Origin of the sequence: Anaeroglomus insulsum (genome assembly GCF_050689095.1) — a bacterium.
In the GTDB taxonomy this organism is placed as follows: Bacteria; Planctomycetota; Phycisphaerae; order Sedimentisphaerales; family Anaerohalosphaeraceae; genus Anaeroglomus; species Anaeroglomus insulsum.
In genome coordinates this window covers 115344-173014 of sequence record NZ_JBOGCL010000006.1, presented here as the reverse complement: position 1 = coordinate 173014, position 57671 = coordinate 115344, and the positions used below count along the sequence as shown (strand labels likewise).

The 57671-nt window shown below is 52.2% G+C and carries 42 protein-coding genes (2 of these 42 cut by a window edge); 22 read left to right on the top strand and 20 right to left on the bottom strand.

Going from position 1 to position 57671, the window contains the following annotated elements:
• On the top strand, nt 1–578 hold the 3' portion of the coding sequence (gene aroB / locus ACQ9LF_RS07465; protein WP_462488760.1) for a 3-dehydroquinate synthase. 550 nt of this gene lie to the left of the window's left edge; 578 of the gene's 1128 nt are visible here — the last part of the coding sequence; its start codon lies beyond the left edge, outside the window; the stop codon is at nt 576–578.
• 23 nt (nt 579–601) lie between these two features.
• On the top strand, nt 602–2353 hold the full coding sequence (locus ACQ9LF_RS07460; RefSeq protein WP_462488759.1) for a proline--tRNA ligase: 1752 nt from the start codon (nt 602–604) through the stop codon (nt 2351–2353).
• A gap of 165 nt (nt 2354–2518) precedes the next feature.
• Here ACQ9LF_RS07460 and ACQ9LF_RS07455 read toward each other — a convergent pair whose 3' ends face one another.
• On the bottom strand, nt 2519–3217 hold the full coding sequence (locus tag ACQ9LF_RS07455) for a 3-keto-disaccharide hydrolase (protein ID WP_462488758.1): 699 nt from the start codon (nt 3215–3217) through the stop codon (nt 2519–2521).
• Between the two features lie 155 nt (nt 3218–3372).
• Nucleotides 3373–4827, bottom strand: coding sequence for a Gfo/Idh/MocA family protein (locus tag ACQ9LF_RS07450; RefSeq protein WP_462488757.1), 1455 nt, complete (start codon nt 4825–4827; stop codon nt 3373–3375).
• Between the two features lie 223 nt (nt 4828–5050).
• On the opposite strand from ACQ9LF_RS07450, the gene ACQ9LF_RS07445 reads away from it, so the two are divergent.
• Nucleotides 5051–5914, top strand: a complete 864-nt coding sequence (locus tag ACQ9LF_RS07445) for a sugar phosphate isomerase/epimerase family protein (RefSeq protein WP_462488756.1) — start codon at nt 5051–5053, stop codon at nt 5912–5914.
• Nucleotides 5915–5980: 66 nt separating this feature from the next.
• Nucleotides 5981–8185, top strand: coding sequence for a putative oxidoreductase C-terminal domain-containing protein (locus ACQ9LF_RS07440; RefSeq protein ID WP_462488755.1), 2205 nt, complete (start codon nt 5981–5983; stop codon nt 8183–8185).
• A 36-nt stretch (nt 8186–8221) separates the two neighbouring features.
• On the opposite strand, the gene ACQ9LF_RS07435 is transcribed toward ACQ9LF_RS07440, so the two are convergent.
• The 6 genes from ACQ9LF_RS07435 to ACQ9LF_RS07410 all read right to left on the bottom strand — a co-directional run bounded on the left by ACQ9LF_RS07435 (nt 8222) and on the right by ACQ9LF_RS07410 (nt 16144).
• The gene (locus ACQ9LF_RS07435) at nt 8222–9166 is read right to left on the bottom strand and encodes a glycoside hydrolase family 43 protein (protein WP_462488754.1); all 945 of its coding nucleotides are present in this window, start codon (nt 9164–9166) and stop codon (nt 8222–8224) included.
• A gap of 204 nt (nt 9167–9370) precedes the next feature.
• Nucleotides 9371–10144, bottom strand: coding sequence for an ATP-binding protein (locus ACQ9LF_RS07430; RefSeq protein WP_462488753.1), 774 nt, complete (start codon nt 10142–10144; stop codon nt 9371–9373).
• Between the two features lie 83 nt (nt 10145–10227).
• On the bottom strand, nt 10228–11868 hold the full coding sequence (hcp, locus tag ACQ9LF_RS07425; RefSeq protein ID WP_462488752.1) for a hydroxylamine reductase: 1641 nt from the start codon (nt 11866–11868) through the stop codon (nt 10228–10230).
• A 51-nt stretch (nt 11869–11919) separates the two neighbouring features.
• The gene (locus ACQ9LF_RS07420) at nt 11920–12264 is read right to left on the bottom strand and encodes a cupin domain-containing protein (protein WP_462488751.1); all 345 of its coding nucleotides are present in this window, start codon (nt 12262–12264) and stop codon (nt 11920–11922) included.
• A gap of 8 nt (nt 12265–12272) precedes the next feature.
• The gene (locus ACQ9LF_RS07415; protein ID WP_462488750.1) at nt 12273–12710 is read right to left on the bottom strand and encodes an RrF2 family transcriptional regulator; all 438 of its coding nucleotides are present in this window, start codon (nt 12708–12710) and stop codon (nt 12273–12275) included.
• Between the two features lie 299 nt (nt 12711–13009).
• The gene (locus ACQ9LF_RS07410; protein ID WP_462488749.1) at nt 13010–16144 is read right to left on the bottom strand and encodes a GLUG motif-containing protein; all 3135 of its coding nucleotides are present in this window, start codon (nt 16142–16144) and stop codon (nt 13010–13012) included.
• Between the two features lie 1303 nt (nt 16145–17447).
• Between ACQ9LF_RS07410 and ACQ9LF_RS07405 the strand changes: the two genes are divergently transcribed.
• Entirely contained in the window at nt 17448–23771 is a 6324-nt protein-coding gene (locus ACQ9LF_RS07405) for a lamin tail domain-containing protein (protein ID WP_462488748.1), read from the top strand.
• A gap of 206 nt (nt 23772–23977) precedes the next feature.
• On the opposite strand, the gene ACQ9LF_RS07400 is transcribed toward ACQ9LF_RS07405, so the two are convergent.
• Both ACQ9LF_RS07400 and ACQ9LF_RS07395 read right to left on the bottom strand, forming a co-directional pair.
• Nucleotides 23978–26086 (bottom strand): glycoside hydrolase family 172 protein, encoded by a 2109-nt coding sequence (locus tag ACQ9LF_RS07400; RefSeq protein ID WP_462488747.1) that lies wholly within the window; start codon nt 26084–26086, stop codon nt 23978–23980.
• A 195-nt stretch (nt 26087–26281) separates the two neighbouring features.
• A complete protein-coding gene (locus ACQ9LF_RS07395; RefSeq protein WP_462488746.1) occupies nt 26282–27670 on the bottom strand; it encodes an SMP-30/gluconolactonase/LRE family protein in 1389 nt (462 codons plus the stop codon).
• 199 nt (nt 27671–27869) lie between these two features.
• Between ACQ9LF_RS07395 and ACQ9LF_RS07390 the strand changes: the two genes are divergently transcribed.
• The gene (locus ACQ9LF_RS07390) at nt 27870–28160 is read left to right on the top strand and encodes a hypothetical protein (protein WP_462488745.1); all 291 of its coding nucleotides are present in this window, start codon (nt 27870–27872) and stop codon (nt 28158–28160) included.
• Between the two features lie 46 nt (nt 28161–28206).
• Here the strand turns inward: ACQ9LF_RS07390 and ACQ9LF_RS07385 are convergent, their stop codons facing one another.
• The 4 genes from ACQ9LF_RS07385 to ACQ9LF_RS07370 form a co-directional block, all read right to left on the bottom strand.
• Nucleotides 28207–29319 carry a rhomboid family intramembrane serine protease gene (locus ACQ9LF_RS07385; RefSeq protein ID WP_462488744.1) on the bottom strand — a complete coding sequence of 371 codons (1113 nt, stop codon included), beginning with the start codon at nt 29317–29319 and terminating at the stop codon, nt 28207–28209.
• Nucleotides 29320–29331: 12 nt separating this feature from the next.
• Entirely contained in the window at nt 29332–30114 is a 783-nt protein-coding gene (gene gloB / locus ACQ9LF_RS07380) for a hydroxyacylglutathione hydrolase (RefSeq protein WP_462488743.1), read from the bottom strand.
• A gap of 82 nt (nt 30115–30196) precedes the next feature.
• Complete coding sequence (locus tag ACQ9LF_RS07375) at nt 30197–30787, bottom strand: cob(I)yrinic acid a,c-diamide adenosyltransferase (RefSeq protein ID WP_462488742.1); 591 nt, start codon at nt 30785–30787, stop codon at nt 30197–30199.
• A 64-nt stretch (nt 30788–30851) separates the two neighbouring features.
• On the bottom strand, nt 30852–31529 hold the full coding sequence (locus ACQ9LF_RS07370; RefSeq protein WP_462488741.1) for an endonuclease V: 678 nt from the start codon (nt 31527–31529) through the stop codon (nt 30852–30854).
• A gap of 122 nt (nt 31530–31651) precedes the next feature.
• Between ACQ9LF_RS07370 and uvrA the strand changes: the two genes are divergently transcribed.
• Nucleotides 31652–34537, top strand: coding sequence for an excinuclease ABC subunit UvrA (uvrA, locus tag ACQ9LF_RS07365; protein ID WP_462488740.1), 2886 nt, complete (start codon nt 31652–31654; stop codon nt 34535–34537).
• A gap of 76 nt (nt 34538–34613) precedes the next feature.
• Here the strand turns inward: uvrA and ACQ9LF_RS07360 are convergent, their stop codons facing one another.
• The 5 genes from ACQ9LF_RS07360 to ACQ9LF_RS07340 all read right to left on the bottom strand — a co-directional run bounded on the left by ACQ9LF_RS07360 (nt 34614) and on the right by ACQ9LF_RS07340 (nt 43713).
• On the bottom strand, nt 34614–35441 hold the full coding sequence (locus ACQ9LF_RS07360; protein ID WP_462488739.1) for a type II secretion system protein: 828 nt from the start codon (nt 35439–35441) through the stop codon (nt 34614–34616).
• Between the two features lie 483 nt (nt 35442–35924).
• The gene (locus ACQ9LF_RS07355; protein ID WP_462488738.1) at nt 35925–39770 is read right to left on the bottom strand and encodes an alpha-mannosidase; all 3846 of its coding nucleotides are present in this window, start codon (nt 39768–39770) and stop codon (nt 35925–35927) included.
• Nucleotides 39771–39817: 47 nt separating this feature from the next.
• Entirely contained in the window at nt 39818–42343 is a 2526-nt protein-coding gene (gene ptsP, locus ACQ9LF_RS07350; protein ID WP_462488737.1) for a phosphoenolpyruvate--protein phosphotransferase, read from the bottom strand.
• Nucleotides 42344–42355: 12 nt separating this feature from the next.
• Nucleotides 42356–42661, bottom strand: a complete 306-nt coding sequence (locus ACQ9LF_RS07345; RefSeq protein ID WP_462488736.1) for a PTS fructose transporter subunit IIB — start codon at nt 42659–42661, stop codon at nt 42356–42358.
• A 2-nt stretch (nt 42662–42663) separates the two neighbouring features.
• Nucleotides 42664–43713, bottom strand: coding sequence for a PTS fructose transporter subunit IIC (locus ACQ9LF_RS07340; RefSeq protein ID WP_462488735.1), 1050 nt, complete (start codon nt 43711–43713; stop codon nt 42664–42666).
• A 351-nt stretch (nt 43714–44064) separates the two neighbouring features.
• Between ACQ9LF_RS07340 and ACQ9LF_RS07335 the strand changes: the two genes are divergently transcribed.
• The 15 genes from ACQ9LF_RS07335 (at nt 44065) to ACQ9LF_RS07265 (ending at nt 57378) form a co-directional block, all read left to right on the top strand.
• Nucleotides 44065–44916 carry a helix-turn-helix transcriptional regulator gene (locus tag ACQ9LF_RS07335; protein ID WP_462488734.1) on the top strand — a complete coding sequence of 284 codons (852 nt, stop codon included), beginning with the start codon at nt 44065–44067 and terminating at the stop codon, nt 44914–44916.
• A 124-nt stretch (nt 44917–45040) separates the two neighbouring features.
• A complete protein-coding gene (locus ACQ9LF_RS07330; RefSeq protein ID WP_462488733.1) occupies nt 45041–45298 on the top strand; it encodes a NifU family protein in 258 nt (85 codons plus the stop codon).
• A gap of 90 nt (nt 45299–45388) precedes the next feature.
• Nucleotides 45389–46357, top strand: coding sequence for a lysylphosphatidylglycerol synthase transmembrane domain-containing protein (locus ACQ9LF_RS07325; protein WP_462488732.1), 969 nt, complete (start codon nt 45389–45391; stop codon nt 46355–46357).
• A gap of 348 nt (nt 46358–46705) precedes the next feature.
• The gene (locus ACQ9LF_RS07320; protein ID WP_462488731.1) at nt 46706–47908 is read left to right on the top strand and encodes a type II secretion system F family protein; all 1203 of its coding nucleotides are present in this window, start codon (nt 46706–46708) and stop codon (nt 47906–47908) included.
• A 43-nt stretch (nt 47909–47951) separates the two neighbouring features.
• The gene (locus tag ACQ9LF_RS07315) at nt 47952–48089 is read left to right on the top strand and encodes a hypothetical protein (RefSeq protein ID WP_462488730.1); all 138 of its coding nucleotides are present in this window, start codon (nt 47952–47954) and stop codon (nt 48087–48089) included.
• A gap of 109 nt (nt 48090–48198) precedes the next feature.
• On the top strand, nt 48199–48588 hold the full coding sequence (locus ACQ9LF_RS07310) for a type II secretion system protein (protein ID WP_462488729.1): 390 nt from the start codon (nt 48199–48201) through the stop codon (nt 48586–48588).
• Nucleotides 48589–48692: 104 nt separating this feature from the next.
• Entirely contained in the window at nt 48693–49178 is a 486-nt protein-coding gene (locus tag ACQ9LF_RS07305) for a type IV pilus modification PilV family protein (protein ID WP_462488728.1), read from the top strand.
• A 3-nt stretch (nt 49179–49181) separates the two neighbouring features.
• Nucleotides 49182–49868: a prepilin-type N-terminal cleavage/methylation domain-containing protein gene (locus tag ACQ9LF_RS07300; RefSeq protein WP_462488727.1), complete on the top strand. Its 687-nt coding sequence runs from the start codon at nt 49182–49184 to the stop codon at nt 49866–49868.
• Between the two features lie 36 nt (nt 49869–49904).
• Nucleotides 49905–51671 carry a hypothetical protein gene (locus tag ACQ9LF_RS07295; RefSeq protein ID WP_462488726.1) on the top strand — a complete coding sequence of 589 codons (1767 nt, stop codon included), beginning with the start codon at nt 49905–49907 and terminating at the stop codon, nt 51669–51671.
• 166 nt (nt 51672–51837) lie between these two features.
• On the top strand, nt 51838–52908 hold the full coding sequence (gene pilM / locus ACQ9LF_RS07290) for a pilus assembly protein PilM (RefSeq protein WP_462488725.1): 1071 nt from the start codon (nt 51838–51840) through the stop codon (nt 52906–52908).
• Entirely contained in the window at nt 52905–53549 is a 645-nt protein-coding gene (locus tag ACQ9LF_RS07285; RefSeq protein ID WP_462488724.1) for a hypothetical protein, read from the top strand. Before pilM ends, ACQ9LF_RS07285 begins: the two co-directional genes overlap by 4 nt.
• A 1-nt stretch (nt 53550) precedes the next feature.
• On the top strand, nt 53551–54159 hold the full coding sequence (locus ACQ9LF_RS07280) for a GspMb/PilO family protein (RefSeq protein ID WP_462488723.1): 609 nt from the start codon (nt 53551–53553) through the stop codon (nt 54157–54159).
• A 38-nt stretch (nt 54160–54197) separates the two neighbouring features.
• Nucleotides 54198–55037 carry a ParA family protein gene (locus ACQ9LF_RS07275; protein ID WP_462488722.1) on the top strand — a complete coding sequence of 280 codons (840 nt, stop codon included), beginning with the start codon at nt 54198–54200 and terminating at the stop codon, nt 55035–55037.
• A 3-nt stretch (nt 55038–55040) separates the two neighbouring features.
• Complete coding sequence (locus ACQ9LF_RS07270; RefSeq protein WP_462488721.1) at nt 55041–55841, top strand: hypothetical protein; 801 nt, start codon at nt 55041–55043, stop codon at nt 55839–55841.
• 43 nt (nt 55842–55884) lie between these two features.
• The gene (locus tag ACQ9LF_RS07265; protein ID WP_462488720.1) at nt 55885–57378 is read left to right on the top strand and encodes a secretin N-terminal domain-containing protein; all 1494 of its coding nucleotides are present in this window, start codon (nt 55885–55887) and stop codon (nt 57376–57378) included.
• Nucleotides 57379–57435: 57 nt separating this feature from the next.
• Here the strand turns inward: ACQ9LF_RS07265 and ACQ9LF_RS07260 are convergent, their stop codons facing one another.
• A protein-coding gene (locus ACQ9LF_RS07260; RefSeq protein WP_462488719.1) for an HAD family hydrolase crosses the window boundary here: on the bottom strand, nt 57436–57671 show its final stretch. It continues 367 nt past the right edge of the window; only the last 236 of its 603 coding nucleotides appear in the window; the start codon falls outside the window, past its right edge; its stop codon occupies nt 57436–57438.

Below are 57671 nucleotides of genomic sequence, written 5' to 3'. Positions count from 1 at the left end.
CCGAGTCGGTCAAGCATGCCGCGATTGCCAATGTGGACTATTTTGCATTTCTGGAAAACCATATTGATGCGATTCTGCGGCGGGACGCAGAGGTACTGGGGACGGTGGCGGGATATAATTGCCTGATTAAGGCGGCGGTGGCCGAGGAAGACCCGACCGAGAAAAACAAGCGACGGATTTTGAATTACGGGCATACCATCGGCCATGCGATTGAGTCGGCCAGTCAATATCAATTACTGCATGGGGAGTGCGTGGCGATAGGGATGATGGCCGCCGGGATGCTTGAGCGGGCGATGGGATTGGCCGATGATGGGCGGATGGAACGGATTGAGAGGGTGTTGAACCAATTGGGATTGCCAACAACCATTCGCCGCGCGGGCACTGAAACATCAGCAGGCCAGATGAGTGCTGAGTCTTTGCTGAACCTGCTGAGGATGGATAAAAAAGCGGTAGCACAATGGCCACGGTTTGTGCTGCTGGAGAAGCTGGGACAGGTCTATTGCAAAGACGGCCAGTGGGCGGTGGAGGTGGAGCCGGAGACAGTCAAACACGTTATCGAAATGATTCTTACAAAATAGACATTGGAAATTAAAGGGTTTGTATGCGTTATAGTCAGACATTGTTGCCGACCGTCAAAGAAGTGCCCGCAGATGCGGAGATTATCAGCCATCAGCTTATGATTCGCGCTGGAATCATGCGGAAATTAGCCAGCGGAACGTATATCTATCTGCCAGCCGGACATCGGATGATTTTAAAGATTACCCAGATTATCCGCGAAGAAATGAACCGTACGGGTGCCCAGGAAATCCTGATGCCGGTGATTCAGCCAATGGAACTGTGGCAGCGGACCGGACGGGATATCGACTACGGCGAGACGCTGGGCAAATTCACCGACCGTCATGGCCGCGGCAATGTGCTGTCGCCGACGGCGGAGGAAGGGTTTACCTATCTGGCGTCGTGCGAGCTGAAATCGTATAAACAGCTTCCGATGAACCTCTACCAGATCAATACCAAGTACCGCGATGAATTTCGTCCGCGGTTTGGAGCCCTGCGGTCACGCGAGTTTATCATGAAGGATGCGTACAGCTTCCACGCCACCGAGGAGAGCCTGCATAAGACGTATATGGACATGTATAATGCATACTGCCGGGTGTTCGCACGGTGTGGGCTGGAGTATGTGATTGTGCAGGCCGAAACCGGCGAGATGGGCGGTACAGGGTCCCATCAGTTCACCATCCCCTGCGACAACGGCGAGGACGTGATTGTGTATACCGCCGACAACAACCTGGCGTGGAACATCGAAAAGGCCCCGGTAGATCCGGCAGCCAAGCAGCCGGCCCGAGACGTCGGGCCAATGAGCGAAGTCCATACGCCGCACGTCGGCAGTATTGAGGCGGTGTCGGCATTTTTGAAAGTCAAACCCAGCGACCTGATCAAGACACTGATATACAAGACCTCCGGCGGCAAAGTGGCGATGGTACTGGTCCGCGGCGACCACGAAGTCAATATGGAGAAATTCAACAAGTTCTTCCTCGGGGAGCATGTAGAACTGGCGGACGAGGCAACGATTGTCAAGCTGACCGGGGCGGCAGTGGGATTTGCGGGGCCTGTGGGCATTTGCGACAAAGCCGATAAAGTCATCATCGACCATGCGGTGGCAGCGATGGCCGTCGGAGTAACCGGGGCAAACAAGACTGATTATCATATGATCAATGTTGTGCCCGGACGGGATTTCCCGCTGGCCGGGGACCATATTGTAGTAACCGATGTGCGGAATGCCGTCGAGGGCGATACATACGAGGGCAAGAAGCTGCTGTTCAAACGGGGGATTGAGGTTGGGCAGGTGTTCAAGCTCGGAACCAAATACAGCGTCAAGCTCGATGCAAAGTTCTCGGATGTGGACGGGATGGAAAAGCCGGCGCTGATGGGCTGTTACGGCATCGGCGTCAACCGGATTATCGCCTCGGCGATTGAGACCGGCCACGATGAGGACGGGATGATTCTGCCGATTACGATTGCTCCGTGGGAGGTGATTATTACTCCGGCGGCAGTCAGTGAGGAGGTCATGGCCGCAGCACAGAAGATTTATGATGCATTGACGGCACGGGGTATCGAAGTGCTGCTGGATGACCGGGACCTGCGGGCAGGCGTGAAGTTCAAGGATGCCGACCTGCTGGGTATTCCGGTGCGGGTTACCATTGGGCCCAAGACGCTGGCTGAGGGCAAGGTCGAACTGAAACTCCGGCGTGAAAAAGACAAGCAGCTTATCGACCTGGCCGGGGCGGTGGAACATACGGCGAAACTGGTACAACAACTTAAGGATGAGATTAACAGTAAAGTCCAGAGTGCGTAGTTCGGGGTTTGTCGATTAAAGGGCAGGCACGGGGGCCTGCCCCTACGATTGGCATAAACAGGGTAAAAGAAAAGGGCGGACACGCAGGTCCGCCCCTACAAAGGCGAATTGAAAAGGGCGACCGACTGGTCGCCCCTATGATCGATAGTGGGTTAGGCACGCCTGTTAGAGGGTGCGGATTTTGATGTTGCGGAAATAGACCAGGTTGCCGTGATCCTGCAGGAGGATGCGGCCTTTGTCGGCCAGGCCGAAATTGGGAATATCCTTGTATTTGCTCTGGGCGACGATTTGGCGGAAGGCGGGGTCATCGCGGGTGTATTCGACGACTTTCTTGCCGTTGAGCCAGTGCTGGACGGTTTTGCCTTTGGAGACAATGCGGACGGTGTTCCATTCACCGATGGGCTTGACGACTTTATCCGGGGCGGGGGCGATCAGGTCATACAGTGCCGCGAACGTGCGGTTGCCGTTTTTGCCGGCTTTGGCGTCGGGGTGGTTGGCATCATCCAGAAGCTGATATTCAAGCCCCAGCCCGGCACTGCCTTTGGAGAGGCTTTCGACGACAAAATATTTGATGCCGGTGTTGGCCCCCTTCGTCAGGCGGATTTCGAGCTGTAGTTCGAAGTCACTGTATTCATTGACGGTCACGATGTCGCCGCCGGAACCCCTGGCGGGATCAAAGATGAGTAAACCATCCTGCACATACCAGCCTTTGGCTGGAAATTTGTCGCTGTTGTGGCCGCGCCAGGCGGAGACGTCAGTGCCGTCAAACAGAACGGTCCATTTTTTGTCATCTGCGGCGCCTGAATTACACGAAGTGATCACCAGACACAGGAAACCGACCAAAATCCCGAACATTGTTCTCATATCAACCTCTTTCTCAGAAAAAACGACATATCAACCCGCACTTTACGTGCCGCATGCCCGACTGCGCTGGCATAACAGGTTATTCATATTAACACGATCATTGCGCATCAACGGCCGGTGGTGCTGGATCGTACGACCGGCCTGCGTTTGTTCATTTACACCACATTCGGAACGACATAGGGCTTGCGATAATTACGTGTCAGTAACTTGTCAGCCTCAGCATCGTCGATGATGCGTTCTTTTTTGCCATCGAAATAGATGGTCCGTCCGACACGATAGGAGATATTGGCCAGGGCCGGGAGGGCACTGGACATATAGCCTTGTTCGATGTCGGCATTCAGGTCAGAGACCTTGCCGGAACGCAGAGCCGCCACAAAATTGCCCATGTGTCCGCCGCCACCGGCACCGGCCGCATTCATCGGGTCTGCTGCGGCATCTTCTTCCTGTGCCTCCGAGGTCGGGCCGGGTTCGTTTTTGCGGCCAAAGAAAGTGGCCCATTTCGTACCGTTAATCCACATCCACCCCTTGGAACCGTAGAAGAAATTGCCAACCCCAATCCCCATTTCCTCATTGGCATACAGGCCGCGGACTTCGAAAACCAGCAAAACCTTATCCGCATATTCAAAGCTGGCTGTCTGGGTATGGGGGGTGTTCTGGTCACTCTTGATAGGCATCAGGGTACCAAACGAGCTGATGCGCACAGGGTGTTCCTGCTTGTTGAGTCCCCAGCGGGCAATGTCAAACTGGTGCGGCCCCTGATTGGCAATGTCGCCACCGCCGTAGAGATAATTCCAGTGCCAATTGTAATGGAATCGGTTGTAATTAAACGGCAGAAGCGGCGCCGGGCCAGTCCATTTGTCATAATCGACATTGGCCATATATTCGGCAGTGTAGTTTTCGCCTTTGCTGTTGAAGGCGTAATAGGTGTAGTCAGGTCCGGTACCAATGCCGTCTTTGCAGGTACCGATGGGGTCCCGGGGTTTGTAGCACAAGCCACGGGCCATATAAATGTCGCCTATACCGCCGTCATGGAGGAAAGCCATCGCCTTGCGGACGCTTCGCATTGAGCGATTCTGAAAGCCGACCTGGACAATACGATTGTATTTGCGGGCCGCTTCAACCATCTTGCGGCCTTCGAAAACATTGTGACAAGCGGGCTTTTCGACATAAACATGCTTGCCGGCCTGACAAGCCCAGATCGTCGCCAGAGCATGCCAGTGATTGGGCGTGGCAATCAGGACAGCATCAATTTGCGGATCTTCAAACATCTTGCGCATGTCCTTATAGGTATCGGGTTTATAGCCTTTTTTCCTGTCTATTTCGGCGGCCCGCTTCTCGAGAATATTGCCGTCGACATCACAGATGGCCTTGAGGTGGATACCCGGCAGGTCCATGCAGTCATTGGTGATGGCCCAGCCGCGGCTGCGGGCGCCGATAACAGCGATATTGATACGGTCATTGGCCCCCAGGGGCTTGAGCGTAGGGAGGACTCCGGTCTTTTGGGGGGCAGCACACGAGGCTAATGCTGCGGCTGTCAGAACACCGGCGGACACTTTGCAGCTGTCGGCGAGAAATTGTCGGCGGGACAACGAATGATCCAATTGACTCATTGCTAACTCCTTATTAAATAACAAGTAAAGTATAGCCTGCCCAGGACGGTACACGGGCCGTTCCGGCATCTGAATAAGAGCTTATTGTGGCCCATAGGCGGGGTTTGTCAAGGAAAAACACCGAATTTTCTCAAGACGTGTGAAATTTCCTTGACAAACCAGGAGAACTGTCTTTTGATGAACGGCATCCTAAAAGAAAAATCAGATTTTGGAGGTTACCCAAATGCGATCATTCACATCCCGGCGTGATGTCTTAAAGCTGGCCGGTCTGGGGACTATTGCGGTTGCAAGCGGCCAGAGTCGTGCCCAAACCAATCCAGATCTGGCCGGTACCGCGAAAATCCGCCAGCCCGCCTATAAAATCGGGTTGGCATCCTATACCACACGCAAACTGGACCTGGACCAGACCATTGCCATCGCAAAACAACTGAAGCTGGAGTGCATTTCCATCAAGCAGGATTTTCATCTGCCGATGAATAAAACCCCCGAAGAACAAAAGGCTCTGGCTCAAAAGGTGCGGGATTCGGGGCTGGATTTTTACGCGTGCGGCGTAATTTATATGAAGACCGCCGATGAAGTCAAACGGGCGTTTGAATTTGCCAAGACCGTCGGTATTCGTGTTATTGTCGGCGTGCCCAATCATGAATTGCTGGATTTAACCGAAGCCTGCTGCAAGGAATACGATCTGGTGGTAGCGATTCATAATCATGGTCCCGGCGATAAGCTGTACCCGACGGCGGCGGGAGCCTATGAATTGATCAAAAATCGCGACAAGCGGCTGGGGCTGTGCATCGACCTGGGACATACGATGCGTTCGGGCATCAACCCTGCCGAGGAAATCGCCAAAGTTGCTGACCGGCTGCTGGATTTTCACTTTAAGGATGTCAGTGCCGCCGAGGCCAGGGGCGGTACGGTCGAAATGGGACGTGGGGTGATTGATATTCCCGCGGTGGTTCGGGCACTGGACAAAATCGGCTATGATAAACTTGCCGCGTTTGAGTATGAAAAAGATCAGGATGCTCCGCAGGCCGGGCTGGCTGAGTCGGTCGGGTATCTGCGCGGCGTCATCCGGACATTGCAGGAATAATCGCAAATCGATATAATCTCTGGCGACAAGAAAATTAGTTTGACCCAATTACTGTGGAGAAACCAGATGAAGAAAACAGCGTTTATGATTCTGACAGGATGTGTGGCAATGATATGCAGTTCATGTCAAAAGGCGTCGGCAAACGGAGCATCCTATTCGGTTACCCTGATGACGATGGACCCGGGACATTTTCATGCGGCGCTGGTCCAGAAGTCGATGTATCCGCAGGTCAATCCGAACGTGTATGTGTATGCTCCGGCCGGCGACGACCTCGAGGAGCATCTCAAACGTATCCGTGGTTACAACAGCCGGACAGAATCCCCCACTGCATGGAAACAACACGTTTATAGGGGCGCAGATTATCAGGCCAAGCTGCTGGAAGAAAAGAAAGGCAACGTGGTGGTACTGGCAGGCAATAACAAGCTCAAGACCGAATACATCAAACACTGTGTGGACGCCAGGCTGAATGTGCTGGCCGATAAGCCGATGTGTATCGACAGCAAAGGCTTTGAACTGCTGAAAAAGGCGTTTGAATCGGCCCAAGCCAACCATGTGCTGTTGTACGACATCATGACCGAACGGTATGAAATCACCACCATCCTGCAGAAAGAGCTGGCCCATACGCCGGAGGTCTTCGGGCAGCTTAAACCCGGCACCGAGCAGGATCCTTCCATTGTCAAGGAAAGCGTGCATCATTTCTCAAAGATGGTCTCGGGCAGCCCGCTGAAACGCCCGGCGTGGTTTTTTGACACGACCCAGCAGGGTGAGGGCATTGTCGATGTAACCACCCATCTGGTGGATTTGTCAATGTGGGAGGCCTTCCCCGAACAGGCCATTGATTATACCCGGGATATTCAGATCCTGTCAGCATGGCGATGGCCAACACGGATCAGCAAAGAGCAGTTTGCCAGTGTAACTCAGATGTCGGATTTCCCGGATTATCTGAAACCGCAACTGAATGCGGCGGGTCAACTGGAATGCTTTGCCAACGGTCAAATTAACTATACGCTGCGGGGCATTCATACCAAGGTCGCAGTCACCTGGGCATTTGAAGCCCCGGCCGGCGGCGGAGACACCCATTATTCGATTATGAAAGGTACCAAAGCCAACGTTATTATCCTGCAGGGGGCCGATCAGAAATACAAACCCGAACTGTATGTTGAGCCGGCTGAAGGCATCACGCCTGAACAGCTTCACAGCGCCCTGTTCAACACCATCATCAAGCTGCAGTCGAAATATCCGGGCATTATGGCCATCCGTGACAACAACCGCTTCAAAATCGCCATCCCTGAATCCTACCGGGTCGGCCACGAAGCGCATTTCGCTCAGGTCACGGAAAAATATCTTAAATACCTGGGCGAGGGCAAGCTGCCCGATTGGGAAACGCCTAATATGATTGCCAAGTATTACACAACCACCACTGCCTTGAGCATGGCTAAAACGGGCACTCCGCAGGACAGCAAGCCCGCAGCGGCAGACGTTAAATCGGGGATTCGCTTTGGCATTTGTACAGGCTCGGGCAACAGCACACTGCTCAAAGAGAACGGCTATGATTACCTTGAAGAAGGGGTTCAGTCCCTGCTGGCTCCCAAGGTTACCGATGAGCAATTTGCCCGGAAGGTGGCTCAGGCCAGAGACGCAGGCATTCCGATTTATGCCTGCAATGGTTTTATTCCGGCGGAGATGCCAGTGACAGGACCGGAGGCTCAACACGATGCGATTGTGAACTATTCCGAAACGGTTTTCCGCCGGGCTCAGGAAGCCGGCGTCAAGCGGATTGTCTTCGGCAGCGGCAAGGCCCGCCAGATTCCCGACGGGTTTGACCGTCAGCAGGCTCGCGGACAATTTGTGGACCTGCTTAAACGGCTGGGGCCCATTGCGGCCAGGTATGATGTGGTTGTCGTCATCGAACCGCTCCGGTCGGGGGAATGCAATTTTGTCAATACCGTAGCCGAGGCAACGGCGATTGCCAGGGAGGTAAACCATCCCAATATCAAGGTGCTGGCAGATTTTTATCACATGGCCCAGGAAAATGAAGGGCCGGAAGCAATCGTGGCTGCCGGAGCCATGCTGCAGCATTGTCATATTGCCGAAAAGGAAAAACGCACGGCGCCGGGAATCGCCGGGGACGATTTCACGCCGTATTTTAAGGCCCTGCGGCAAATCCACTATGCCGGCGGAGTCTCCATCGAGGGCGGCTGGGGAGAAGGGCTTCAACAGAATCTGGCCAAAGCGTTGGCCATCATGAAAACCCAGGTGATACCGCAGTAACCCTTTTTGCTGTAACGCCCGGGCTGTTACTTACGACTATTTCTGCTGATCGTTCTTTTCATCTGATGTGCATTTGGGTGCCGGCTGGGGGGTACCTCGGGTGGCCTGTCCATGCAGCACATCATTGGGGTCAAACCACATCGGGTCAATACAGATAAACCGGTCCCATGCGATATCCGGGCCTTTTTTCTGATGATAGACATGCCAGAGATTGCCCTGGGCATCTTTGGTAACGGTTCCATGTCCCGGCCCATAAACGTTTTCACTGCCATCGATGATGGGATTGCCGGGATATTTGGTAAACGGCCCCATGGGATTATCTGCGGTGGCATAGCCGACGCCATAAAACCGGGAATCCGCCCCGCTGCCGGAATACAACAGGTAATAGGTCTTTTTGTGCTTAATCATCCAGGGGCCTTCGTTGACCCTGCCGGAACGCCATTCCCAGGGCTGGCTGGGAACCATCAGGAGCTTCTTTTCGCCTTTGGGCTTGAGCGGCGATTCCATCGGCTGCACAAACAGCTGACCAACATCGGTGCAGTACAGGTAGTACTCGCCGTCGTCATCCTGAAACAGGTGAGCATCGATTACGCCGGGCAGAATGATGCCGCGGTCTTCAAACTTGCCGTCGGGCTTGTCCGCTACCGCTACACCAATGCGAAACGCCGCGGTATAATACATGTAAAATTTCTTGTCGGCTTTGTTATAAAACACATCGGGCGCCCAGACATTTTTCCCGCCAGGACGAAAGACCTCCGGGCCTTTGGTCCAGTGTACCAGGTCCGTCGAGGTATACACATGATAGCTGACATTGTTGCCCGTCGGGTACATATAGTACACCCCTTCGTACCATATCACCGTCGGGTCGGCCAGCCCCATTTCGGAAATCACAGGGTTGGTATAAGTTGCCTCCTCCGCCCTGCTCCAGCCGGACAGCATCAAAGCTCCCAATATCCATACCAAAAGCAATGTGTTCTGCATAATCCCACCTTGTTATCACAAATTATTGTCCGTTTTTGTAAAAAATCCACGCTCCTTTATTTATGACGCCGTCAGTCAGGATTTCTTGACATTATTTTACAGAAAAATCTGAGCAGAACACAAAAAACGTCCTGCCTTCGTAGACAGGACGTTTTGAAACCATGATTCAAATGAAGTCTATTCCCGTATAAAAGCCGTTAATACTTATCTGCACTGAATTTTTTCCCGCCGGAGAATCTCGCCCTGCAGGCTGATGGTAATATCTTCATACTCCATTGGGACCCCTGCCAGGGCAATCGCCGCCTGAGCAATCCGCCCCACTCCTGAACAGCACGGGACCTCCATGTGCACCACTGTCAGGCTGCGGAGGTGGTTATGGCGGATAAGCTGGGCCAGTTTGTCCACGTAGGCCCCGCAGTCATCCAGTTTCGGACAGAAAATGGCAATACTATGGTCTTTGAGCAGGGTCTGGTGAAAATCGCCCATCGCAAACGGTACACAGTCGGCCGCAAGCAGCAAATCCGACTCCATAAAATAGGGCGCCATCGGCGAAACCAGCTTTAACTGCACCGGCCACTGGGCAAGCTGCGACTCGGCCGGAGCCGAAGCGGTCCCGGCTACGGGCTTGGTTTCGGACACCTTCTTTTCGAAACTCTGCATCCGCATTCCCGGACAGACAAATTCACCCTTGGCAGCCTTGGGGGCCGACGGTGCGGCGGGTTTGACTTTGGTTTTTATCTGCTCCAGATAAGCGTGGGTTGCCTTTTCATCAAATTCGGCCGCTTCACGCTGTTCAATCGTGATCGCATTCTGCGGGCAATGTCCCAGACACGCTCCCAATCCGTCGCAATAGACTTCACTGACCAGTTTGGCCTTGCCGTTGACCATCTGGATGGCACCTTCGGCACAGGCATTGACGCACAGGCCGCAGCCGTTGCACTTATTTTCGTCGATTTTAACGATGTTTCGTATTGCCATGGTTCACTCATTAATCCATATCATAATCCGGAGTCGGAAATGACAGAATCTGACTCCCGACTCCGGATAGAATCTGATTACAATTATCCTGCTTTGTTCAGAATTGACTTGAGATCCTGTTCGACTGTGGTCGTCGGGGCAATGTTGAATTTCTCGACCAGCACATTGAGCACGTTGGGCCCGATGAACGCCGGCAGCGACGGCCCGACCTTGATATTCTGGATGCCCAGGTACAGCAGGGTCAGCAGAATACACACGGCCTTTTGTTCGTACCAGCTGAGCACCAGCGACAGCGGCAGGTCATTGACGCTGCAGTTGAATGCCTTGGCCAAAGCCACGGCAATCTGGATTGCCGAATACGCATCATTACACTGACCTATATCCAGCAGACGCGGAATGCCGCCGATATCACCAAACGGCAGCTTATTGAAGCGATACTTGCCGCAGGCCAGCGTCAGAATCACACAGTCATTGGGCACCGCCTGTGCAAAGTCGGTATAGTAATTCCGTCCGGGCTTGGCTCCGTCGCAGCCGCCAATCAGGAAGAAATGTCTGATCTTGCCGGCCTTGACTGCATCAATCACCGCCCCGGCCACACTCATCACGGTGTTATGACCGAAACCAATAGTAATTGTCTTTTCCGGCTCATCGGCAACAAAGCCTTTTTCCGCCAGAGCGGCCTGGATAACCGGTTCGAAATTCTTATCACCGACATGCGTTACACCCGGCCATGCCACCAGGCCAGTCGTGAAAATCCGGTGCTTGTAGCTGTCTTTGGGCCGCTGGATACAGTTGGTCGTCATCAGAATCGCACCGGGGAATGCATCAAATTCCTTGTGCTGATCCTGCCAGGCACCACCGTAGTTGCCGACTAAATGCTTGTATTTTTTCAGTCCCGGATAGGCACAGCACGGCAGCATTTCACCATGGGTGTACACATTGATGCCGCGGCCTTCAGTCTGCTTGAGCAGTAGTTCCAGGTCCTTCAGGTCGTGTCCGGATACCAGAATTGCCTTGCCCTTGACCGGAGTCACTCGTACCGTCGTCGGCTCGGGGTGTCCGTAGGTCCCGGTATTGGCGGCATCCAGCAGTTCCATCACCTTGAGATTGACTTGGCCAACCTTCATCGCCATTCCGACCAGTTCATTGACGTCAGTCGCCCTGGGACCGGTCAGGAAATCCAGCGTCTCATGAAAGAATGCATAGACACCATCATCTTCTTTACCCAGAACCTTTGCATGGTCCGCATACGCCGCGGTACCCTTGAGTCCATAGGTAATCAATTCCTGTAATCCCGCCACATCCGCACCCAGCGTATCGAGTTTTTTGGCAATACTGAGCGCCTGAGCCTGAGCCTGCATTTCGGCCCGCGTCTTGGGGGCCTTCCATTGGGCTGCATCGGTCGGCTTATCCGACCCGCCTTTTTTGGCATATTCGGCCTGCAGGCGATCCTTAATCTGTCCGGCCGTGCCGATCAATGCCTCCAGACGGACGGGGTCGAAGTTCACATTGGTCACTGTGCTGAACAGCGCCTCGACCACAAATAAGTCCGCTTGTTTATCCACCACCCCCATGGCCCGCAGACGATGGGCATAAAACGCAATGCCTTTGGATGCATAAACCAGCAAGTCCTGCAGGTCTGCTGTTTCCGGGTCTTTGCCGCAAACACCCATCTTCGTGCATCCCTTGCCCATCGCCGTCTGTTCACATTGATAACAAAACATGTGTGTTCTCCTTTCGATAAAGGTCGTTATTTTTCGTATCGTCGTGGTTTATTAAGCCCGAATCATAATCAGCAGCATCTTGAATCGCTCCGACGCATACACCGAATGCGGGATATGGGCCGGCATAATCAGGACCTCGCCGGCCTTGACTTGATTCTCTTTGCCGCCGATGGTAAACACACCCTTGCCGTCAACGACCTGTACCGTCGCATGATACGGGGCCGTATGCTCACTGAGCGATTGGCCCTGGTCAAAGGCAAACAGGGTAATCGTCCCAACGGGCTTATCCAGCAGCGTCTTGCTCACTACCGAGTCGGCTGCATACTCAATCAGTCCGGCAAGCGGTTGGGCTTGCCCCAGCACACTGTCCAGCACAAAATTGCGTTCTTTACTCATGATTATGATTATTCTCCCATCGATTGCATCTGAGCGGCTTTGGCTCCGGCCACATCTGCCAGGGTTGTGGTTGTCAGATGATGTTCAATTTCGTTTTGCAGGCCAACCAGTTTTGGATGCAGCGGGCAGTGCCCCTTCATCGGGCACGAATATGGCCCCAGCAGACATCGATTGACACTAATAGGCCCCTGAATGGTTTCAATCAGATCCCGAAAGCTGATTTCTTTGGGGTCGCGAGCTAATTTAAAACCGCCTTTGGACCCGAGGGTGCTTTTGACAATCCCGGCCAGCTGAAACTTTTGAAGCAATTTACATGTAAGCGGATAGGGTACATTATTCTTCTTTGAAAGAACTGTGGCTGATAATGCTGACTGACTATTATATTCCATAGCCAGGTTCGCTGCCAGCCTTAATGCATAATCTGTATTTCGCCGTATCAAGTCCACTTTTATTCTCCAGGCACTACTAATATATGACTAATTTAGTCCTACTTGTTCGCAAAGTCAATCTTATTTTTGCAAAAATTTCAAATTTTTGATCTTAAGACACGATTTCCTGTTACCAGATATTATTTGTCTCGCTTTTCTATGAAAAGCATTGATTCGAACGCTAAGCTCTTAAATACTGGTTGGTACCCCTGCTCGCTGCAGACAAACATAACCCCTGACCACAAAAAAACTCCGCGGGTCGAACCAGGTCGGCCCGCGGAGAGGATTAAGCCTTTCTATCGAACAGGATTCAGAGCTTATCGCTTCTTAAGCCAGTTCGTCTGCAGGATTGAAAAATCTACCATGTCCACAATGCCGTTGTAATCAATATCCGCAGGATTAACCTCTGTCAACGGCTTCAAATATGGGTAGGTCTGTCCATTGCCGATCCCCCAGGTCGTAATAAAATCCCAGTTGGCCGCAGTAAAGGTTGACAGCGCCATCATGGCCTCAGTATTGAGGCCCTTGATACCCGTTGCAGTCCCTTCCCCCACTGCATTGCTGCGGCCGCAGGTCTGGATATTCCAGAAGCAGCCGGCAAATGAACCAGCCTGATTCGTGCCGGCGATTCCTCCGACACCGCTGATACCGCTGATGGCACCGACAGCATAGCAATCCTTCATTACCCCTTCATGACCACCCATCAGACCACCAACATAGTCGGTCCCGCTAACCGCATCGGTACCATAGCAGGCGGTGATTGTTCCGCCTTTATTATACCCAACCAGACCGCCAACATAAGTCTCGCCATGAACCGAGCCGGTCACAAAACACCCCGTGATCGAGCCGCCCCAAGAGAACCCCGCCAGCCCGCCGATATACTGCCCCTTGCTGGATAGAGTAATATTTTTCAGCCCCAGATTCCGAATCGAGGCGTTTCGGAGACATCCAAACACACCAACATAATTCACCGCAGCAGTGGTGGTAAAGGACAGATTATAAATGGTATGGCCGTCACCGTCAAAGCTGCCAGTGAATTCATTGTCTGCGGTACCAATAAGGCGATATTGCGTGCCCGTATAAATCGACATATCAATATCCGCCATCAGTTTGAAATGCTTGCCCCAGTCCGCAGAATTGGCCCCAATGGCATTCATCTGTTCGGGGGTATAGATCAGATATGGATCCTGCGTTGTGCCGCTGCCTCCACCATAACCGCTGTTATCCTCATTATACGGCTGCCAGAACAGGCGAGGATAATCATTGCTCACCATCCGCCAGTCTGCCGCATCGCCATCGGTATCGGTGAAATCCCATCCCGCTGCGACATAATTTGCAATCTTCATCATCTCCGCTGTGGTCAAACCGGTTACATTGCCCTGGGAGCCATCACCTGTGCCACTGGACTGCCTGCTGGTTGTAACATCCCAAAAACACGCCGCAATGGAACCGGACTCATTGGCCCCGACCAATCCGCCAGCCTGTGCCGCACCGGTGACCTGTCCTGTCGCATAACAGCCCGACACGGTTCCATCATTACCGCCAATTAAACCACCAACACGGGTATAGGCTTCTGCTGTCCCGCACGTCAGACCGCAGGCATAACAAACCGAAATCAGCCCCTCAAGATTGTATCCCACCAGGCCACCGACATTACGGTATCCCGTAACAGCCCCCGCAGCAAAGCTGGAGGCGATGGAGCCTTCAAGCATCCCGCCGGCCAGACCGCCAACACATCGTGCTCCGGTAACCGCTCCAAGTGCAAAGCAGGTCGAAATCGTCCCGGATTTGTTGTACCCGGCCAGGCCGCCAATATAATCCGTTCCCTTGACCAACACATCCGCTCGGCCCAGAGTCAACTGGCCTGAGTGTTGTCCGACAACCCCGCCGACATAATAATAGCCGCTGACTGAACCACTGATCTGACAATTATAGAGCGTACCGGCATTTTGCCCAACCAGCCCGCCGACATACTGTCCGCTGGAAGAAATCTGAACATTATCCAGGCTGATGTTTTTGACAGCACCGTTTTTGATATATCCGAACAATCCCACGTTATCGACAAGTCCCGATGTGATATACGTCAGATTGCGGATGACATAACCATTGCCGTCAAAACCGCCGCTAAACGGTGTTACGGGATTACCAATAATACGATATTGTGTACCGGTATAAATGGACATATCAATGTCTGCCATGAGCTTGAAAAATCTGCCCCAGTCCGCGGGATTGGCTCCGATGCTGTTCATTTGCTCGGCTGTCCAGATTTGATAGGGGTCGCTATCCGTGCCCCGACCGCCGCCATAAGGCTCCCAAATCAGCCGAGGATATGACTTGTTGGGGACCTGCCAGTCTGCCGCATCGCCGTCGGTCGTCGAAAAATCCCAGCCGGCTGAAGCAAATGGCGTAACCGTCTTCATGGCCGCGGTACTCAACCCTGTCGCTCCCGTCAGCGTTCCGCCGCCAATGCCGACACTCCGGCCGCTGGCCTGCATGTCCCAGAAGCTTGCATTGACCTGTCCATACAGATTGGCCCCGACCAGACCGCCCACCTGAGCTGCACCCGTTACAGTGCCTGCCGCAAAACACATTGCGACCGTCCCGTCGTTGGCTCCAATTAATCCGCCCACTCGTGTATAGGAATCAGCCGTTCCCTTGGTCGCCCCCATGGCATAACAATTCGCAATCGATCCGTTAAGATTATATCCTACCAGACCGCCAACATTGCGGTATCCATTCACCGCCCCTGTCGCATAACAGGCACTGATGGTACCGTAATATGCTCCGCCAGCCAGACCACCGACACATCGAATGCCGGTGATTGACCCGGTTGCAGAACCCACCGTAATGGTACCGTATTTGTTATATCCCGCCAGACCGCCTATATAATCCGTCCCCACCGGCGAAACCATGGAATCGCAGTCATGAATTACCCCCGAATTCTGCCCTGCAATGCCGCCAACATAATAATACCCGCTGACTGAACCACTGGCCTGACAGCCCGTTATGGTCCCGCCATTCATTCCGACAATCCCGCCGACATATTGCCCGCCGGTGGACAATTGTACATTGGTCACCACCAGATTCAAAATGGTTCCACCGGAAACATGGCCAAATAGGCCAACATAATCCACATAACCGCCAGTTTTGTAAGTCAGATTACGGAGCGTCCTGCCATTCCCGTCAAAGCTGCCGGTAAATGGCGTCCCGGCATTCCCAATGATCCGATATTGTGTCCCCGTATAAGCCGACATATCTACATCAGCCATCAGTATAAAATGCCTGCTCCAGTCACCAGCATTAGCCCCAATACTATTCATCTGTTCGGCCGTCCAGATTTGATAGGGGTCACTGACCGTCCCGCTGCCTCCTCCATAGGTAGCCGCTCCAGCCAGAGAAGACATTAACATCACAACGCTCATCACTCCTGCCAGAAACAATCGCATAGACATAAAAAACCTCTTAATACTAATGGTGCTGACATTATCCATGCCTTGTCGTCGCATCCAAACGGCAAGACAAACCCTGTTTTAAGCATACTCCCCTGTCTGTTTTGCTGAACTCTGCTGTTGCTGCGTGATTATTCTGCCCCGACACAATCCCCATCCTGTGTTTGCATCCGTAGAATAATCGACCAATACCTGTTCCGCACATCCAAGCGGGTTATCCATCCTGGATCACGGTCATTCTTCGACCCCAGACAGCAATCCTCTTCTTACGAGGCGATGATTCGGTTTGCATATTGCAAAACAAAGCGTCTCATCCTGCCGCCGTGGGTATAGCCTTCCGGCATCAGCGGCAGCCATGCTATCTACAGAGATTTCCCTACCTGACCAGAGAAATTTCTACTTATCCTGTTTGAGCCATTCAGTGCCGGCCTAATAACATACGACAACCGCTTGCACCGGATATTCCCTGACTGACAAAATAACACCAGTTGCGACTATAACAGAATAGTATTTGCAGTCTATTAGGCAATGCAGTATATGCGTGGTTCGATGATATTCCAGAGGCAAGCTTATCCCCCACGACCCGACTGTCGTAGTCCACTTGATCCGCCCAAAGCCCCGATAAAAAATACAGGCATAGAGCAACACCCCCTCCCTTATGCACTGCTCGCCTGACTTCGAGCACGTTCTTTTCCGTCATAAATAGTACGTTTATGACTCTTCTCATCCCATCCTCCAGAGGTCTTTTTTTCTCCAAAAAAAGACTTGTACCATCATATCGGCAACAGCCGGCTTGAATCAACACATTTTTTTATCGTTTTTTAAGGTTTTTATAGGTCTTTTTGCAAATGGACTGGAATGCACTTATTGTTTGGGTACACATTATTTTATGGCCTATTACGACCTTTTTTGTACACATAAACTTGCTCTAAAAGAGCCCTATTCCCAATTGTGCCAAGTCATCATTGAAGATGATTACCCTTTTACAGGAAAAAGGTGTTAAAATTAGGCAGATATCGTGTGTACTATACTATAATGCACTATAGTCAACACCACAGTATTTGCGTAGGCCTGAGGGCGGTTTTGTTGAAAACGTCTTAACTTCTTTATTTTAAATATATTAAGACCTCTTTCAGACAATAAAAACGTCTGTTTTCGTCTTCAGAGAGCAAGGGATTTGCCCGATAGACATAGATATATTACTAAATTTATGAAAAAAAGACCGATTTGTGTTCTAATCTGCGGCAAAATCAGCCTGTATTAATAGCAGATAATAATGAATTCTTATTTCAAACGGGGATGTATTATGCGGACAACCGTATTGTTATCGTTTGTGGTTTGCTTTTTAGTGTTGAGCCTGGGGGGAAATGCCCAACTGGTCCATCGGTACAGCTTTTCCGGCAACGTGAATGATTCGGTGGGGTCAGCCCACGGGACCCTGATTAACAACAATTCCGCGGCGGCTTTTACCGGCGGGGTGTTGGAGATGGGCAACTCCAATCTGCCCAATTCCAACAGCACGGCAATCAATTATATAGATTTGCCCAATGGAATGATTTCTTCGCTGGGTACGGCGGCGACTTTTGAGGCCTGGGTAACCTGGCACGGCCCCTCGTGGTCGAGCTGGCAGCGAATTTTCGATTTTGGCACCAGCGGTGCGGGGGAAAACCAGTCGGTCGATTCCAGCAATTCTGCCTATATGTTCCTGACGCCGCGGTCGGGAGCAGGTACCTATCGATTCGGACACCGCAGTGATATTTCGATGGGCGGGCCGGTGGAATATGTGATCGATGGAACGATATTGCCTGTCAACCAGCAGGTTCACGTGGCGCTGGTCTGGAACGATGTGACCGGACTGGTGAGAATGTATTTAAATGGACAGCGGATTACAGAGGGAACAACTCTGTTTTTACTGTCACAACTGCCGGATGTGAACAACTGGCTGGGACGTTCGCAATGGCCCGATACGGGTTTCCACGGCAGCTATAACGAATTTCGGATTTACTCAATCCCCTTTAGTGATGAGATGGTTCAAGCCAGCTATCAGGCCGGGCCTGACAATCCCATTATCAATTTCGCCCTGCCGTCCAACCCGAATCCTTCGCACCTTGCCACGATCGGCACTATGAGACCGACGCTGACCTGGCAGTCGGATTCCAATCCAAGTATTGTCGGGCATCGCGTTTATCTGGGTACAAATTCGACTGCAGTGTTGAAGGCTACCCCAGCATCGACAGGAATTTATCAGGGAACCCAAACGCCGGGCAATGAGAATTTCACCCCGGCCGGCGAACTGGCGATGGACCAGACATATTACTGGTGCATCGAGGAAGTCACCATTACCGGCTATACCTTCAAAGGCCCCATTTGGAGTTTTAAAACCGCCAACCTGAAAGCTCACGCCCCGCAACCGGCAAATGGAGCAGCGGGGCTTTCGGTTGGGCGTGTAACGCTGCAATGGGAAGCGGGACAGGGGGCCATCGGCCATCGGATATTGCTGGGCAGCTCACCGGCGACGCTTGCGGTGGTTGAAAATAATTCCGTCCAGACATCGTATGAACTGGAAAACCTTGACTTTAAAACCGTTTATTACTGGCGAGTGGATGAGATTTTTGCGTCCACGGTCATCCCGGGCGATGTATGGTCGTTTTCGACGCTGGAAAAACCAGTCGCCTGCATTCCGGGAGATCTGGACGGCAACTGCATCGTGGATTTAAATGATATGCTGCTGTTCAGCGAGGCCTGGCTTTCGAATGTGAATTGCAGTGCCTACGACTGCCCCGACCTGGACCAGAACAATAGGGTTGACATTGCGGATCTGTCGGTGGTTTCGTCGAACTGGCAGGATTCGCGAAAACCGCTGGTCGTTATCAACGAAATTCATTATCACCCTGACAACAACAAAGAACCGGTAGAGTTTATCGAACTGTTTAATGCCGGGGCACAACCGATCGACCTGAACGGCTGGAAACTGGAGGATGCGGTCAGTTATACCTTCCAGGGTGTCCCCGTCATGGCGCCGGGGGAGTACGTGGTCGTCTGTCAGTCGCCGGCAGCCTTTGCGGCAAAGTTTAAGCGGACGGCATACGGCCCCTTCGAAGGCAAACTGAGCAACGAAGGAGACCGTATTGTTCTGCGTGACGCCACAGGCAGCAAAATTGACGAGGTAGAATATAAAGGCGAGTTTCCGTGGCCGATTGCTGCCAACGGTGAAGGGGCATCCATGGAATTAATTAATCCGTACCTGGACAATAACCTGGGCGGAAGCTGGCGGAGTTCAGGGTATCATAATGCCCGGCCGGAGTATGCCTATGGCACACCTACACCGGGCTTGCAGAACAGCGTGTACGCCCTGAATGCAGCACCGCAGATTCGGCAGGTCAATCATGAACCGAAACAGCCGGCGGCAGGGACACCAATTGTCGTTACAGCCAAGGTGACCGACCCTGACGGCGTCAAGCGGGTCAGCTTAAAATATCAACTTGTATTGCCGGGTGCATATATTCCGGCATATCTGCCGATAGCGATTCCATCGCTCGTCAGCAATCCCTATCAGGATCAGCCGGTCAATCCGGAATTTGAGAATCCGGCCAACTGGAGCACCTTAACGATGGTCGATGATGGAACCGGCCAGGATGCGGCGGCCAAAGATGCAATTTACACCGCGGTGATTCCGGCCCAGGCAAACCGGGTTCTGGTACGATATCGCATCGAGGCCGAGGATAATCAAAGCCATGCTATTCGTGTGCCTTATGCCGATGATGGGGCACTGAATTTCGCCTGTTATGTGTATAACGGAGTTCCACCTTATGTTGCCAGCAAGGATTCAGTACATCCTGACGGCCCGGGACATGTGTACAGCACGGACATCCTGACCTCCATTCCCGTTTATACCCTCATCACGCGCAGTTCGGATTTCTATATGTGCTGCGGTTACGACAGCGCTGACCGAATCGACCAGGGATCGACGGCGGCCAATGTTCAGGATGCCGGGCAGGCATACAACTGGGAAGGGGCTTTCGTGTATGAAGGCGTCGTTTATGATCATATCGGCTATCGGCTCCGCGGAGGCAATGGACGATACAACTATGGGCTGGCCGGCAAACGGTCGATGAAAATGCGATTCAACCGCGGTCATTATTTCCAGGCTCGTGATATTTACGGCAATCCGTTCCCGTCCAAATGGCAGCATTTGAATACCGGCAAGCTGTTCGGCAATCAAATTTCCGGCGGTTATCGCAATTATCCGTATGGTGTCAATGAAATCATGGATTATATGCTGTTTAATTCCGTCGGGGTTCCGGCGCCCGAGGCGTGGTGGTTCCATTTCCGCGTTGTGGATGGGGCACAGGAAGCTCCCGCCACAACCAATGGGCAGTACGAAGGGGATTTTCACGGACTTTATCTTGCGTTTGAAAATTACGACGGTGCCTTTCTGGAACGGCAGGGTCTGCCCAAGGGCAACCTGTACAAGCTGTCCGACAAGATTTATGAAGGCCTGCGTCAATTACGCTATCAGGGGCCAGAGGCGGTCAGTGATGCCTCAGACTATGAAAATATCCGATGGAATCTCAAGCATACCGCAACGGCGGATTTCATCCGCAACTATATGGATTGCGATGAATGGTACCGCTACCATACCATCACCGAAGCGATACGGCATTACGATGTCTTCTCCGGGGCGACATGCATCCATTGTCTGAAAAATATGGCATGGTATTTCCTGCCGGAATATACCGCCCAAAACAATTATCTGGGCAGGCTGTGGTTTATGCCGTTTGATGTGGACGACACGTGGGGGCCCTACTGGAACCAGGGTGTTGATCACGGCAAGGCGGCAATTTATGACCAGGAATATCTGGGCGGACTGACGCAATATACCATTCAGCCGGAAAAAGCACCGCTCAAACAGGAATACCGCAACTACATCCGCCATTTTCGGGACCTGCACTGGCAGCCGGATATCATCAATGGGATGATCGATGAGCTGGCCAATGTCATCAAGGATTTTGTGCCCGCCGATCGGGACCGCTGGCGGCTGGATTCTTCCGTTCCGGGGACCCCCATCGACAATGGTCCGCTGGAGACCAATATCGCCATTATGAAGCAGTTTGCCTGGACCAGCGGAGTCCAGGGCTGGCCGGGTACTGCAGCCAATCTGGACAACCTGGCCAACGCCGAAGGGGACGGTGCCGCGCTTCCGGCCACACCGACGATCAGCTATATTGGAACCAGCGGTTATCCCATCAACGACCTGCGGTTCCAGACCAGCGCCTTCAGCGATCCGCAGGGTAACAACACCTTTGCGGCCTTGAAATGGCAGATTGCCGAATACGCCCTGAATTATGATCCAAATCCGATGGATGAGGTAATCCTGATCAATCAGAATGCGACATGGAAGTATGTCAAGGGAACCCGGGAACCATCCTCCCCCATGGAACAGTGGCGTCTGCCCGGCTACAGCACAGATGACTGGCTAAGCGGCAAAACCAGCATTGGTTTTGGAGACAATGATGACAACACGGTTCTTGCGGATATGCAAAACAATTACAGTTCCATCTATTTACGGAACACCTTTGATATTGGAGACAAGTCCAAAGTGCAGAGTCTGAAGCTGCATGTATATGTCGATGACGGCTGCATTATCTGGATTAACGGCACGGAAGTCAAACGGCTCTATTGCAGCGACGGGGTCAAATATTTTGACAGCGTGACAAACACCGTCGATCACGAGGCGACCAGTTATGAAGAAGTGACTTTGGAGGCTCCCTACGATTATCTGGTCAATGGAACCAATGTCATTGCCGTCCATGCCATACAGGTAACCAAAGGAAGCTCTGATTTTTCCATTGACGTCAAAGTCACCGCCACGATCGGGGACATGACCGTGAACATTCCGAATTTGTCTAGAAGCAAGTATGAAATCAATCCTGTCTGGGAAAGCGGCGAACTGACGAATGCTGCAAATCTGCAAATCCAGATTCCGGGCCATGTGGCCAGACCCGGGCGAACCTACCGCGTCCGCTGTGCAATGAAGGACAACACCGGACGGTGGAGTCACTGGTCCAATCCTGTCCAGTTCGTCTCCGGCCCCGCCATCGGCGCCGATATCCTGAATTATCTGCGCATCAGCGAGGTGATGTACAATCCGATGCCCGATGCCAATGGCACCTATGACAAAGATGACTACGAATTTATCGAGCTGACCAATATCAGTCCGACTCAAACCATCGATTTGTCAAATGTATCAATTGTCAATGGAATTACCTTCTCTTTTGCCGGCAGTGCAGTAACCTCGCTGGGACCCAAGGAGTATGTCCTGGTGGTCAAGAACAAGGCAGCCTTTGAATCCCGTTATCCGGGATTGTCGGGCAAGATAGCTGGGGTTTACTCCGGCCGACTCAATAACGACGGCGAGACCGTCGAGATATCCGACACCTGGAATGGCACGGTGGTCGCCTTTACCTACAACGACGGTGACGGCTGGCCGCAGGCCGCCGATGGTGCCGGCCATTCGCTGGTGCCACGGGACTGGTGGGCGATGGAAGACCAGCAGGCAGGCATCCTGGATTATGCCGGAAGCTGGAGACAAAGCACCTATCGCGGCGGTTCGCCGGGCACCGAAGACCCGACGGCCATCACCGATGTGGTGATTAATGAATTCATGGCTCATACCGATTTCAGCAGCCCTGCCTATCCGGGCTATGACAGCAATGACTGGATCGAGCTGTACAATACCACGGCATCCCCCATTGGACTGAATGCCGACTGGTATTTAAGCGACAATATCGAAAATCTGAAAAAATGGGCTTTGCCTGTCGTCACGATTGCCGCCAAAGGAATGCTGACCTTTGACGAGATTAGCGGATTCCACAGTCCGATTACCAAAGGCTTTGGACTGGACAAGGCCGGCGAGAGAATTTTCCTGTCGTATCTGCCGGGCAATGCCAGCGACCGTGTGGTCGATTGCCTCCGTTTCCGAGGACAGGAAAACGGCATCTCACGCGGACGGTATCCGGACGGCGGTCATTACTGGTTCCGTATGTATGGCTCCAGGAATACAGCCAATACCCTCCCGATTTCCGATGTGGTGATTTCGGAAATCATGTATCACCCGACCGAAGGCAGTACCAACGATGAATATATCGAACTGTATAATCCAACGCCGGCGTCAGTGCCGCTTTACAGTGCCGACGGGTCTGGTGCATGGCGGCTGGATAATGCCATCTCATTTACATTCCCGGCGGCGATGTCGCTGGCGGCGGGGGCGAAGATTGTGATTGTGCCATTTGACCCAGTCGCTGAACCGGCTCGACTAAACGCATTTGAGGCCGCATACCATTGCGACCTGACTGCGGGAGTCGATGTCTTTGGGCCCTGGGTCGGCGCCCTGTCTAACGGCAGCGAACGGCTGGCACTGGAAAAACCGCAGGCTTCCGATGATCCGCTGAATCCGGCTGCGATCTCCTGGATTCTGATCGACCAGGTCAGCTATAGCGATTATGACCCCTGGCCGGTTGGAGCAGATGGATCTGGCCATTCGCTGACGCGGCTGAATCCGGACAGCGCCCCGTATTGCGGCGATGATCCGGCCAACTGGACGGCGACAACTCCCACACCCGGACAGTAACAGCGTATTTGCCATGGATGAATATTCAATGAGACCTATACGGATTCCGTTTGATGCTTCCCGTTTCGTCGCGGCCAAGTACAGCAGCTTGAATCACGTGCTTCTTTTGCTCGCGGAATAATCATAGCCGTTGGGTATCAAACCAAAGAAGCCAAATCGGCCCAAAGACCGGTTTGGCTTCTTGATTTTGTGCAGAATTGCACCGGTTAATTTTGAGGCGTCAGAAGGATATAGTCCAGGCCGAACATATTGCGCTGGATGGCCTTGGGATTGGCCCCGACAATTTTGACCTCAAGCTGATTGACGCCCTGTTCCAGGTGACAGGTACCGAGAGGGATTTCTCCCGTGATGACCGTTGGATGATACAGGTCGATTTTTTCGGTGAGTAATTTGCCATTGACTGCGATGGCAATCATACCATAATCGTTGGCTTTAGTCAGGGCTGCGGTCATGGCATAGAGGCCGGCTTTGTCCACGGAAAAATCGAGGGTCAGCGTATCGCCTTCGTTGGCGTCTATCCACCAGAGCTGTTTATTGCCGCTCCAGTCAAATTGGGCTGCCGATTGAATTTCAGTTTTGCCGCCGGTTGTCTGGTGAATCCGCATGGCTTCGCCTTCGAGTGCACCTTTGACGCGTTTAATCTCGACGACATCGTCCTGAATGAGGGCAACCTTGCTGCGGGCTTCTTCGGGCATAGGCTGGATATTGGCAGTCGCACCGGGGCGGGCATACCAGAACATTGTCGGGGCGTAATTCACACGGGTCTTGGCCCAGTGCCATAGTTCCATATCAAATTGCAGCGAGGTGGTGAATGGAATTGCATCGAGTGCACGATAACGCACATTGACTGAAAAACCGCTCTCAAAATTACCGGCACCGATGGGTTGGGCATGAAAGGCGGACTGGAAATATTCCGGCCGGCACCAGGCATAGCCGTAATAATCTTCGGTGCCTGTGCCGAAATGCGAGGGGAATGTTTCGCCGTCAACATAAATCTTTTCATCACCTTCACCCCACCATGCAGCAGCCCCATTGAAAATCGCCAGACTGTCGCCGACATAGACGCCCTGTCCGGTCACCTTGATCCAGTTCAGATCAAAGGCCCCCTGGTCCTGAGCCTTGGTATTGGAGCAGGTCTGAATTTTGCTCCACTGTTTCCAGGCGGCATGAAAATACATGCTGCGATGGTCCCAGGTCCACGGTTTGGTTTGGACCTGGAGTTTTTCATCCCGAACAATCTGCTCACCCAGGTTATGCAGCTTAATCAAAGCGGATCGCTGATACGGCATCGGCCAGTAACAGGACATCGTTCCATCTTCGGAGACTTCGGTGTACCAGGTTTTATACGGTTTACCCTGGTAGCCAATCCCAAAAAAGTCGCCCACCGGACACCAGACAGTCCGGGTATCATCCACTATCATCTCCAAAACCGTGGAACGCAGGGCCTGCGGCAGATTTTCCGCTTTCAGTTTCACTGTGAACGCAACGATGGCCTGGGGACTTGTGGAATCCAAGGCAAGTGTTGAACTGCCGCCTGCAGGCATATCAATTGGAACATGACGATGAGAACGATTATCCACTTCAGGCCGGAGAGATTGACTCAGTTGCGTCTGGGTTTTGGCCAGAACCGCCCGGGCCGTTTCAAGCTGATCCATTGAAAATGACTGGACTGAGGTACCCGCGGCGTAGGTGCGGTAATTGATCTGATAATACAGCGCTTCGCCCTGATGAGCCCCTTCATCGACAGGGGCATCGGTCTGATACGTAATTTTACAATGTTGGGCATAGGGAATCGGCAGATAGAGATTGTGGCCGCGCTGCTCATACGGAGTCTGGGGCGATACCCCCTCCGACAACGGAGCCCCTGTCAGCAAACCTCCATCAAGAACGCTCTGAATCGGGCCTTCGATGGCAGGCTTTGGGCTGCCATCCAGATAAAACCGCAGGATTCCGTTGGTAAACGGCTTTCCGGCAGGGCCATGCCAGGTCGCCCAGAAACGGACCACAGCACCGGGGCCGGCGGTATCCATCAGAACATATTCTTTTCTACCGGCTGTGTGTTCGGTACGGAGAAAATAGCTGCGGTCCATATTGGCCCACCAGGTTGGCGAATTCGGGGTATCGGAGTGACGGTCATAGCTGCTGAACTGTTTGCAGGTATAAGCGGGCTCGGGGAATCGGGCCAGTGCGTCTCGGTTAATCATCTCCTCCAGCAATGAACGGAATGTGATGGGTGGATTCCCGGCAGCGTGAACGGATTGCTGCAGTCCAGCAACGACACACAGAAGCAATGTAATCAGCCTTGCGTATTCCATGCCAGCCTCTGATCAATATCTGTTTTGCTCCCCCAAACCACTGTGACCTCGGCTTGTTCAGGTTGCCTGGCAGCAACACTTCTGGCCAGACACTCCGCATGAGACCGGGGGTGATACGGCTTGGGCATGAACAATGATTTGCCAAACAGCCCACCGATATCCAGGTTCACACATTAGCCGGCCTTACGGTGTTAATCAGTCCTTTAAGGCCTCTTGCACGGCCTTGAGCAATTCCGGACTGGACGGATCGACCTCAGAGGGATACCGAGCGAGCGTTCTGCCGTCTTTGCCAATCAGATATTTGGTAAAGTTCCAGCCGATAGGCTTGCCAAATTCGCCATTTTCCTGCGGGCTGGTCAGATACTGATAGAGAGGATGAATATCCTGCCCGGCCACGGATATTTTGGCAAACATTGGAAAGCTGACATGATACTGCGTCGTGCAGAAGGTTTTAATCTGGGCATTGGTTCCCGGCTCCTGTCCGCCGAAATTATTGGCGGGAAATCCAAGGATAACCAATCCCTGGTCTTTATACTTTTCGTAAAGCGTCTGAAGGCCGGCATACTGTTTGGTATAGCCGCACTGGCTGGCGACATTGACAAGCAGAAGCACCTTGCCCCGATACTGCGACAGAGCAACAGGTTTACCGTCAATATCATCCAGTGTAAATGAATACAATTTGCTTTCGCCGCTGACGGCATACAGGGCCGTGCGCGCCGTGATGAACAGCGTTTGGTGGTCTTTTCCGCCAAAGCAGACATTGGACGGCGTCTGGGGCACTTCGATGGTTTGAATCAGGGTGCCGTCAGGGGCATAGACGGTTACCGCCCTGCCCGTCAGATAGATATTGCCGTAGCGATCGATGGTCATGCCGTCGGAGCCTTGCGGGGCGAACAGCTTTTTATCGGATAACGTGCCATCGGGATTAATTTTGTACACAAAGGTTTTATTTGCACCATGGTCGGCGACATACAGGGTCTTGCCGTCGGGAGTTCCAATCAGGCCGTTGGGCCGGACCATATCATCAATCACCCGGATGAGCTTTTTCCGGTCGGGGGACAAGTAATAGACATGTTCACCATCTTGCGGTAAATTGCCCCGCTGGCCGTAGCGGGGATCCGAAAAATAAATGCCGCCTTTGGGGGTAATCCACAGATCGTTGGGACTGTTAAATGGCTTGCCCAGGTATTGGTCGGCCAGTACCGTTACAGTGCCCTTGGGGTCGATGGAAACCATCCGCCCCTCGCCGCCGGCACAGGCAATTATATTGCCCTTGCTGTCGAAAAACAGTCCGTTGGCACCGCCGCTATTTTCCATAAATGTCGAGAGCTTGCCATCGATCGACCATTGATGGATTCGATTGTTGGGGATATCTGTAAAAAAAACATTGCCCTTGCTGTCTGCGGCGGGACCTTCGGTAAAGCTGAACCCCTCCGCAAGGAGTTTGACAGGTTTGTCGGGAACCGCCAGACAGAAATTGGGATCTTTGGTTTTCGCGGCAGACGGGGACACCTGGGCATATACAGTACCGCAATACAGAACCACCAATAACACCATCACCTGACCTTGTATTTTTGTCTTCATACTACGCCCTTTCAAAAAATGGTTAGCCTTATTGTAGCCATTGTACCTAAAAAACAAACTTATTTCTTGACATTTTACAGGCGGCTTTCTATCCTGTTAACCTATGTTCCGAGGGTGGAACCGACCTCTGTTTCACATGTCAAACCTAAGCCCTTCTTTAACTATCTTATTAACAATGATTTAGTAAAGGAATTGGCGTATGGTAACTACCGAAATTCAACCTGCTCAGGGACTCTTATTTTCTGAACCAGCCTGGTCGGAAACCGGGGTCTGGTGTGAACTGGCCGAGGGAATTGATCCTGCCGAGTGGGCGTATTTGTGCCGGTATCTGGGCAGTCTGACGCCGGGGCAGTTCAAAGCGGCTCGCAAACGATTATTCGCAAATCCCGACAGCCTGATAAACCGTTTCAAGCAATTGTTTTCTTTTCAGGCCCATCAGGTCGAGGGCGTACCGCCGGTATGTCTTGGGCCGGAGGGATTGCCGCGATAGGCACAACAAAGTGTGTCCACGATGGACGGAGAAAACCATATATAGATTATTGGTTCTTCGTTCGGCGAACTTCCATCGCTTGATCTGCTCCGGCAACCAGCAGACCAAACAAAAATCCGCCGATATGAGCCAGCCAGGCAACACCGGAAGCCCCCCCGGCAACATCAAGGACGCCATGGATGCACTGAAGCACCATCCAGAATCCCAGGTAAACCCATGCTGGGATATCGAAGATACGAAAAAACATCAGGGTCTTGATCTGTGCCACAGGGAAATACACCAGATACGCCCCCATTACCCCGGCAATGGCTCCGCTGGCCCCCACCAGCGGAATCGATGAATGTAAATTAAACACAGCATAAAACAGGTTGGCACAGATTCCGGCGGCCAGATAAAAAATAATAAACTTCAGTCCGCCCAGACGGTCTTCGACATTGTCAGCGAACAGCCACATGAAAAACATATTGCCGATCAGATGCAGCCAGCCGCCGTGAAGAAACAATGACGTAACCAGGCCGATACCAAAAAGCTTGAGCGGAACGAATGCAAACCGGTCCAGGCAGGCCTGGCTTGAACAAAGTTCAAATGTCATCAGTAAAAAAATGATTGTACACAGACCAATCAGGCCCAGCGTCACAAAAGGAATCCGCCGGCGGGGCGTATCATCATACAGCGGCAAGATAATGCGCGGCGCCAGAAAGAAGTACGGCATAGGACTGTTCAGCGCCTCGGAAAGCCCATCCAGGTCCTGAAAGGGTCTGCTTTTGACCAGCAATTCGCCTATGGCCTGGACGCGGGGGTCTTTTTTCAGATGAGACGCAACCCGCTGGATTTCGCCGGCATCAGTCCAAACCCCGCCGCATTGCAGACAGCGATCCAGAAAGATATTGGAGTCATATGCATAATTGAATTGCTTCATCGTCACATTACAGCGAGGACAGATTCGGGTTGAGGACAGGTCTTTTCCCCCCACCGCTTTCCGCGGCTTATACAATGTCAGTTTATCGACAGACTCCACCTCGTTTTCGAGTGCTTTGGCAAATCCAATCAGCTCGCCATCGTCGAACCAGATTCCTTTGCATTTGAGACAGACATCCAGAGTAAATCCTCTGGATTTGACTGTTCGCAGCATAGTTCGGCAGACCGGGCAGTCCATCATATGTCCTCACCCCTAAAACCGATCTTTTCGCCGACGCAGTTCTGCAAAGACCTGTTCATCCGGAGCATCAAAAAGCTTCAGACTGCCCCGAATGTCCGGCGACTGGGTCCGCAGAAACGGATTGGTCTGTTTTTCAAATCCGATCGAGGATGGAATCGCGGCAAGTGAACCCTCGCGATCGAGCCTATCCAATTGCCGACGAATCGCCATATTATCCGGTTCGATCGTCAGAGCAAACCGCATATTATCCACCGTATAATCATGGCCGGGAAACAGGAGGGTGTCATCAGGCAACGCCGCCAGGCGATGGAGTGAATCAAACATCTGCTGGGCAGGGCATTCAAACAGCCTGCCGCAGCCGCAGATAAACAGGGTATCGCCGGTAAAGACCGCCCCCTTGCCGCCGCCGTCAGGCTCCAGATAATAACACACACTGGACGACGTATGCCCCGGCGTTGCAATCACACGAATTCGAAAACCGCACATATCAAAAAGCTGATTATCCTGGACAACAAGGTCAATTCCAGGCGTTCGCCGCAAATCGCTTCCCAGCACGCTGCATCCGGTCTTCTTTTTCAGCTGCATCACGCCGCCGGTATGGTCGGAATGACCATGGGTCAGCAAAACATGCGTCAAAGTCAGTTTCGCTTGCTCCAATAAGGTCAATACCGGCTCCGCCTCGCCAGGGTCAATCACTGCGCAGCGGGAGTCTGTTCCCGGCAGCAGATAAATCAAATTATCCTGCATAGCGGGAATAACACCGATAGGATATTCTGCATCACGACTGGCAGCCAAGCTATTCTCCTTAACCGTTACGCCGGATTATACCCATAGCCAGGCGATATTTTGAGAAAAAATTCTGAAAATCAGACAGGATTTAGAATTCAATGCCTTTTCGAGCCGAAACGCCCTTTTCAAACGGATGCTTGATGGGCTTCATCTCAGTCACCAAATCGGCCAGTTCAATAAGTTCTGGCGTGGCCCCTCGCCCTGTAAGGATAATCTCAACCCCCTTCTCACGGTTTGTAATGATACGTTTGATGTCATCGATCGTCACCAGTCCGCGCGCAAAACAAAACACGATTTCATCCAGAATGATGACATCATAATATTTTTCATGGGCAGCGGTTTCGATTTCCCGCAGCGCCCGGGCAATGGCTTTTTTGACCCGCTCCAATGCTGGGGCATTTCCCATGGACTCGAACATGTCCCACGGCTCATCCATGGCGCGAACGGTAATTCCCTCGATTCCTTTCTTGAGAGCTCCGCGTTCGCCAAGGTCCAGCGAACTGGGTTTGAGAAATTGGAAGATTAAGACTCGTGAACCATGCCCCGCCGCCCGCAGCGCCAAACCGAACGCCGCCGTTGTCTTGCCTTTGCCGTCGCCCGTATAAATGTGTACATAGCCTTTTTCCATACCATTATTATCGTAATTATCCCGCCGACAAATGCAAGAATTTTCCCACAAAAACAATTCCGTCGGATGATCTAAGTACAATCAGGACACGTTTTTTGTTTTAAGCAATACGCCGTTAAAGCCCTTTGCGTAATTGAGTTACAAGCTGATGAGCCCGACGGGCAGGTTCGGGAAGCCGATAGCGAGTACAGCACGATAAGACAATTTCGATCGATTGAGCCAGCGTAATTTTATGGCCGGGAGAAATATACAGCGGCTTTACTCGGTCCTTCGTACACAATACCGACCCAATCGTTACACCCTGGTCTTGCAAAGGACAAGATTCCCCTTTTTTCACAGGAATTGATTCGCATTGGCCGATTAACCGACTTTTGGCACAGCCTATGGTCGGACAATCCAGCCACAACCCAAGATGACTGGCCAACCCCAGTCTTCGCGGGTGGGCAATGCCCTGACCATCAACCAAAACCACATCCGGAATATCGTGTAATTTTCGCATTGCCTCCAAACAGACTGGAGCCTCACGAAACGAAAGAAGACCCGGCACATACGGAAATGTCACAACACCCATCGCTGTGGTTGTCTGGGTCATCTCCAGGTCCGGCAAACGCATCTGCACAGCAACAGCGACTATGCGTTTTTTGTCCAGGCTGAAGGCACAATCCAGGGCAACAATCGTTTGCGGCATACGAACAACAGGGACCAGCCGGACACAGCCAGCCAGATGTTTTTGCAGTCCTATGGCTTCTGACGGCGTCACTTTCCAGGAATGTAAGTCGTGTATATCCATCATCTTAAAATATAATCCACAAACTTTTTATTGGACTTTATAGACAAAGTGAACTACAATTGCAAGTTTGGTTTATTCTTTCTATTCTGAACTATACTGTGGTAACGTAACGAAAGGCAGGGAAAGTGCCCAGCGACACCCAATATATACGGATTACTGGCGCGGCTGAACACAACCTCAAGACAATCAACATCGACATCCCCCGCGACCAGTTTGTTGTGATTACCGGTATTTCCGGATCCGGCAAAAGCAGTCTGGCATTTGACACCATTTATGCCGAAGGACAGCGGAAATATGTCGAATCGCTCAGCGCCTATGCCCGACAGTTCCTGGAACAGATGCAAAAGCCGCATGTCGAGCACATCGAAGGTCTGCCGCCAACCATTGCCATCGAGCAGCGCAGCGCCGGCAATAATCCCCGTTCGACGGTCGCAACCACCACGGAAATCTATGATTATCTGCGTCTGCTGTTTGCCCGTGTTGGCACGCCGCACTGCTGGATTTGCGGAAGTCCGATTTCCAGTCAGCACGCCTCCCAGATTGTGGATTCCCTGCTCAGCTACCCTGAGGGGACTAAATTGCAGTTATGCGCCCCCTTGATTCGCGGGCAGAAAGGCGAGCACAAAGACGTCTTTGCCCGTATTGTCCGCGAAGGCTTTGTACGGGTTCGGGTCGATGGTGAGGTGTACGATGTCCGGTCGGTCCCGCCGCTGGATAAAAATAAAAAACATGAAATTGCCGCAGTCATCGATCGGCTGATTATCCGGCCGTCCATTCGCATCCGCCTGGCCGATTCGGTCGAGACCGCACTCAAGGTCGGCGAGGGTCTGCTGATTGCCATGCTCCAGACGCCGGACCCCAGTCACCCGACCAACAACACCAATGGTTCCGGCGGCTCCTGGCAGGATGTCATTTACAGTGAAAAATTCGCCTGCACAACGCACCCCGAAGCCTCTCTGTCGGAATTATCCCCTCGGCTGTTCAGCTTCAATAATCCCTACGGGGCTTGCCTGTCCTGTGACGGGCTGGGGACAATCCTCGAGTTTGATCCGGATCTGATTGTGCCGGATAAAACTCTGTCTCTGGAAAATGGGGCCATCGATGCCTGGCGTAAAGGCGGCAAGCGAATGAACATCTTCTATAACCGTCTGATCCGTCGTTTCTGCCGCAATTTCAACATCAACTCTGCAACCCCCTTCAATGAAATTCCTGCAGACATCCGCCACATTCTGCTGTATGGAACCCGCAGTGAGGATGAGCAGCACTATCAGACCGAATTCGAAGGTGTGATCCCAAATCTCAAACGACGATGGGAAAATACCGACAGTGAATTTGTCAAAGCCCGCCTGCACGGCTATCTATCTGAACAGCCCTGCAAAACCTGCAAAGGCGCCCGACTTCGCCCGGAGGCCCTGGCGGTAACCATTCAGGGCAAAAACATCCGCGATATCACACGCATGAGCGTGGAACAGGCACAGACCTTTTTTAATACACTGACCTTTGACAAAGAACAAACTCTGATTGCAGCTCAGCCGCTTAAAGAAGTACGGGCACGCATTAAATTCTTAATGGATGTGGGATTGGGTTATCTGACCCTGGACCGAACCAGCCGCACCCTGTCCGGCGGTGAAGCCCAGCGAATTCGTCTGGCCACTCAGGTCGGCTCAGGTCTGGTGGGGTGCTGTTATGTACTGGACGAACCAACCATCGGACTGCATCGACGGGACAATGACCGTCTGCTGGAAATTCTCAAGGAGCTTCGCCGAATCGGCAACACCGTGCTGGTGGTTGAGCATGATGAAGATGTGATTGCCCAGGCCGACCATATCATCGACATCGGCCCCGGAGCGGGTGAAAACGGCGGCAGGCTGATTGCCCAGGGTACTCTGAAAGATATCTGCAATGCTCCTGAATCCATTACCGGACAATATCTGTCGGGACAAAAATATATTGAAATCCCGGAAAAACGCAAAAAAGTCAGCCTCTCGTCCTGTATCGAAGTCAGGGGAGCCGCTGAAAATAACCTCAAAAATGTCAATGTCAAATTCCCGGTCGGTGTGTTCACCTGCGTAACGGGTGTTTCCGGTTCCGGCAAAAGTACTCTGGTCACCGAGATTCTGCTCAAAGGCCTGAAACGCCGGCTGCATAATACCGGAGATAAACCCGGCAAGCATAAAAACATCATCGGCCTGTCCAATATTGACAAAGTCATTGAAATCGACCAGTCCCCGATTGGCCGGACACCACGAAGCAATCCATCCACCTACACCGGCGTGTTTGACCTGATTCGCTCGCTGTTTGCCATGACCCGCGAAGCCAAAATCCGCGGCTATAAGCCCGGACGATTCAGTTTTAATGTCAAGGGCGGCCGGTGCGAACACTGCCAGGGCCAGGGAACCCGGAAAATTGAGATGCATTTTCTGCCGGATGTCTATGTTGTATGCCAGGAATGCAAAGGAACCCGCTATAATCCCGAAACCCTGCAAATTACCTACAAAGGCAAAAACATCGCCGATGTGCTGGATATGCGGATTGAGGAGGCCCGGGATTTCTTCTCCAATTTCCCGAAAATCGTGCGTCTGCTTAAAGCCCTCTGCGACGTCGGCCTGGGTTATATGACACTGGGGCAATCCAGTACCACCATGTCCGGCGGCGAGGCTCAGCGTGTCAAGCTGGCTGCGGAATTGGGCCGGCCCGGAACAGGGCATACGATGTATATCCTCGATGAGCCCACAACCGGCTTACATTTTGCCGACATTCACAATCTGCTTAATGTCCTCAAGCGACTGACGGATATGGGCAACACCGTCGTGGTCATTGAACATAATCTGGATGTGATTAAGACCGCTGACTATATCATCGACCTTGGGCCTGAAGGCGGCGAGGCCGGCGGCCAGATTATCGCCACAGGCAGCCCCGAACAGATTATTAAAAATACCAAAAGTCACACCGCCCGCTATCTGAAAGAAAAATTGCAACAGGAAAAAAACAGAGTCCCTCAGGCCTCTTAGACCGTCCGACCACTAATAAAAAAGCCCTGACTTATCCGGTCAGGGCTTTTTGTTTACTTGTGAAATGTATTGCAGCTTATCTTCTGCCGGGAACATAAGCTTGTCTCATATAGAGAATATCTTCACCTTTTTCACCGGGTTTGGGGTTCGGATTTTTCACACCGCCTGCTGCATATACTGCATTTTCAATCGTCGAAGGATCTATCCAAAGATGCATCTCTGCATGGCCATCTGCAAATCCCAGCGTGCCCCGGTCTTTATGCCAAATCGCAATTGGATCAGTCCATGAAGGAGTTGATCCATAGTTCATCAGCCATGACCCCATGATCCAGCCTCTCGGATCAGAATTTTCGAGGAAGATAATTTTATTGCCGGGATTAACAATATCGCTCATTTTATTTACTACTTTTGGATCGTTCCAGAAAGTGGCTTCTCCATTCATCAAACCGGGAATGGAATAACTGTTCCACCAAGGCTTATTGGAGTACTGGTCGGCGAACAGAACTTTACTTTTATCCCCGGGGCAATGATAGGCATCATATGAATTAATATAAGGAAACAATGCACCCTTCGCGATACCATTCTGTTCATATTGAAGTGTCACCTCGCCTGGCCCCCCTTTGTAATTTCCCTGTTCGTCCTGAGGAAAACTGACCCAATATTGCTGCTTGGAATCATAACGGCCAGGATTGGGGACGTGCCCAAAAACCAAACGTTCTTTGTTGTCCATGGCATAGGTATGCCAGCACGTTGACAATCCTTTGACATTCGCCAGACACGCCGCCCCTGTTGCCTGCTGCTTGACACGCTTTAAGGCCGGAACCAAAACCGCCATTAACATCGCAATAATCGCAATCACCACCAGCAGCTCTATTAAAGTAAACGCTTTTTTGTTTGTCGCCATAATCATCTCTTTCGTATCCCTGGTGTGACTATAATAACGGGCAATCCGGCAGGGAAAACACAGTTTGCCTGTTTTCAAAGGGAAATTAAATAGCAGGTTATTTGACAAGTAACTGCAATACTCCGCATGGGGGGCAGACGAAACGGCAGGCCATTCCTGACACTCGGCCATGATATTCCCACATTGTTTTATTTTTACCCTCATGCTTGCCAGTATGCCAAATTTAACCAGCAGAATCCATAGGAAAGAAAAACCAATTATAGTACAAATGTAACCTGTCTTTGTGGATTGTTTTAACAAAAAACAAGCTTGTTAACCATTAATGATTATAAAAAAACAAGTTACACACCCCCCTTAAATTAAATTCCTGGATTTTTGACAAGGTTGTATTTTTGTCACCTGAAAACTGGAATTGTGTATACTAAACCTATACTTTCTTCAATGACTCGTGTTCACCCCAGGGGGACAGTCACAGATTTAACCCTATTCTGCAACAAGTACATCCATTTCAGTAAAAAATGTCCCCTGAGCTTCTCGATCCGCAACCCACATCAGATATCGATATTGCCTGTCTGAAGGCAGGCTTATCGAGGACACATGAACCCCACCCTCACCCAGGGATTCGGTCTCCACACGGGCAATCAGCGTCCATCCTGACCCGTCAGCCGCATAAAGATCAGCCTCTGGTGCCGCGTCTGAGGCACACCCCCACAGACTGAACATCTGAGGAGCGCGGTCGGACTTATGCCACGAAAACGTGTTGACTTTTGAAATCGTCACCGGCTTTTGCAAATCCGCAACAATTCGAGCCTCACCGCCGTCAAAATAGGTCGCCTCATTTGTATCGTCGTTATTTTGCCCACCTTGCCCATTGTTTACTCGATACAGAATGCCCCCCGCCAGTCCTCTGGAAGGCGATGCAAAAGGTCCGTTTGTCGTACAGAAAAACCGGACATTGTTTTTACTGTTTTGGTCAGCATAATCATCCGCCAGCGGCTTTGCCAAGGCCAACTGTTCATAGCTGTCGGCCCGCTCCACAGCTACTTTGCCAACGGCCTGCTTGCCGGCGGTATAGTCACCCGGCCGCCAGCGAAGCTCAATCTCCTCACGTCGGTCGAAATTATCATATAAATCACAGGCATTGACCGCTATATTCATATCCTTCGCAGCCGTGACTGCAAAAATCTTGATCGCAGGATTATCCGGCAACGTTATCGTCGTTGTTCCTTCTGGCAAATCATAGCTATATTTAAAGATATAACTGAACTGGTATGACTCATTTTTGCCTTCCGCCGTATGACGATGCGTACTGAACCACGCTATCGGGTCACGCTTGATGTACCCTTTCTGAATCTCCAGCAGCCGCCCCGCCCCGACATAATCCTCAACACCAAACTGCCGATCCCAGACCCGACAGTCATACTGCCCCACAAAACCTGTCCACGCCTGCACCTTGAACTCGCAGGAGCGATCACCAATTGTTATCGTTTCCGCAGTGTCCTGATCCGCACTGGCCAGAAGATATATACGATTATAATCCCCTTCCGGCAGCCGGAGCGTCTGGCCCTGACAAGCCACCGCGGTTTTTTCAGCCCCCCCCGCCAACTCAAATCGAATCCCGTTGACAGTCAAAGGATAGCGTTCCTCAGCAGGCATCGACCACTTTTGATCCCCGAATGCGCCCTCCCTGGCAGTACCATCCGAGCTGAATGCCGCCACATTATACGGCAATGAGACGCTCGCACAATTTGGCTTATCGATGCGGCTGGCCGAATCTGCCAGTGTCACGGCAAAGCTGCGAATCGCATATTTGGTCATCGACACCTTCAGCTTGCCATTCTGAATATCGGCCGGACGAATCTGGCGTTCCTGGCCGTCGATTTCATAGCCGGATACAATACCCTTGCCAAGAGTCAATTCCACACCGTCGGCATTACGGCCCAGAAGTTCCTGCAGACGGATCACCACCATTTGGCCGTCTTCAGACTTCTTGACAGCTCTGACGTCCACCTGGCTGGTGTTGATCTGCAGCATGGACAGGGATTTGCCTTCGTCCCCCGGATGCGGCTGAACCTGGAATGTCCGCAGCGGCTGATTCAAACGTCTGCCCTGGCGTTCCGACAAGCCCTTCTGCCAGTTGCCCTCGTGCCCATACACCGCATACGTAAACTCGTGCCGACCCCAATCCTGTGAAAGCTGGTCCTGATAACTGCCGTGCATCGCCCCCGGCGTATATAACAACGTCAATCGTATCACATCATCTGACGGTTTATCCGAACCAAATTTGCAATCTTCCAGAATCGACACGCCATACTCGCCGGATGTATCCGTCAAATCGAACCACTCATGCGAAAGCATCTCAAATTGCCGCGGATTATTATTGCTTCGCTGAATCGTCCCCAGGCCCTGCGTGTACGTCGCGGTCTGATTGGACACCGTCAGCGGAAAACTGGCCTTGAGCACACACGCCATCGACTGCCATTCAACTTCATTTTTTACCTCAACCCGTCTGCCGCTATCGCCGGCACTGAGGCAAATCCGCTGGACAAATACGGAATTGGCCGCCTGACGTTTCACTTCGATGGCTACCCGGGCCGGTCCGTTTTCAGCAATCCGGATATCGGCCGGACCATCCACATACCCAATCGCCGGCAGCGCCCGTTCGCGCCAGTCCATATTCCAGGCCGGCCAGGCCTTTGGCGTCCCGCGATGGAACTCCAGCCGTGCCGGACGACTAAGCAATTCGCGGTTAGCCTGTTTGTCATAAATGCCGGCAATGTCGCCGGCATCATTGAGCATAACACGGTAATAGGCATTCTCCAGCGTCCGCTCACTCACGGCCAGCCCGGACCGCAGCGCACAGGGTTTCGATGAAGGTCTTACATCAAATACCGCCGCCCCCACCGCCGGTACGGAAGCCAAAAAAGCCACTTTGACAGCATGGCCGTCGATGGACAGCACCTGTGAGGGGACTTCCTTGTTCTGCGGATTGTACACCCGCACGGCCTCCGGTGCACCGCCGGCAAACACAACTGTCGCCTCCGCAATATCCTCGCGTGCAAACGACAACGGATTATAAACCACAATTGCCTGGCCTTTGACACGGGTATCAAGGACGCGGCTGACCGCCCCAATCGCTCCGTTGAGCACCTCTGCAAAACCGTTGGCGGCAACGAGCTCATCATTCCAGGCATATTCATACGCCTTGGGCAGACACGTGCCCGGCAGAATGTCATGCATCTGACTGGCCAGCACACGCCACCAGGCCTGATGAAGCTGCTTGTGCGGATACTCCATGCCTCCCAGCCAGTCGGCCATCACTGCGGCCCGCTCCGCGGCGTCAGCCAGCTGCTCATTCTTGCGGTTCCATCGTTTCATATACGCCTGCGAGGTCATCGCCCCCGACGAATGCTCCGTCAGCATCAGTTCGCCAATGTATTTGGGCAGTCTGGCCTTCTGCTGCGGCGTAATGTCTTTATACATCTGGTCAGCTGAACACAGCACCACGTCTATCTGGGCGTCTTCATTGCCCAGACTGGCAACAGCATTCTGGACATCTTTTTCCCGCGGTGCCCCCCCGACATCCCCCACACCATAGTAGTGATAATCCGCAAACACCCCGCTGGCCCGGCCGTTTTCATACACCCGATTGACCCATTCTTTGCTGGTATCCAGCCGCTCGGTAACCCCGCCGGTATAGCTGCCCGGGTTCAGCGCCGCTATAACCGACTGACCATCCGGACCTTCCCACACACCGACATTAAATGGAATCCCCACCGCCGAACCCCAGGTCAGCTTCTGACTGGAAAAGCCAATCAGACCCGCATGGGCCCACACCGACGGCAGATAGGACGGAAAACCAAAGCAATCTGGCAGAAGAAAATCGGTACTTTCGGTGTTGAATTCCTTTCGAAAATACTGATTCCCATATAAAATCTGCCGCAGGATCGATTCCGGCGACGGAATCAGCACATCGCATTCATCCACTGACGAACCGCAGACAAACCATCGCCCCTGGGCAATGTATTTTTTGAGCTGCTCGTATTTTTCCGGATAGTATTCTTTCATCATCGCATAGCGAGCCGCCCCGCTGAAATTAAACACATATTCCGGATAGGTTTCCAGCAGCTTGAAATTGTCGTCCAGAGTATTCTTGATATAAACATCAATCGTCTGGGGGTAATCCCATCGCCACTGACTGTCCAGGTGAGAATAGCCGACCACATATAATGTTTTGTCCCGATCGAGATTCCGTTGACTGCCTTGTGAATACGATGCCGCCATACAACTCCCAATCACAGTGAAAACACAGAACATCTTGACATTCATGATATACTCCAACCGATTCTCTGTTGCTGCTTGATTAACAAAAATGCTTACAAACCCAGCTTCTCCTGCAGATACGCAAGAACAGCCTGCTTGTCCTGAAGCGACCTTAGCATCCCCCTGAAATCATCGTGCATAATCTGTCTTGCCAGTTTCGAAAAGATTTTCATGTGGGTATCCCCTGCCATCTGGCCATCCCGGATGGTCATCGCAATCACAATATCCACAGGCTTGTCGTCGATGGAGTTCCAGATAATCGGCTTTTGAAGACGTATCATGCAGATGGAATTCGCACACACAGTCTGGGTCTTGCAGTGCGGAATGGCAAATCCATAGCCCAATCCGGTGGAATACACACGTTCGCGGTGCCAGAACTCTTTTTCCAGCTCGGCCGGTTTTTCGGTGCGATGGGCATAATAAAGCATATCCGAGACATACTGGATTGCCTCTTCCTTGTTGATGCAGTCGGCATCCAAATCAATCAGGCCTGGCTCAATCACAGGTTTGGCGACAGGGTCCCGCTGCCGCTCGGCCAGAATCATATCCACCTGACCCGCCGACTTGGCCGATAGGGCCCGTTCGAAAATCGTGCGACAGTCGCGGCTGTCATAGTCCGCACACCGGGCCTTGATGACAGCGACAGCCGGAATCGAAACACTCACTTCATCCAGCCCGGCCCCCAGCAGCAGCGGCAGATGGTCCACCTGTCCGGCCATTTCACCACACATGCCCACCCACAGCTGATGCCGATGGGCGTCCTCAACGATTTTATGAATCAGGCCAAGCAATCCCGGATGACGGGATTGGTACAGCGAACTGACCCGCTCATTGCCCCGGTCAATCGCCAGGAAATACTGGGTTAAATCATTGGTGCCGATGCTCAGAAAATCCACCAGCCCCGCCAGTTGCGGAATAACAAAGACAACCGAAGGCACCTCCACCATAATCCCCAGCGAAATGGACTTATCATACGCGATGGAGTGGACGTCCAGCTCGGTTTTAATCCGGTCCAGCAGCGAGCGGACATAGGTTACCTCTTCCAGACACGACACCATGGGAATCATAATCTTGAGGCACCCGAAAGCCGACGCCCGCAGAATCGCCCGCAACTGATTTTTCAGCAGCCCTTCATATTCCCTGTAAACCCTTGCCCCCCGATACCCCAGAAACGGATTGTCTTCGGAAGTCAGGTTCAGATAGCTGACCGATTTATCCCCGCCAATGTCAAACGTGCGGATAATGACCGGCTTTCCCCCCGCATATTCCGCGGCCTTTTTATATTCAATAAATTGCTCCTCTTCAGGCGGAGCACAATCCCGGCCCATAAACAGCATCTCCGTTCGGAAAAGCCCAATTCCCTCGGCGCCGGCGGACAGGGCCATCTGTACTTCATCCGCCGTTGCCACATTGGCCATCACCTCAAGCCTCACGCCATCGGCGGTTTTGGCCGGCTTGTCCCGGAACGCTTCGTAGTATCGCTGCTGAAATTCCTGCTTGCGACGCTGGGCCGCATAATACCGCTCCGCCTGAGCATTCATCTGGGTAATCACAATGCCATACGTCGCATCTACGACCACCTCCTGCCCATTGGATAGAATGGTGGCATCCTTGATACCCGTCACCGTCGGGATTCCAAACGAGCGGGCCAGAATCACTGTATGCGAGGTATTGCCGCCTTGCATCAGGACCACCCCGGACAACAGCGTTTTATCCATCGAAATAAACTGCGACGGCGTCAGATTGTCGGCCACACACACCGACGGGCCGGACAGCACAATCTGATCCGATGCCGCAGAACCATAAATCTTTTTGAGCAGGTGCGAACAGACATCCTGCAAATCCACGATACGCTCACGAATCAGTTCACTCCGAGCCGCCTTCAATATCCCGGAAAAATACTCAAAGGATTCGATTATCGCCTGCCCTGCACAAATCCCCCGCTGCCGGATGAGACAACGGACCCGATCCAGAAACTCCACATCACTGGCAATCGACAGATGGGCCTCCAGCACCTTGCTTTCGACGGAGGTCAGCCGCCCCGAGCCCAGCTTGATGGTAATATCGCTGCGATGTTCGGCGACGGCTTTTTCAATCTTGCGTAATTCCTGCTCCGGGCGAACCGGTTCACGCGGATCCATCCCGGCAGGCAGCTTTAAGGCCTCGACAATGACCACCTTGCCTTTGCCGAAACCCGACACCGCCGAGCAGCCGAAAATCATCGGCACTCCGGCCGCCCGCAAAACCGGCGGAATATAAACCTCGGACTCAGAACCAATCTGCGGTAAAACATCGTCACAGGATGGAAATTTGTCCTTGAGAAACCGAACGATTTCCCGGTACGCAGGACCACAGTTCTCCCCTTCCACCTTGAGAACACATTCATCCCCCGCCTTGATATCCGCCCCAACCAGCGACAGAATACTGCGGGCATTGGCGGTTTTCTGATTGCTCAGATTGGTCAGCCAGACCTGACTGTCTGCAAAACCTGCTACGACCTGCTCCAGACAATTGGCCGGACGCGCATGAATGCCATTAGGCAGCGGACACACAAATCGATATTCATAAACTTCTGGCATACGCGCCACTCATTAACCTCGATTGGGAACTTTGGCAAAGATACTCTTGGGATCTTTCAGGGCAAGCTGAACCGGCACCTCGATTCGGGGAATCCCTTTGAACCGTTCGGCATTTTCAATGGCGATATCTGCCGCCAGAATCAGGGCATCTGCCCCTTTGATATCCGCAGGCCTCAGCTCATTTTCAATCCCCATGGCACCCTGCGTTTCCACTTTGATTTCATGCCCCAGCTCTTTGGCTGTCTTTTCCAGACTTTCTGCCGCCATATACGTATGAGCAATCCCTGTCGGACACGCCGTCACTGCGATAAATTTCATAATCAGACCTCCTTTTTAACACCAGTCAGTGTTTTTAGCAGATTAATGGATAATGCGGTAACAATCGTCCCCGCAAGTATCGCAATCACATAGATCATTCGATTATCCACCACCGGCAGTACAATCGGACCGCCGTGAGGGGCATGGTCTCCCACTTTGCCAAGCATCGCCACCACCGCTGCTGTCATTGACCCCAGCATGATGCAGGGAATCACCCGAAGCGGGTCAGCCGCAGCAAACGGAATCGCTCCCTCGGTAATACCAATCATCCCCATGCCCAGGGCGGCAATCCCGCTTTCCTGCTGCTCTTCGGTCCAGAGCCTGCGGCGAATTAAGGTGGCAAGCCCCATCCCCAATGGCGGAGTACAGATCGCCGCGGCAACCGATCCCATCACCAGAAAGTTGCCCTGCTCAATCATCGATGCGCCAAAGAAAAAGGCTGTTTTATTGACAGGCCCGCCCATATCAAAGGCAATCATGGCACCTAATAACATCGCCAGAAGAATCGAACTGGCCGCCTGCATACCGCGCAGCCAGGCATCCAGCCCAACCATGATTTCGGCTATCGGCAAACTGACATAATACATCAGCGTACCAATCGCAACAGAAGAAATCACCGGAATAATTAAAATCGGCATGATCGGACGCAGCAGCTTATGGACCGGCATTTTCTTGAGCCAGACCACCAGATGCCCCGCAGCCAGCCCCGCCAGCAGTGCCCCCAAAAATCCTGCACTGGCAGACCGCCCATCCACTTCATGGGGTATCCCGGCAAAAAAACCGCCGATAAATCCGGCGACTAATCCGGGCTTACTGGCAATGGCATAGGAAATAAAGCCCGCCAGAATCGGAAGCATCAATTTAAATGCCGCCTCTCCTATCACCAAAATATGCTTCAGCACAGGACTGCCGGAGAAATCAGGACCGGAGGCCCCCATGGGAGCAAAAGCAATCGCCGTGGCAATCAAAATCCCACCGCTGGCGATGAAGGGAATCGCATACGACACCCCACTGAGCAGATACTGCTTTTGATTTTGAAAAAATTGTTTCATAAACCACCCGCTCTAACTGGACCGTAAATTTGGGTTCAATCTCTGATATGGGAAGATTATACCCGCCAACAGGGCATAATGATATAGGAATAAACTACCAATATTTACACTTTTGTAACACAGAATTGATTCAAAATGAAAAGCAAGCAATCATCAATCATATCATAATTACTTTCTATCAAATATTTTACGCTTGACACAGAACGTTACCATATTTATCCTGATTGCCAGTTATATGATTTTCGTAACATATTAACAGATTTGACTCAAAACCGGAGGGATGTAACGAATACGACTCAGAAGCCATCTATTGGGGTGTTTTAGGACAAAATCTGACACGACAAGGGAAATATGGATACACAATTACGCATTATTGAATGCCTTAAGACAATCATGGCCGGCCCTGGCATCAGTGAGGTCTTTTTCGCCGGCAATAAAACACCCCCGCCGCTGCTGGCATTTGCCGTTCATTTTCCACGCTTAACCCTTTCAATCAGCGGCACTTATATAACAGAACTGGAGCAAAATCGAAAAGTTACATCCGTATCCCTTCATCCCGGCCAGGCCCTTTTTATCCCTCCCAACTGCTGGGATAAGCCCGATATGAACACCCAATCCCAGGCAATCCACTTCCTGTTCGGAAAACGACACACCGGTATCAGCCTGGTCACATCCAATACTGAAGTTAAAGCAGACAAAATTGCTCTCCAACACACCCTTGCAGGCCCCGAACAAAAACTCATTGATTCCATTCTCGAATTGAACCAGATGAAAAAACCATATTCGGCCTTTAATCATCTGATTATGGCTCTTTTATCCTGCTATATTATCCGACTTGAAGAATACAATAAACCCTTGTCTAAACACTCCAATCTTCTGTTCCAGGAAATCTGTATCTATATTCAGGAAAACTTCCAGAATGAACTGTCGCGGGACTCGGTTGCCAGACACTATGACATATCACCAAATCACCTATCCAGAATATTCAAAACCAATGGCTATATGAAGTTTTGTGATTATGTAAACTATGTCCGGATCAACCGAGCCAAATTTCTGCTGCAAAACTATGACTTTTCGCTCTACCATATCGCCCAGCGCTGCGGCTACAATGACGTGGTCTATTTCTGCAGAATTTTCAAGAAAATCACTAAAAAAACCCCAAAACAATACCGGAATCAGCTTCTATACAACAACAGCCATTAACTTTCTTTACGAACAAAAGCCTCTGACCGAACTTAGGATAATTCGGTTTTCATAAAAACATTAGACATTTCAAACCCGGGGCAATACAATATTGCTTCGCTTAAAAATATATAGGAGAACAACAATGTGCGATAGTTGCGGATGCAGTGGAAAAACGTTCGAGTCAAAGGTAGCCGACGTGATTGAATCCATCCGGCCGATGCTGCAAAATGACGGCGGAGACATCGAACTGGTTGGTGTGGATGCCGATAAAACCGTTAAAGTCCGTCTTCAAGGGGCTTGCCGGGGTTGCCCGGGGGCGCGTATGACCCTGAAAATGGGCGTAGAACGGGTGCTTCGTCAGAAAATCAGCGATATCAAAGAAGTGGTCGCCGTTGATTAAATCATCGTTTTGAGACATCACTTGTCCGAGACGTTCCATACAGAAAGTCTGGAGAACAACGTAAGGGAATCTGGCGAGAAAAGGCCCGAGGTGAGTTTTGTGCCAAAATACCGCAAAACCCTACAGTGGGTTTTGGCGGTATTTTGCGTTTTATGGGTAGGCTGGCATTTTTACCATAATCGTCAGGATTTGGCTTTGTTTGGTTCATTATCCTGGCCTATTCTACTGATCCTGCTGGGGCTTTTTACACTTCATTTGTGGTTGTACTCACTGGGCTTATATTATGTCATTATCCGTTGTGCGGGGACTAAAATCCCGTTTATCGACTTTTTTAAGACAATTATTATCGGACGTTTCTTGAGCAGCATCGCCCCGCAGGCCGGGGGGGTCTGGCGGGCAATCCATCTCAAACACAAATTCGGCATCTCCTATACACGGTACATCGGAGGTTTTTTGTGCTTTTTGTGGCTGGATGCGGCGATGAATATCGTCCTGTCGGCAGCGATATTTGCCGTATTTGCTCCAACATTCACAATTAGTTCCATCTCAATATGGCTCTTTTTAGGCATTCTGGGTATTGCCTGGTTTATTCCCCTGTTTCTGGAGATACTACTTAAGAAAATAACACTTCGCAGTGGATGGCTCGGCCGGCTGCATGAACATCTTTCAGCTATGATTAGCACCGCGGTTCAAGGCATACAGAACTATCCTATGCTGATTCGTGTCATCGTTCTAAATACAACTAACTTTGCCAACAACATCCTGATTTTTTATCTCTGTCTTTCGGGCAGCCAGGGGTCCATCACGATTCCAGCTATGGCGGTCTTTTTTATCCTGCTTAAGCTAAGCAGCTATATCATCATCACTCCCGGCAACGTCGGTATTCGGGAGATTGCCTATGGCGTACTCGCCGAGCAGCTGGGACTGGGGACAGGGTCGGGAATCGTATTGTCGGTCTTTTATCGCGTATTCGGCATGATTATTGTCTCGCTGTTCGGCATCTACTTTGGGGGTCTGACACTGCTGTCGGGCAACAGAAAACTCCAGTCTCCGTCGTAACGATTCAACCGGGGATGCCGCCGCACCCTGTTTGGTTATCGGACATTCTGCTTTACGATAACCGGGGGGTGTTTTGAGTTTCACGGATTAACCGGCATCTGGATTTGATTATCACTCCGTCCGGAAATGATTTTATAAGACCTGCAATTCCATCCCATTCCGCAGAGCGTCCTGATGCATATTTTGCCGATTCCTCCTGGTCGATGCGACGACATATCGGTTGGTATACGTCCGCTGATTTTGCCGCAAGGGTGGCCACTGAATACATCGACACGATGTAGGACCGGGCCTCAGGCGGGCATGTTCATTGAGGATGAGTATATCTTAACCCGTACGGATTCTACCGCTATGAAAACATTTGAATATGTCGCATGGGATTCACAGGGCAGCTGCCGGGAAGGCGTTCGTCAGGCAGGGTCTCAAGAAGAAATTCTGGCGATACTGCGAGATGAGCTTCTGACGCCGGTTTCCATCCGGGAACGGATGTCCGAGGCAGCATCCACCGTTGCCAGGGTTCGCGGCAAGTCCGTCAAATCGCACGATCTTGCCTCGTTCTGCTGGCAGTTGGGAACCATGATTTCCGGCGGATTACCCATCACCACCGCCATCGAAACGATTGCCGAAGAAGTACCCAATAAGTATTTTGAATATGTCTTGAAAAACATGTCCGAACGGATGCAGCAGGGACAGTCGCTTTCGGAAATAGCCAGCGATTATCCCAAGGTGTTCAATAAATTAGCCTGCGCGATGCTTCAGGCCGGTGAAACGGCCGGCACACTCACCACCTGCCTGCAGCGTCTGGGGGAATACTATGAGAACCGCGACAAGCTGGCTCGCAAAGTCCGCGGAGCGCTGGCCTATCCGATCTTTGTCGTCTTTTTTGTAATCGGTATTGTGATCGCCCTGATGACGCTGATTATTCCGCGGTTTACCATTCTGTTTGATCAGTTCAAAGGCAATCTGCCGGCATTTACGCGCGGTTTCATGGCGGTTTATAATTTTCTGATGAATCATGCTATTTTTATCCTTGGCGGCCTGGGGCTGGCCATAGGGTTGGCCGTGCTTTTGTGTCGAACCGCCAAAGGCCGGCGGTTTTTCTCTGAACTGCTCATCAAGCTTCCCTTAATCGGCCCGATTAAAAAAATGGCCTTTGTGGCTCAATTCTGCAAGACGCTATCGACGCTGATTGCCTCCGGGGTTTCCGTGCTGGACGCATTCGGGATTCTGGCCAATATGACCACCAATGAGCTGTTTCGCGAGGGAGTTCTCAAAACCCGAGAGCACATCGTGGAAGGCACCAATATCTCCAAAAGCATGGAAAAAGTCGGATTCTTTCCGGGGGTTGCGGTCAAAATGACCCAGATCGGTGAACAAAGCGGCTCGCTGTCGGCCGTGCTGGACAAGACCAGCTTTTATTATGAGAAAAAGGTGGACGGATTAATTACCATCATGCTGAGTCTGATTGAGCCGATTCTGATTGTGACGGTCGGGTCGATTGTCCTGGTGGTGGTGCTGGCCATGTATCTGCCCATTTTTTCCATTCAGGTTTAAAACTGAAAAAACCATGGTTAAGCGGCAGCTTTAAAAAAACGATATGATAACAAAATGGATTCCCAACCGGCATGACTTTGCCGCGGCGGCCATAAGCCGCTTTAATACCGTGTGTATTCACGGGGTCAGGCTGCTCTACGCAGCTGCAGCAGCAAAGCTGGTGCCGGAAGCTGGCGGCTGACAGTTCTGAAGCCCCAACGAAACGGCATCGCCAAGCTCGATCCATGTATCAATAACCGTCCGTAAATGACGGAAAGTAACGTTACTTCATTTTATCAGGAGACAGTAGTATGACAAGAAAAGGCTTCACACTCATCGAACTGATGGTCGTGGTGCTGATTGTCGGCATTCTTGCCGCAGCGTCTATCCCGCTGATGCGAGGTCGAATCGATTCGGCCAAGTGGGCAGAAGCCAATGCCACAGCCGGGACCATCAAATCCGCCGTCCGTGTCTATTTTGCCGAAAACGGGAAAGGCGTAACCGGATCGCTGGGCGATGCTGCAACGCAGTCCGCCCTGGGTTTCACGAAAGCCGACCTGACGGGAACCTACTTTGTGCCGAGCGATTATACCATTGACAGCGTTGATGCCAATGGCAACGCTCAGATCACCGTCAAAGGCAGCCAATCCAATGCTCCGTCGGGAAGCAAGACGCTCAAAGCCGACGGCACCTGGCAATAGACTCTGACGCCTTGAAGATTGCTCCGGAGGAGGCTGTATTCGGCACAGCCTCCTCTTTGTCTTTATCCTCAGCCGGGGCGATTTCGTAACGGACCTGAGATGTTATGAAAACACGATACTCTGTATCATCAGGAACACGACACTTTTCCAGCGGGTTCAGCCTGCTGGAAACAGTGATTGCCATTGTGATTTTAACGATATTGTCCATTGGCACGCTGGGGTATCACTATCTGGCCAGCCGCATGGCCAGCCGTGCCAATGCGGAACTCACGGCGGCACGGACCGCCCGGTTTATCCTCGATAACTGGAAAAAGACCGGCGGCGATGAACATTTCAATCTTCAGGACCTGGATGCCGGATTTAACCGGATTGGCAACAGCAATCAATATACGGTAACCATCAACCGCCTGCCGATGACAGCCGAAGTGTCCTGGAAAGACATCGACGAGAACAGGCTGTCAATGACCCAGATTCGGCAGATTCAGGTGACAATCCGCTGGAAATCGGATTACAGTCAGGGGAGTTTGACGGCCGGCGATCCTTCCTATATTATCGCTACGTATGCACGTCGGGACGAGGCGGGAGGATAAGTCATGCGATTGCTCCCAGAAGGTCCAGCGAGAACGCGTTCAGGTTTTTCCCTGATTGAGTTGCTCATTGCGATTGCCATCATAGCCATTCCCCTGGCGGCGATTGGGGCCTTGCTGGCCGGAACCTCGCGTTCCTGGCAGCGGCTGTACAACGACACCCACAGTCCGATTCGTCAGGATGCCCTGGCCCTGATGGCCTCGATTCAGAAAATCGGGCGACAGTCCAACCTGACCAATTATGTCATCTATACGATTAAAAATAATACCTTTACGCCCGCTGTCCCTCCATCGGGACAAAGCATTGCCTCCGGTCAGGCCGTGGAGTTTCGTTTCTGGCAGGATGGATTCGATCCCCAGAAACCTGCCGATAATATCTTTGAAGACGACAACACCGGCACCCATTACGCGCTGTTCTATCTGGATGGATCGGCATTAAAACTGGATATCGGGCGTGTCGTCAACGGCGTGGGTGCAGTGGCCAACAAGACCCGGCAAACCGCGCATATTCTGACCAGTCAGGTGTTGACCCAGCAGGTCGATACGGCCGCCAACAGCGCCGTATTCAGCCATGTCATGTCCGGCGGACAGGGCAGCGGCTGTGTCAATACAAAAATCATCCTGACCGACGAAAAGAAAAATTCCATTGAAATTCTGTTTGGCACGTTACTGCGATCCGCCTGGCCTCGATAATCGCTGGCGGTGGCATCGACCGGATTGAATGGAAGTATGAAATCACAACAGACACATCTACAGAAACGGCAACACGGTTCTGCACTGGGCATGGTGATGATCCTGATGGTCCTGCTGAGCCTGGCGGGGCTGTCCCTGATCCGGGTTGCCGAAGGCAAGCTGATTCAGGCCGTGCGATATAAAAGTCAGGAATCCGCTGCGGCGGCGGCGGAAGCTGCCTATGAACAGGCCGTGTTCTGGATGAGCCAGCAGGTGGATATGCTGGAAGCCCTTGAACACACGCCGGTGGCCACAACGATCACCTTTCCTCAGAGCCACGCAGATTATACGATTTCTTTTGCCACGTTCATCGGAGCACGACCCATTTTTCGGATTCAGGCCAACGGGTATTGCGGGATTTATCAGAAGACCCTGTCGGTTTATCTGGTCCAGGCTGTGTCGGGCTGGGATATGGGCATGTGCCGGATTATCTCCGGGCCCAATACCACCGACGAAGTCAACTTTGTGACCGGGGAAATCATTTCCATGCCCCTGCATATCAATGATATGCAGGATAATCCCGACTATACGGATATTCATATTTCCGGGTCCCCCCAGTTTCTGGAGCACGTTTCTCTGGGGGAATCCCGGTATGACCCACGCGGACGGGATAAATATGCATCTATCCTCCCGTTGTTCCAGGCGGGCATTTCCTTCAATCAGCCCGCCAGCCTTGTGGTGGACCCTGCCACCATTCAGCAAAAAGTCCGGCGTTTTCGGGACAGCACCCATCCGACCTATTGCTACAGTCCCCAAGCCATTCAGGCTTTGCCCAAAGACAATAACGGACGCACGGGATTTTACAGCTCCTGTGTAACCGACCTGCCGGCGGTGCAATTGAAATTTTATGTGGATCCCAGCGGCACTGGCTATGTCAGAGTCTATAATAATTGTACTGTCGCAGGGTATACCCGACAGGGTCTTGGGTCCAATTCGTGGGACTACAAATTGAATACGGCTAACGGCAACTCGCGTTATATCAAATATCCCATCTACGGCTGCCATTACACCCCTGCCAGTTATACCGACATTCGGATCGATAATCCTTCCGACGCCATTTATGTGTCTGAGGATTTTAAGGGCGTGCGCAGTAATCCGAGTGCTCAGATTTATGTGGACGGGAATGTGGTCATCGGGTGCAGTTCAGAAGATGCCTCCTCGCTGGGGACGATCAACACCGTCAAGGGCAACATCACCATCGTCGCCTCGGGCAACATCTGGATTGCCAACGAGCTGAAGGTGGCCGGCAATCGGGATGCAGACGGCATGCCTTCCACCGACAATCCCAACGTGCTGGGGCTGATTTCACAAGGCGTTATCAAGGTCGTTGATCCGGGGATGACCCGCAATGACCTGCTGTACGATACGGACCAGTTCGATGCGACCCGTATCAGCGGGTACAGCCCCATCGGCAATCAGACCGGTTCGGGAGTGTCGAATCGCGTCTTGCCAGGGACCATGACGGTCGAAGCGGCCATGACCATCGGCGGCGGCGGCTGGGGCGCTGAAAACGTCTATCGCCTGTACTCCTCGCCAGGCCGAAGAAATTACTATTCCGGCAAGAATGACAAACTGGTTGTGCGGGGCACCATTACCGAATCTCTCCGCGGCATCGTCGGCTCCGGAACCAATGGCTATATCAAACAGTATTATTTTGACAAACGCCTCATGAAAGGAATCTTGCCCGACAATATGTCGCTCAAGGGCAAATATCTGCTGGTGCCGGGGGGCTGGAGTGAGACCTCCACCATAACGTCCGAATAAAATCACTTTTTTGGGGAGATTTATTCCAGGAGCATGATTTTCAGTTAAGTCCGACAGGCTTGATTCCGATAAGTTCCGTGTCGGCGGAAGGTATTACGTCGTCAGGCATTTATTCAAGCGGATCTTTCAGCTCTGCAATACACTCCGCTGCGGAAAGGGATGAGACATGATGTTATTTGGCAAACGACTTGGGCAAATTCAGGCTGGACTGGTCGGTTTGGATATCGGCTCCAGTGCAGTCAAGCTGGTCGGCCTGAACAAGAGCTCCAAAGGGTGGGCGGCCTCGACGGCGGCGTATGCCCTGATTGAGTCTTCTCAGGACCAGAGTCTTCGGGATGAAAATACCGTCCGAGCCATCCACAAATGTTTTCATGACGCCGGAACGACCGGCCCGCGCAATGCCGTTTGCAGTATTTCCGGACCGGATGTGGCGGTCCGCGGATTCAGTTTTCCTTCCCTGCCGGATGAGGCCATTGAGCAGGCCGTCAAACTGGAAGCACAGCAGCTTTCCGCGCTGGATCCCAATCACAGTGTGGTGGATTATCAACTGCTGCAGGATGCAGACCTGCCTGTCGAACCGGCTCAACAGGGCCGCAAAGGCTATCTGGTGATCGGACTGGAAGAGGCCATTCAGCGAAAAATCAGGACCGCACAGCAGGCTCAGGTTAAAACGGTTCTGATGGATGTCAGCAGTCTGGCCATTTTAAACTGTCTGGGACAACTGCCGGACAATCAGGGAGCCGACACCTTTGCCGCCCTCGATGTGGGTTATACCATCAGCACCCTGACTATTTTGGGCAAAGACGGCGTCCCGTTTGTACGAAATCTGTCGGGCACCGCTCAGCAGATATTAACGATGATTTCAGTCAAAACACAAACCAGCGTAGCCGAAGTCAGAAAAAACCTCAGCCAGGACAACACCTCCTGTGACAGGACCCTGGAGGTGGAGCTGAAAAACGCCTGCGGAAAGCTGATTGGTGATGTGCTGGAAACGCTGCGATTCTATTCGCTTCAGCCAAACACCGAGCGTGTCTGCCGGCTGTATTTGTGCGGCGGATTTGCGTTGTATCAGCCGTTTGTACGGCTCATGCAGCAGACTCTGCCGACTCCCGTCAGGGTCTTCAATCCGCTGGAGGTGATTTCCTGCCCTTCGGACAACCAGACACGGAAAACCCTGGAACAATTCGGCCCGGCAATGTCCGTTGCGGTCGGGCTGGCAATGAGGTCCATACAATGATGTTTACCATAGATTTACTCAAAGGTGCGGGACTGCCGAAAAAAAGCAGACCGCTTGTGGTGGCGATGGCCATGGTGCCTCTGCTGATCCCCCTGATGGGGACCGTTGTACTGGCCGCCTGCTGGCAGCACAATCAAACCCTGATGCAGACCCAGCAGAAAATTATAGATGACAATCAGCTGAAGATCAATGCCTCGGCGGATGACCTGGCCTATTATACTCAGGCCAACACCAAACTGTTTACACTCCGCCAGCAGCTTGAGGACGTCGAGCTGGGACTGCGATACCGCATTCAGGTCTCGGATATCCTCAAGACGCTGACGGAATCCCTGCCGGACAATCTTGTTTTGAACCGGCTGGATTTAAGTCGGATGGATCAGCAAAAAAAAGAAACAGATAAAGTCACAGGCAATGTCAGGCAGACGCTGGTCATTCAGCGAAAACTGCGTGTGGAAGTCGGCGGCATCTCCCAGGATCAAATCGATGCCTCTGCCGATGAATATGTCCAGAAACTCCGGTCGTGTGAACGTCTCAAGGATCGGGTCGAATCCATTCAAATAGTCGCACGGAACAACGGCTCAATGGATGGTCACCCCTGTGCGTTTTATGAAATCGAATGTGTCTTGAAAGAGCAGAACTAAGATGAAATTCAAACGGCCAAATTCCGCGTTTAAACAGTACACGCTACTGGTCAGCTGCACCTGGGGACTGTGGGCCTTGATCGCCGGAGCAGCGTATTTTCTGGTCCTTGGGCCTCAGCAGATTGCCGTCGCCCGGCTGGAAAGAGAGTTTCACATCAGCAATGAACAATACGCCATGGCCCAGACCGCACAGCGCAAGGAAACCAAGGCGCACCTGGAGAGCATCCTGAAGGAACAAACCGAGAAAACCTCACGTTTTGTAGTGCCCTCGGATATGGCATCCGGCATGACGCTGCATATCAGTCAGTTGGCTTCGGAGCACGGACTGTCTGAATTTTCAACCAAAACCCGGGAGCTGTCCTCGACGTTTGGCACGGACAGCAAGGCCAACATTACCGACGCCTGGCTGGAATTGACTTTCGCCTGTTCCTTCAATCAGTTTGCCGCTTTCCTCAACAGTCTTGAACGCAGTCGGCCGGTTCTTTTTGTGGAATCCGCTCAGATTATCCGGGATACCGAAGGCTCTGGCCTGCCGCGCGCGCGGGTGCTGATTTCCTATCTGATAGACAGGCCTCCGCATAAACCGAAAGAATCAGGCCCAACTCCCTGAGTTTTTGCTGGAGGCTGGTGCATAGAACAGGATAGACCGTGAGAATAGTAGCCATTACCAATCAGAAAGGCGGCTGCGGCAAAACCACAACGGCAGTAAACCTTGCCGCAGCACTGGCAATGCTGGGCCACAGAACCCTGCTGGTCGATCTGGATCCGCAGGCCCATGCGACCCTCGGCCTGGGACTGACACCCGAACATCTGCACCAAACGATTTATGATGCTCTGATTAATCCCTCTGTCACACTCGGACAGATTGTACAGCCTACCATGATTGCCCAGCTGAGCCTGGCCCCCAGCAATGTACTGCTCTGCGGCGCCGAATCTCAGTTGTCTCGAATGCCTCACCGGGAATTCATTCTCAGGCAGCGGCTTGAGACGGTTCACAATGCATTTGACTGGTGTCTGCTGGATTGCTCGCCATCCTTGAACGTCCTGACACTCAATGCAGTCACTGCGGCAACGGATATTCTGGTTCCGGTCCAGACCCATTACTATGCCATTGAGGGCTTGCGCCAGATGCTTGAGACTGTAGAGATTGTCCGGGATCGGTTCAATCCGCAGCTCCAGCCGGCACGCATCCTTCTGACGATGAGCGAAAAAAGAACGCTGCTGTGCCGGGATGTCCAGCAGCAGCTCAGAGCGTATTTCAGAGACGCCGTCTTCAGGACCGTGATTCACCGCCATATCCGACTGGCCGAAGCCCCCAGCGCCGGACAGTCCATTCTGACCTACGACAGGCACAGCCCCGGAGCCATGGAATACACTGCCCTGGCCCGCGAAATCACCACTGTCGGGCAGGAACCGTCAATTGAGCGTATCACAGAACCCGCAAGCGTGGAGTCACACACAGACCTTGCCCAAACGAATCGGGTATAAGCCATGAAAAAAGCAGGATTACAGAAAAAAATAGCCTTTATCTTTGATGGCCAGGAGTCTTTGGCACAATCCCAGTCCGCAACTGGAGCCTGTTCGACCCCAAAGGACTGTTCGCCGATCAGCAGTCCAACGCCAGTTCCAGAGCCGTCAGCACCGTTTTATACAAAGACCGGCACAGCAGGTGACAAACCCGCCCATGGTTCAACCGAATCTGCCGTGCTTCCGCAGCGGCCGACAACCCGGCCCCAGCCGGTACCGAAAAACAATACAGGCGGAACCAATATCATTACGCTGCGAAAAGCGATAGCGATTCTCAAGAATCACTTAACCGGATCTGCTACTGGCAAAGCCATGGCACACCAGCGGAAGATGGGTATGCTTGTCGCTGTTTTGACGCTGGTTTTTGTTGGAGTCCTGTATGCCGTCCTGGGTTCAGGCCCATCTATCGCCAATGCCCTGACCCAGGATACCGACACCGGACAAAACATCACCGCTGCATCCCCCAAAAAATGGTCCGAATCGTGGCCTACCCCGCCGCTGTTTAGTCCATCTGAGCGCGACCCTATGAAATTCTCTGGCAAAATCACCTCTGGCGGCGCAGTCATCCAGGGCAGCTTGTCCGTGCGCGGCATTGTGTACAGTCCTCAAAAACCATCCGCCATCATTTCCGGACAAGTCCTGTTTGAAGGGGACTCCATCGGGGATATCCGGATCTGCAAAATACAAAAAGATTCGGTTGAGTTTGAAAAGCATGGAAAACGCTGGAAGCAGCAGGTCGAACAGCATATCACAGAATCACAATAGTCACTGACAGGATTGTCAGACAGGACATACACAGGAGATCCATATGAAATATGCACTGCATCAACTACTGCGGTTGAGTCTGGGGCTTTGGATGGGAGGTATCGGGCTTGGCCTGGCCGAAGACACCCAACCGCCCAAAAATGAACTACTGACACCGGTTCAGGAACGCATGCGCCATCCGATTTCGATCGAATTCCGTGACACCCCCATCGATGATGTCCTGCTGATCCTGGCCAAACAGGCTGACGTGGATATCATCAAAAGCCCCAAGGTGATCGGCAATGTCACCGCGACCCTAACCGACATCCCGCTGTCTGAGGCCCTTGAGAATATCCTGGCTGCTCATGGGTATGCCTTTATCACCACAGCCAATATGATTCGTGTTGTGCCGCGGGAAGATGTCCTGCAGGCCCAGGAAAAAAAGATCAGTCGGGTCTATCGGATTACCTATGCCGATGTGACCGAAGTCGAAGAATCCCTGAAAAAGTTCATCTCCGAAGGCGGTTCCATTTCCGCCAATCCCGGCACCAGCAATATCATCGTGACCGACGTGGAAAGCAAAATCGAAGCGATCGATTCGTTCATTGAAGAAATTGATCGGGTCACACCTCAAATTCTGGTCGAAGCCCGGATTTACGACGTGTCCTCCAAAGACCGCATTGACCTGGGTGTGCAATGGCAGGCCGGCACAGCCACCAGCTATGGCGCCCCCACCACCGGAACGCTGGGATCCAATCTGTCTGACATGGGCAATGTGATTCACGGAGTGCCCACCGACAGCAGCCCCTTTTCGTCGGTCACCAATCCCCATGCCACAGGCACTTTTAGTGGCAACATCAATAACGCCTCCAACACCAATGCCCTGATGCGGTTCGGCATCCTGAATGAGCACGTCAACATCGATGCAATTCTGCGGGCCGAGCAGGAAGATATCCGTGCCAAACTGCTAGCCAATCCCCGTATTATGGTACTGGATAATCAGCAGGCCCAAATCAAAATCGTTGAGGAAATCCCCTATCAGGAGCTGACCGAAACCAGCGGCGGCGGCGCTATCGGCACCACCCAGTTCCGCGATGTCGGTGTGGAATTGCTGGTTACGCCCCACTTGACACGGGAAGGCCTGATCCGACTGATTCTCAATCCGAAATTCAGTGTTCGCACCGGCGATGTCCTGGTCAGCACCGGGAATAATAACGTTCCCGCTCAGCCGATTATCGCCACACGGCAGACCATGACGACAGCATTGATTCGTGACCAGCAGACAGTCGTGATCGGCGGCATGCGAAAACAGGATGTCTCGACTCAGGTCAATAAAGTCCCCCTCCTCGGCGACATCCCGCTGCTGGGCGAGTTGTTCAAATTCCGCGGCGAAAGCATCATCAACAGCGAGCTGGTGGTGTTTATTACCCCGCAGATCGTAACCGACCAGGTCCTGACAGCAGCCGAGCAGGTCCATCTGGAAAATACCCATTTCGACTCGCCGAAAATTGCAGAACCCAAATTACTCAAAGACAACTCAACAGACCTGAAACCCTAACGCTATACCCGCGACAGGCGGTTGAAACCTCAACACACAATCCGGCCGGGCCATCTGTCAGAGCAGATGGAATCCGGCCAGTTCTTTTTGCAGCTGGTCAGCCCCCTCAAACCGGATTGCCGTCATTCCCACAGCCCTTGCTCCATCCACATTCTTTTGCAAATCATCGATAAACAGGCACGCTTCCGGCGGCACCCCGACATTGCCGGCTGCGGCCAGATAGCTGTCCCGACTGGGCTTAACCGACCCGATCTGAAAACTCAGGGTGGGCTTTGGAAAATACTCCATCAGAG

Excerpts from the sequence above, each read along its gene's own strand:
- ACQ9LF_RS07335 (WP_462488734.1), top strand. The coding sequence starts at position 44,065 with ATGGATACACAATTACGCATTATTGAATGCCTTAAGACAATCATGGCC.
- ACQ9LF_RS07360 (WP_462488739.1), bottom strand. The coding sequence starts at position 35,441 with ATGGCGACAAACAAAAAAGCGTTTACTTTAATAGAGCTGCTGGTGGTG.
- hcp (WP_462488752.1), bottom strand. The coding sequence starts at position 11,868 with ATGTTTTGTTATCAATGTGAACAGACGGCGATGGGCAAGGGATGCACG.
- ACQ9LF_RS07440 (WP_462488755.1), top strand. The coding sequence starts at position 5,981 with ATGAAGAAAACAGCGTTTATGATTCTGACAGGATGTGTGGCAATGATA.
- ACQ9LF_RS07370 (WP_462488741.1), bottom strand. The coding sequence starts at position 31,529 with ATGATGGATATACACGACTTACATTCCTGGAAAGTGACGCCGTCAGAA.
- ACQ9LF_RS07405 (WP_462488748.1), top strand. The coding sequence starts at position 17,448 with ATGCGGACAACCGTATTGTTATCGTTTGTGGTTTGCTTTTTAGTGTTG.
- ACQ9LF_RS07460 (WP_462488759.1), top strand. The coding sequence starts at position 602 with ATGCGTTATAGTCAGACATTGTTGCCGACCGTCAAAGAAGTGCCCGCA.
- ACQ9LF_RS07435 (WP_462488754.1), bottom strand. The coding sequence starts at position 9,166 with ATGCAGAACACATTGCTTTTGGTATGGATATTGGGAGCTTTGATGCTG.
- ACQ9LF_RS07270 (WP_462488721.1), top strand. The coding sequence starts at position 55,041 with ATGAAAAAAGCAGGATTACAGAAAAAAATAGCCTTTATCTTTGATGGC.
- ACQ9LF_RS07400 (WP_462488747.1), bottom strand. The coding sequence starts at position 26,086 with ATGGAATACGCAAGGCTGATTACATTGCTTCTGTGTGTCGTTGCTGGA.
- ACQ9LF_RS07445 (WP_462488756.1), top strand. The coding sequence starts at position 5,051 with ATGCGATCATTCACATCCCGGCGTGATGTCTTAAAGCTGGCCGGTCTG.
- ACQ9LF_RS07390 (WP_462488745.1), top strand. The coding sequence starts at position 27,870 with ATGGTAACTACCGAAATTCAACCTGCTCAGGGACTCTTATTTTCTGAA.
- ACQ9LF_RS07450 (WP_462488757.1), bottom strand. The coding sequence starts at position 4,827 with ATGAGTCAATTGGATCATTCGTTGTCCCGCCGACAATTTCTCGCCGAC.
- ACQ9LF_RS07420 (WP_462488751.1), bottom strand. The coding sequence starts at position 12,264 with ATGAGTAAAGAACGCAATTTTGTGCTGGACAGTGTGCTGGGGCAAGCC.
- ACQ9LF_RS07320 (WP_462488731.1), top strand. The coding sequence starts at position 46,706 with ATGAAAACATTTGAATATGTCGCATGGGATTCACAGGGCAGCTGCCGG.
- ACQ9LF_RS07385 (WP_462488744.1), bottom strand. The coding sequence starts at position 29,319 with ATGATGGACTGCCCGGTCTGCCGAACTATGCTGCGAACAGTCAAATCC.
- pilM (WP_462488725.1), top strand. The coding sequence starts at position 51,838 with ATGATGTTATTTGGCAAACGACTTGGGCAAATTCAGGCTGGACTGGTC.
- ACQ9LF_RS07410 (WP_462488749.1), bottom strand. The coding sequence starts at position 16,144 with ATGTCTATGCGATTGTTTCTGGCAGGAGTGATGAGCGTTGTGATGTTA.
- ACQ9LF_RS07430 (WP_462488753.1), bottom strand. The coding sequence starts at position 10,144 with ATGGCAATACGAAACATCGTTAAAATCGACGAAAATAAGTGCAACGGC.
- ACQ9LF_RS07310 (WP_462488729.1), top strand. The coding sequence starts at position 48,199 with ATGACAAGAAAAGGCTTCACACTCATCGAACTGATGGTCGTGGTGCTG.
- ACQ9LF_RS07455 (WP_462488758.1), bottom strand. The coding sequence starts at position 3,217 with ATGAGAACAATGTTCGGGATTTTGGTCGGTTTCCTGTGTCTGGTGATC.
- ptsP (WP_462488737.1), bottom strand. The coding sequence starts at position 42,343 with ATGCCAGAAGTTTATGAATATCGATTTGTGTGTCCGCTGCCTAATGGC.
- ACQ9LF_RS07265 (WP_462488720.1), top strand. The coding sequence starts at position 55,885 with ATGAAATATGCACTGCATCAACTACTGCGGTTGAGTCTGGGGCTTTGG.
- ACQ9LF_RS07295 (WP_462488726.1), top strand. The coding sequence starts at position 49,905 with ATGAAATCACAACAGACACATCTACAGAAACGGCAACACGGTTCTGCA.
- ACQ9LF_RS07280 (WP_462488723.1), top strand. The coding sequence starts at position 53,551 with ATGAAATTCAAACGGCCAAATTCCGCGTTTAAACAGTACACGCTACTG.
- ACQ9LF_RS07345 (WP_462488736.1), bottom strand. The coding sequence starts at position 42,661 with ATGAAATTTATCGCAGTGACGGCGTGTCCGACAGGGATTGCTCATACG.
- ACQ9LF_RS07330 (WP_462488733.1), top strand. The coding sequence starts at position 45,041 with ATGTGCGATAGTTGCGGATGCAGTGGAAAAACGTTCGAGTCAAAGGTA.
- ACQ9LF_RS07285 (WP_462488724.1), top strand. The coding sequence starts at position 52,905 with ATGATGTTTACCATAGATTTACTCAAAGGTGCGGGACTGCCGAAAAAA.
- ACQ9LF_RS07395 (WP_462488746.1), bottom strand. The coding sequence starts at position 27,670 with ATGAAGACAAAAATACAAGGTCAGGTGATGGTGTTATTGGTGGTTCTG.
- ACQ9LF_RS07300 (WP_462488727.1), top strand. The coding sequence starts at position 49,182 with ATGCGATTGCTCCCAGAAGGTCCAGCGAGAACGCGTTCAGGTTTTTCC.
- ACQ9LF_RS07355 (WP_462488738.1), bottom strand. The coding sequence starts at position 39,770 with ATGAATGTCAAGATGTTCTGTGTTTTCACTGTGATTGGGAGTTGTATG.
- ACQ9LF_RS07305 (WP_462488728.1), top strand. The coding sequence starts at position 48,693 with ATGAAAACACGATACTCTGTATCATCAGGAACACGACACTTTTCCAGC.
- ACQ9LF_RS07340 (WP_462488735.1), bottom strand. The coding sequence starts at position 43,713 with ATGAAACAATTTTTTCAAAATCAAAAGCAGTATCTGCTCAGTGGGGTG.
- ACQ9LF_RS07315 (WP_462488730.1), top strand. The coding sequence starts at position 47,952 with ATGATAACAAAATGGATTCCCAACCGGCATGACTTTGCCGCGGCGGCC.